This is a genomic window from Bradyrhizobium sp. AZCC 1578, from assembly GCF_036924675.1.
Classification (GTDB): domain Bacteria; phylum Pseudomonadota; class Alphaproteobacteria; order Rhizobiales; family Xanthobacteraceae; genus Bradyrhizobium.
Genome location: NZ_JAZHRZ010000001.1, coordinates 335,708 through 393,159 on the forward strand (window position 1 = coordinate 335,708; position 57,452 = coordinate 393,159).

Annotated in this window: 51 protein-coding genes and 1 pseudogene (2 of these 52 running past the window's edge); 24 read left to right on the forward strand and 28 right to left on the reverse strand. The window is 62.9% G+C overall.

The window, feature by feature from the left end; translation table 11 throughout:
• From V1290_RS01795 to V1290_RS01815, 5 genes are all read left to right on the forward strand, one after another.
• Positions 1-882, forward strand: the 3' portion of a protein-coding gene (locus V1290_RS01795) for a carbohydrate ABC transporter permease (protein WP_334362711.1). It extends 30 nt beyond the left edge of the window; only the last 882 of its 912 coding nucleotides appear in the window; its start codon lies beyond the left edge, outside the window; its stop codon occupies positions 880-882.
• Between the two features lie 4 nt (positions 883-886).
• Entirely contained in the window at positions 887-1,987 is a 1,101-nt protein-coding gene (locus V1290_RS01800; protein ID WP_334362712.1) for an ABC transporter ATP-binding protein, read from the forward strand.
• Between the two features lie 30 nt (positions 1,988-2,017).
• Positions 2,018-3,007, forward strand: coding sequence for a hydroxyacid dehydrogenase (locus V1290_RS01805; protein WP_334362713.1), 990 nt, complete (start codon positions 2,018-2,020; stop codon positions 3,005-3,007).
• Positions 3,008-3,073: 66 nt separating this feature from the next.
• Entirely contained in the window at positions 3,074-4,498 is a 1,425-nt protein-coding gene (locus tag V1290_RS01810; RefSeq protein ID WP_334362714.1) for an amidase, read from the forward strand.
• A 117-nt stretch (positions 4,499-4,615) separates the two neighbouring features.
• Positions 4,616-5,041, forward strand: coding sequence for a hypothetical protein (locus tag V1290_RS01815; protein ID WP_334362715.1), 426 nt, complete (start codon positions 4,616-4,618; stop codon positions 5,039-5,041).
• Positions 5,042-5,060: 19 nt separating this feature from the next.
• On the opposite strand, the gene V1290_RS01820 is transcribed toward V1290_RS01815, so the two are convergent.
• Positions 5,061-5,573 carry a DUF1993 domain-containing protein gene (locus tag V1290_RS01820; RefSeq protein WP_334362717.1) on the reverse strand — a complete coding sequence of 171 codons (513 nt, stop codon included), beginning with the start codon at positions 5,571-5,573 and terminating at the stop codon, positions 5,061-5,063.
• Between the two features lie 96 nt (positions 5,574-5,669).
• On the opposite strand from V1290_RS01820, the gene V1290_RS01825 reads away from it, so the two are divergent.
• The 3 genes from V1290_RS01825 to V1290_RS01835 all read left to right on the forward strand — a co-directional run bounded on the left by V1290_RS01825 (position 5,670) and on the right by V1290_RS01835 (position 7,996).
• Positions 5,670-6,446, forward strand: coding sequence for a transporter substrate-binding domain-containing protein (locus V1290_RS01825; protein WP_334362718.1), 777 nt, complete (start codon positions 5,670-5,672; stop codon positions 6,444-6,446).
• Between the two features lie 192 nt (positions 6,447-6,638).
• A complete protein-coding gene (locus tag V1290_RS01830; RefSeq protein ID WP_334362720.1) occupies positions 6,639-7,499 on the forward strand; it encodes a DUF2147 domain-containing protein in 861 nt (286 codons plus the stop codon).
• Positions 7,500-7,642: 143 nt separating this feature from the next.
• Positions 7,643-7,996, forward strand: a complete 354-nt coding sequence (locus V1290_RS01835; protein WP_334362721.1) for a hypothetical protein — start codon at positions 7,643-7,645, stop codon at positions 7,994-7,996.
• A 12-nt stretch (positions 7,997-8,008) separates the two neighbouring features.
• On the opposite strand, the gene V1290_RS01840 is transcribed toward V1290_RS01835, so the two are convergent.
• Entirely contained in the window at positions 8,009-8,413 is a 405-nt protein-coding gene (locus V1290_RS01840) for a (R)-mandelonitrile lyase (protein WP_334362722.1), read from the reverse strand.
• A 23-nt stretch (positions 8,414-8,436) separates the two neighbouring features.
• A complete protein-coding gene (locus V1290_RS01845) occupies positions 8,437-9,135 on the reverse strand; it encodes a ribonuclease activity regulator RraA (protein WP_334362723.1) in 699 nt (232 codons plus the stop codon).
• Between the two features lie 236 nt (positions 9,136-9,371).
• Here V1290_RS01845 and pxpB point away from each other — a divergent pair, with 236 nt between their 5' ends.
• The 3 genes from pxpB to V1290_RS01860 are packed head-to-tail and all read left to right on the forward strand — an operon-like array spanning position 9,372 to position 11,959.
• Entirely contained in the window at positions 9,372-10,103 is a 732-nt protein-coding gene (gene pxpB / locus V1290_RS01850) for a 5-oxoprolinase subunit PxpB (RefSeq protein ID WP_334362724.1), read from the forward strand.
• A complete protein-coding gene (locus tag V1290_RS01855) occupies positions 10,100-11,155 on the forward strand; it encodes a biotin-dependent carboxyltransferase family protein (protein WP_334362725.1) in 1,056 nt (351 codons plus the stop codon). Before pxpB ends, V1290_RS01855 begins: the two co-directional genes overlap by 4 nt.
• Positions 11,156-11,188: 33 nt before the next feature.
• Positions 11,189-11,959 (forward strand): LamB/YcsF family protein, encoded by a 771-nt coding sequence (locus V1290_RS01860; RefSeq protein ID WP_334362726.1) that lies wholly within the window; start codon positions 11,189-11,191, stop codon positions 11,957-11,959.
• A gap of 2 nt (positions 11,960-11,961) precedes the next feature.
• On the opposite strand, the gene V1290_RS01865 is transcribed toward V1290_RS01860, so the two are convergent.
• The 5 genes from V1290_RS01865 to V1290_RS01885 all read right to left on the reverse strand — a co-directional run bounded on the left by V1290_RS01865 (position 11,962) and on the right by V1290_RS01885 (position 17,794).
• A complete protein-coding gene (locus V1290_RS01865) occupies positions 11,962-12,114 on the reverse strand; it encodes a hypothetical protein (protein WP_176721835.1) in 153 nt (50 codons plus the stop codon).
• Between the two features lie 179 nt (positions 12,115-12,293).
• Positions 12,294-13,895 carry a sulfite reductase subunit alpha gene (locus V1290_RS01870; protein WP_334362729.1) on the reverse strand — a complete coding sequence of 534 codons (1,602 nt, stop codon included), beginning with the start codon at positions 13,893-13,895 and terminating at the stop codon, positions 12,294-12,296.
• The gene (locus tag V1290_RS01875) at positions 13,892-15,688 is read right to left on the reverse strand and encodes a NirA family protein (protein WP_334362730.1); all 1,797 of its coding nucleotides are present in this window, start codon (positions 15,686-15,688) and stop codon (positions 13,892-13,894) included. The genes V1290_RS01870 and V1290_RS01875 overlap by 4 nt, the downstream gene beginning before the upstream one ends.
• A gap of 352 nt (positions 15,689-16,040) precedes the next feature.
• Positions 16,041-17,207 (reverse strand): CmpA/NrtA family ABC transporter substrate-binding protein, encoded by a 1,167-nt coding sequence (locus tag V1290_RS01880; RefSeq protein ID WP_334362731.1) that lies wholly within the window; start codon positions 17,205-17,207, stop codon positions 16,041-16,043.
• Positions 17,204-17,794, reverse strand: coding sequence for an ANTAR domain-containing response regulator (locus V1290_RS01885; RefSeq protein ID WP_028346026.1), 591 nt, complete (start codon positions 17,792-17,794; stop codon positions 17,204-17,206). The genes V1290_RS01880 and V1290_RS01885 overlap by 4 nt, the downstream gene beginning before the upstream one ends.
• Before the next feature lie 112 nt (positions 17,795-17,906).
• On the opposite strand from V1290_RS01885, the gene rimO reads away from it, so the two are divergent.
• Together rimO and V1290_RS01895 are read left to right on the forward strand one after the other, a co-directional pair.
• Positions 17,907-19,232 (forward strand): 30S ribosomal protein S12 methylthiotransferase RimO, encoded by a 1,326-nt coding sequence (gene rimO / locus V1290_RS01890; RefSeq protein WP_334362732.1) that lies wholly within the window; start codon positions 17,907-17,909, stop codon positions 19,230-19,232.
• 243 nt (positions 19,233-19,475) lie between these two features.
• The gene (locus tag V1290_RS01895; protein WP_334362733.1) at positions 19,476-20,672 is read left to right on the forward strand and encodes an acetylornithine transaminase; all 1,197 of its coding nucleotides are present in this window, start codon (positions 19,476-19,478) and stop codon (positions 20,670-20,672) included.
• Positions 20,673-20,772: 100 nt separating this feature from the next.
• On the opposite strand, the gene V1290_RS01900 is transcribed toward V1290_RS01895, so the two are convergent.
• From V1290_RS01900 to pcsA, 3 genes are all read right to left on the reverse strand, one after another.
• The gene (locus V1290_RS01900; protein WP_334362734.1) at positions 20,773-21,747 is read right to left on the reverse strand and encodes a quinone oxidoreductase family protein; all 975 of its coding nucleotides are present in this window, start codon (positions 21,745-21,747) and stop codon (positions 20,773-20,775) included.
• Between the two features lie 95 nt (positions 21,748-21,842).
• Positions 21,843-22,571, reverse strand: a complete 729-nt coding sequence (locus V1290_RS01905) for a TerC family protein (RefSeq protein WP_334362735.1) — start codon at positions 22,569-22,571, stop codon at positions 21,843-21,845.
• On the reverse strand, positions 22,568-23,299 hold the full coding sequence (gene pcsA, locus V1290_RS01910; RefSeq protein ID WP_334362736.1) for a phosphatidylcholine synthase: 732 nt from the start codon (positions 23,297-23,299) through the stop codon (positions 22,568-22,570). The genes V1290_RS01905 and pcsA overlap by 4 nt, the downstream gene beginning before the upstream one ends.
• A gap of 135 nt (positions 23,300-23,434) precedes the next feature.
• Here pcsA and V1290_RS01915 point away from each other — a divergent pair, with 135 nt between their 5' ends.
• On the forward strand, positions 23,435-24,625 hold the full coding sequence (locus tag V1290_RS01915) for a UbiH/UbiF family hydroxylase (protein ID WP_334362737.1): 1,191 nt from the start codon (positions 23,435-23,437) through the stop codon (positions 24,623-24,625).
• Positions 24,626-24,712: 87 nt separating this feature from the next.
• Here V1290_RS01915 and V1290_RS01920 read toward each other — a convergent pair whose 3' ends face one another.
• On the reverse strand, positions 24,713-25,666 hold the full coding sequence (locus V1290_RS01920; RefSeq protein WP_334362738.1) for an AEC family transporter: 954 nt from the start codon (positions 25,664-25,666) through the stop codon (positions 24,713-24,715).
• Positions 25,667-25,790: 124 nt separating this feature from the next.
• On the opposite strand from V1290_RS01920, the gene hspQ reads away from it, so the two are divergent.
• Entirely contained in the window at positions 25,791-26,123 is a 333-nt protein-coding gene (gene hspQ, locus V1290_RS01925; protein ID WP_028346018.1) for a heat shock protein HspQ, read from the forward strand.
• Positions 26,124-26,192: 69 nt separating this feature from the next.
• Here hspQ and V1290_RS01930 read toward each other — a convergent pair whose 3' ends face one another.
• Positions 26,193-27,011, reverse strand: a complete 819-nt coding sequence (locus tag V1290_RS01930) for an invasion associated locus B family protein (RefSeq protein WP_334362739.1) — start codon at positions 27,009-27,011, stop codon at positions 26,193-26,195.
• 262 nt (positions 27,012-27,273) lie between these two features.
• On the opposite strand from V1290_RS01930, the gene V1290_RS01935 reads away from it, so the two are divergent.
• From V1290_RS01935 to V1290_RS01945, 3 genes are all read left to right on the forward strand, one after another.
• Positions 27,274-29,100 carry an extracellular solute-binding protein gene (locus tag V1290_RS01935; RefSeq protein ID WP_334368907.1) on the forward strand — a complete coding sequence of 609 codons (1,827 nt, stop codon included), beginning with the start codon at positions 27,274-27,276 and terminating at the stop codon, positions 29,098-29,100.
• 45 nt (positions 29,101-29,145) lie between these two features.
• A complete protein-coding gene (locus tag V1290_RS01940) occupies positions 29,146-30,651 on the forward strand; it encodes a class I adenylate-forming enzyme family protein (protein WP_334362740.1) in 1,506 nt (501 codons plus the stop codon).
• 91 nt (positions 30,652-30,742) lie between these two features.
• Entirely contained in the window at positions 30,743-31,987 is a 1,245-nt protein-coding gene (locus V1290_RS01945) for a GGDEF domain-containing protein (RefSeq protein ID WP_334362741.1), read from the forward strand.
• A gap of 122 nt (positions 31,988-32,109) precedes the next feature.
• Here the strand turns inward: V1290_RS01945 and mfd are convergent, their stop codons facing one another.
• Complete coding sequence (gene mfd / locus V1290_RS01950) at positions 32,110-35,628, reverse strand: transcription-repair coupling factor (RefSeq protein WP_334362743.1); 3,519 nt, start codon at positions 35,626-35,628, stop codon at positions 32,110-32,112.
• A complete protein-coding gene (locus V1290_RS01955; RefSeq protein WP_334362744.1) occupies positions 35,625-35,915 on the reverse strand; it encodes an FAD assembly factor SdhE in 291 nt (96 codons plus the stop codon). The genes mfd and V1290_RS01955 overlap by 4 nt, the downstream gene beginning before the upstream one ends.
• Before the next feature lie 186 nt (positions 35,916-36,101).
• On the opposite strand from V1290_RS01955, the gene recG reads away from it, so the two are divergent.
• Positions 36,102-38,210: an ATP-dependent DNA helicase RecG gene (gene recG, locus V1290_RS01960; protein WP_334362745.1), complete on the forward strand. Its 2,109-nt coding sequence runs from the start codon at positions 36,102-36,104 to the stop codon at positions 38,208-38,210.
• Here recG and V1290_RS01965 read toward each other — a convergent pair.
• The 5 genes from V1290_RS01965 to V1290_RS01985 form a co-directional block, all read right to left on the reverse strand.
• A complete protein-coding gene (locus tag V1290_RS01965) occupies positions 38,162-39,142 on the reverse strand; it encodes a dihydrodipicolinate synthase family protein (protein WP_334362746.1) in 981 nt (326 codons plus the stop codon). The two genes, recG and V1290_RS01965, sit on opposite strands and share 49 nt — an antisense overlap.
• Before the next feature lie 15 nt (positions 39,143-39,157).
• On the reverse strand, positions 39,158-39,943 hold the full coding sequence (locus V1290_RS01970; RefSeq protein WP_334362747.1) for a DUF502 domain-containing protein: 786 nt from the start codon (positions 39,941-39,943) through the stop codon (positions 39,158-39,160).
• A 146-nt stretch (positions 39,944-40,089) separates the two neighbouring features.
• Positions 40,090-41,916, reverse strand: coding sequence for a glutamine--fructose-6-phosphate transaminase (isomerizing) (gene glmS / locus V1290_RS01975; protein WP_334362748.1), 1,827 nt, complete (start codon positions 41,914-41,916; stop codon positions 40,090-40,092).
• Positions 41,917-42,827: 911 nt separating this feature from the next.
• The gene (locus tag V1290_RS01980; protein WP_334362749.1) at positions 42,828-43,406 is read right to left on the reverse strand and encodes a hypothetical protein; all 579 of its coding nucleotides are present in this window, start codon (positions 43,404-43,406) and stop codon (positions 42,828-42,830) included.
• Between the two features lie 211 nt (positions 43,407-43,617).
• A complete protein-coding gene (locus V1290_RS01985; protein WP_334362751.1) occupies positions 43,618-43,746 on the reverse strand; it encodes a hypothetical protein in 129 nt (42 codons plus the stop codon).
• Positions 43,747-44,067: 321 nt separating this feature from the next.
• On the opposite strand from V1290_RS01985, the gene V1290_RS01990 reads away from it, so the two are divergent.
• Complete coding sequence (locus V1290_RS01990) at positions 44,068-44,544, forward strand: hypothetical protein (protein ID WP_334362752.1); 477 nt, start codon at positions 44,068-44,070, stop codon at positions 44,542-44,544.
• A 419-nt stretch (positions 44,545-44,963) separates the two neighbouring features.
• On the opposite strand, the gene V1290_RS01995 is transcribed toward V1290_RS01990, so the two are convergent.
• From V1290_RS01995 to glmU (V1290_RS02025), 7 genes and pseudogenes are all read right to left on the reverse strand, one after another.
• Entirely contained in the window at positions 44,964-45,677 is a 714-nt protein-coding gene (locus tag V1290_RS01995; protein WP_334362753.1) for a hypothetical protein, read from the reverse strand.
• A gap of 309 nt (positions 45,678-45,986) precedes the next feature.
• Entirely contained in the window at positions 45,987-46,733 is a 747-nt protein-coding gene (locus V1290_RS02000) for a hypothetical protein (RefSeq protein ID WP_334362754.1), read from the reverse strand.
• Positions 46,734-47,236: 503 nt separating this feature from the next.
• Complete coding sequence (locus V1290_RS02005; protein ID WP_334362755.1) at positions 47,237-47,464, reverse strand: hypothetical protein; 228 nt, start codon at positions 47,462-47,464, stop codon at positions 47,237-47,239.
• Positions 47,465-47,599: 135 nt separating this feature from the next.
• A pseudogene (gene glmU, locus V1290_RS02010) lies at positions 47,600-47,779 on the reverse strand (bifunctional UDP-N-acetylglucosamine diphosphorylase/glucosamine-1-phosphate N-acetyltransferase GlmU); the annotation flags it as partial.
• Positions 47,780-48,021: 242 nt separating this feature from the next.
• Positions 48,022-48,180: a hypothetical protein gene (locus tag V1290_RS02015; RefSeq protein WP_334362756.1), complete on the reverse strand. Its 159-nt coding sequence runs from the start codon at positions 48,178-48,180 to the stop codon at positions 48,022-48,024.
• Between the two features lie 216 nt (positions 48,181-48,396).
• Complete coding sequence (locus V1290_RS02020) at positions 48,397-48,531, reverse strand: hypothetical protein (protein WP_334362757.1); 135 nt, start codon at positions 48,529-48,531, stop codon at positions 48,397-48,399.
• Between the two features lie 411 nt (positions 48,532-48,942).
• Positions 48,943-50,301: a bifunctional UDP-N-acetylglucosamine diphosphorylase/glucosamine-1-phosphate N-acetyltransferase GlmU gene (gene glmU / locus V1290_RS02025; protein ID WP_334362758.1), complete on the reverse strand. Its 1,359-nt coding sequence runs from the start codon at positions 50,299-50,301 to the stop codon at positions 48,943-48,945.
• A gap of 164 nt (positions 50,302-50,465) precedes the next feature.
• Here glmU (V1290_RS02025) and V1290_RS02030 point away from each other — a divergent pair, with 164 nt between their 5' ends.
• A complete protein-coding gene (locus V1290_RS02030) occupies positions 50,466-51,800 on the forward strand; it encodes a hypothetical protein (protein WP_334362759.1) in 1,335 nt (444 codons plus the stop codon).
• Positions 51,801-51,897: 97 nt separating this feature from the next.
• Positions 51,898-52,278 (forward strand): hypothetical protein, encoded by a 381-nt coding sequence (locus tag V1290_RS02035; RefSeq protein ID WP_028346004.1) that lies wholly within the window; start codon positions 51,898-51,900, stop codon positions 52,276-52,278.
• Here the strand turns inward: V1290_RS02035 and V1290_RS02040 are convergent.
• Positions 52,238-53,863 carry a glycoside hydrolase family 17 protein gene (locus tag V1290_RS02040; RefSeq protein WP_334362760.1) on the reverse strand — a complete coding sequence of 542 codons (1,626 nt, stop codon included), beginning with the start codon at positions 53,861-53,863 and terminating at the stop codon, positions 52,238-52,240. The genes V1290_RS02035 and V1290_RS02040 overlap by 41 nt on opposite strands.
• Positions 53,864-54,112: 249 nt before the next feature.
• Here V1290_RS02040 and V1290_RS02045 point away from each other — a divergent pair, with 249 nt between their 5' ends.
• Positions 54,113-54,682 (forward strand): beta-1-3, beta-1-6-glucan biosynthesis protein, encoded by a 570-nt coding sequence (locus V1290_RS02045; RefSeq protein ID WP_334362761.1) that lies wholly within the window; start codon positions 54,113-54,115, stop codon positions 54,680-54,682.
• Positions 54,683-54,897: 215 nt separating this feature from the next.
• Positions 54,898-57,452, forward strand: the 5' portion of a protein-coding gene (locus V1290_RS02050) for a glycosyltransferase (protein ID WP_334362762.1). Its footprint extends 124 nt past the window's final position; the window shows 2,555 of its 2,679 coding nt (coding positions 1-2,555); the start codon lies at positions 54,898-54,900; its stop codon lies beyond the right edge, outside the window.

Sequence of the window (57,452 nt, forward strand, 5' to 3'; positions counted from 1 at the left end):
CCGACCCGCAAGGTCAAGTATGGCAGCATGAGCCGCGACCGGGCCTGGGCGCTGCGCTGGTCGTATTTCTTCCTGGTGATCTTCGCGATCTTCTCACTGACGCCGCCGATCTACATGCTCATCACGTCATTGAAGAGCAGCGCGGAGATTTCGGCGGCGACAAATCCGTGGTGGGTGTTCCATCCTACGCTGGACAATTACATCTCGCTGCTCACATCGAACCAGTTCCTGCGCTTCTTCTGGAACTCGGCGATCGTCTCCATCTTCGTCGTCACCATCACCATGCTGATATCGGTGCCGGCGGCTTTCGCCCTGGCGCGAATGCGGTTCTGGGGTTCGGCAACGCTCGCGACGGGCGTGTTCCTGACCTATCTCATTCCCGAGACACTGCTCTTCATTCCGCTTTTCAAGATGTTCGCGGTGATCGGCGACTGGACCGGCATCCAGCTCATCAACAGATGGTACGTGCTGCTCATTCTCTATCCGACGCTCACGGTGCCGTTCTGCACGTGGATCATGATTGGCTACTTCGCCTCGATCCCGAAGGAGCTGGATGAAGCGGCCGTCATCGACGGCGCCTCATGGATCCAGACGCTGACGCGGATATTCATTCCGGTTGCCTTTCCCGGCATCATCGCGGCGACCATCTTCGCTTTCACAGTCTCCTGGGCGCAATTCCTCTATCCGCTGGTGTTCACGACGTCGACCGATCAACTCGTGATGCCGGTCGGGATCATCACCACGCTGATCAAGGGTGACGTGTTCAACTGGGGGCAGATCATGACCGGCGCCTTGCTCGGCGCAGCGCCGCCGCTCATCATCTACGCGTTCCTGATGGACTATTACATTGCCGGCCTGACCGCCGGTGCGACAAAGGGTTGATCTCATGGCTGACGTGACGTTGCGTAAGGTTGTGAAGCGCTATGACGAGGTCGAGGCGGTGCGCGGCATCGACCTCGACATCGCGGACCATGAGTTCGTGGTGTTGGTCGGACCATCGGGGTGCGGAAAGTCGACAACGCTGCGGATGATCGCCGGCCTGGAAGATATCTCCGACGGCGACATCATGATCGGCGGCGACATCGTCAACGACGTGCCACCGAAGGATCGCGATATCGCGATGGTGTTTCAGAACTACGCGCTCTATCCGCATATGACGGTCGCGGAGAACATGTCGTTCGGATTGCGGCTGAAGCGCTATCCGAAGGCCGAGATCAAGAGCCGTATCGACGAGGCTGCGCGCATGCTCGACATCGTCGAACTGGTCGACCGCAAGCCGAAGCAATTGTCCGGCGGCCAGCGCCAGCGCGTCGCCATGGGCCGCGCCATCGTGCGTAACCCAAAGGTGTTTCTGTTCGACGAGCCGTTGTCCAACCTCGACGCCAAGCTGCGCGTGCAGATGCGGATCGAGATCAAGAAGGTGCACCAGAAGGTTCGCACCACGACGGTCTACGTGACCCACGACCAGGTGGAGGCGATGACGCTGGCCGACCGCGTGGTGGTGATGAACCATGGCCGGATCGAGCAGATCGGCACGCCGAACGAGCTCTATCACAAGCCGGCAACGAAATTCGTCGCCAGCTTCATCGGTTCGCCGGCGATGAATTTCATCCCGTGCCGGTTGGAGGATCTCGCCGGCAAGTTGCACATCCGGTTGACCGACCGCATCGCCTTCCCGCTGCCGCCGGCCCGCGCCGCCCGATATCAGGGCATTCCGCGCACCGACAAATTGCTGCTGGGGCTGCGGCCCGAGCATATCACCGAGGCTCGGCCGCATCTTGCACCCGGCGTGGAGGCCTTCGACACCGTGCTCGACGTCACCGAGCCGATGGGAATGGAGACGCTGATCTATTTTACGTTGGAAGGCTCGCAGGTCTGCGGCCGGGTCAACCCCAATGCCGGCGCGCAGGATGGCGCCCCCCTCCGATTGGCTGTGGACCTCAACAATATGCACCTGCTAAACGAGGTGACTGGCGTCGTCCTTTGACGGCGCAATTGCGTGACCTAAGGGCAGGAAATGACTACCAACAAGAAGAAAATCTTCATTACGGAATCGATGTCGCAGCAGGGAAGAGCGCTGCTTCACGCGCGAGACGACATCGAACTCGTCGAATTTCCCAACATGATTTCGCAGGAAGATTTCAACATCAAGCTGAAGGAGCATGCGCCGGTCCATGGCGTTGCCCTCGGAGCCACCCGCTTCGGCGAGCCCGAGCTCGAATCCTCCAAGGACATGCTGGTCGTCACCCGGATCGGCGTCGGGTTCGACGCCGTCGACGTTCCCGCGCTGAGCCGTCGCAAGGTGCCGCTGATGGTGGCCGGCACCGCCAATTCGCCATCGGTTGCCGAACACGCGCTGTTCATGATGCTGACGCTCGCCAAGCGCGCAACGGAAATGCATTCGCTGGTCAGGGACGACAGATGGGCTGATAGGCTCGGGATGCTGCCCTACGACCTCTTCGGCAAGACCGTCCTGATCGTCGGTTTCGGGCGGATCGGCACGCGCACCGCCAAGCGCTGCCTCGCGATGGAAATGAACGTCCTGGTTTTCGACCCCTATAAGCTCCCCGCTGACATCAAGGCCGCCGGTTGCGAACCGGTCGCCGACCTCAACGCGGCACTGCCGCGCGCCGATTTCGTCAGCATCCATTGCCCCAAGAATCCGGAGACGGTCGGCATGTTCAATGCCGACAGGCTGAATCGGATGCAGCCGTCAGCCTATCTGATCAACACGGCGCGCGGCGGAATCGTCGACGAGGCCGCGCTGCACGCCGCGCTGGTGTCCGGCAAGCTTGCCGGCGCGGGCCTTGACGTTTTCGAGCAGGAGCCGCCGCCGGCCGGTCAGGCGTTGCTCGCCCTGCCCAACGTCATCATGGCGCCGCATGTCGCCGGCGTCACCGTGGAAGCCGTGGACCGGATGAGCGAGCAGACCGCCCGCAACATTCTGAGCGTATTGGACGGCGATCCCTTGCGCCAGAACGTGATCAATCAGGACGTGCTCGGCTAGATCGTCCGCAGCAAATGGCCCAAGGCATGGCCGGTCTATCGGCCGGCCGGCAAGCGAGGTGTGTGCATGGCCTTCAAGGAATACGGCGATTACGACGCGGTCGGCCTTGCCGAACTGGTTCGGAAGAAGGAGGTCTCGGCCAAGGAATTGCTCGACGAGGCCATCGCCCGCACGGCAAAGGTCGATCCGCAGATCAATGCGGTGGTCGTCAAGCATTACGAGTATGCCGAGCGTCAGATCGAACACGGCCTGCCCGACGGTCCCTTTACCGGCGTGCCATTTCTGCTGAAGGACCTCGACCTCCTGGAGGGCACGCGCACGACGTCAGGGGCGACGGTCCTGAAGGATTTCGTGGCTGACCATACCGGGACGCTGGCGCAGCGTTTCCTCGAGACCGGCGTATCCATCTTCGGCAAGAGCTCCAGTCCCGAATTCGGCCTGATGCCGACGACGGAGTCGCGCCTGTTCGGGCCGACCCGCAATCCCTGGAATCTGGAGCATTCTGCCGGCGGGTCGTCCGGCGGTGCGGCGGCGGCCGTTGCAGCCCGTATTCTTCCCGTCGCGCACGCCAGCGATGGCGGCGGCTCGATCCGCATTCCCGCCTCCGCTTCCGGCGTGTTTGGCTTAAAGCCTACACGGGCGCGCAATCCGCTCGGCCCCGATCGCGGCGAGGGCTGGGCCGGATTTTCCTGCGGCCACGTCGTGAGCATCAGCGTGCGCGATAGCGCGGTGATGATGGACGCAATCCACGGCCCGGAGCCATCGAGCCCCTATTTCGCGCCGCCGCCGGAGCGACCGTTTTCGCAGGAAGTCGGCCGCGACCCGGGCAAGCTTCGTATCTCGTTCACCGATAAATCGCCGTATGGCGATGCTATCGATCCGGAAATCGCGGCAGCCGTGCGTGAGATCGCAAGCCTTCTGGCGGGGCTCGGCCATCACGTCGAGGAACGGGCACCGGCGCTTGCCGCCGATCCAGCCGCGGTCATGACCACTATCGTCGGCGGCAACACCGCACTGACGGTTCGGTTGATCGAGCAGCGGCTCGGGCGAGAGATGACGGATAACGATCTCGAGATATTGACGCTGGCGCATTCGCGCAACGCGAAGAGGACCTCGGCGACCGACTATGTGGCGGCCCAGCTCGCCGCCTTCCAGATTTCCCGCTCACTGGCGACCTTCTTCGAGAGCTGCGACGTCTTCCTGTGCCCGACGTTATGCGCGCCACCGCTGCGCATCGGCGAACTCAACACCATGTCAAACGATCTGTCGCACGTTGCCCCGATCCTGCGCCGCTACATGCCCGGCACCTCCATGTTCAACATGTCCGGGCAGCCGGCGATGTCGGTGCCGCTGGCCCGGAACAAGGCCGGCTTGCCGCTTGGCATGATGTTTTCGGCCAGGTTCGGCGACGAGGCCACCCTGTTCCGCCTGGCCGGCCAGCTCGAACAGGTCCGGCCCTGGAAGAACAAATTACCGCCGGTGCGCGCTTAGCTACGCCCCAAAAAAGCCACGGATTGACAAAGCCTGGCTTTATTCGGAAGCAAGGAAAGGGCCGTGGGCGGCGACGGATACTGATTCCGCAAACGGGCTCGATCCGGAGGCTGAATCGTGACCCAAAGCGACCCGACCGACAACGCCCTGGCGACCATCGCCAGCATCCTTGACCCGCCGGAAAGCCGTCGCGAACCCGACAAGCCCGCGGTCGCGGCGCAGGTACCGGTGGGCCCTCCGCCCATCCCCACATCTCCTCCGCCCATCGAGGCTCACGGCTACTGCAAGTTCGGGCCCGGCCCGATGACCGCGATCCGTTTCAAATGGACGGTTCGCCTCGACAATGGCGATTACTATGTCGACGAGACCATCGGCGAGAACTCCACTCCGATCGTCACCGGGCCGATGTCGAGGGAAGCCGCGATTCAGATGGTCGACGATCGCGAAACCAGCGCGCGCCGACGCTTCGAGCAATTGAAGAGCGAGATGACCGGGCTTAGCGCCGCCGCCAATCTGGCGCGCAAGGATAACGGCGAGGCGTGACTTCCGTCATTGTTGACGGCTATCTCGGCGGCCCCAGAAAATCCTTCTTGGCCAGGTCGACACCGGCATGGCGCAGGATGTCGTAGGCCGTCGTGACATGAAAGAAGAACTGCGGAACGCTGAACGTCAACAGCAACGATTTTCCGGTGAATTTCCGCTGGGTTCCGTTCTTGAACGTGAATGGGACTTCCTTGTCGGCGGCGGCGTCGATCTCGGCACGCGGCAGATTCTGCAGGAAATCGATCGCCTCCGATGTCCTCGACTTGAGCGCGGCAATGTCGGGCTCGGCGTCCGGAAATTCGCGAGGCGCATGGCCGGCCAGCAACGCGCAGGCAACGACCGGATGCCGATTGGCCTCTGCTACCTGCTGCTTCAGGCTGTACATGGTGGGTGAGAGCCGCATGTTCAAAAGGACAGCGGGATCGATGGTTCGGGCTTCAGCATGGGCGGCGGCCTTGTCGAGAAGACCGGACAGATTTCCGAGATACGGCACGAACACGCCGACGGAAGCCTCGTAGAGCGAGATGGTCACGATTGCAATTTCTCCGGCTGGCACCGCGCGGATATCTGGTTTAAATCGGCGCCATCGATTCAGAGTGTCATTTAATTTGTCGGCGGAGAAGACCTGATGCTTCGAGTGTTCGTTAGTCTTGCAATGGCTGTCGTGTGGACCGTTGTCGCCCACGCTCAGCCGGCGAATTCCCGCCTCGACGACATCATCAAGCGCGGCACGCTGCGGGTCGGCATGACCGGCGACTATTTGCCGTTCACCTATCTCGACAAGGCGACGTCAAAATTCCGCGGCTTCGACGTAGACATGGCGGAAGCGCTGGGCAAGGCGCTCGGCGTGAAGGTCGAGTTCGTTCAGACAGCGTGGCCGCAGCTCATGAAGGATTTCGAAGCCGACAATTTCGATATCGCGATGGGCGGCGTCTCGATCACGCTCGACCGACAGAAAAAGGGCCTGTTCTCGACTCCGATCATGCGTGAAGGCAAGACGCCGATCGCCCGCTGCGCCGATCAGGGCAAGTATGAGACCATCACCGATATCGACAAGGCCGGCACCCGCGTCATCGTCAATCCCGGCGGGACCAATGAACGCTTCGCCAAGGCGAACATCAAGAACGCCGAGATCAAGGTGTGGAACGACAACGTCACGATTTTCGACGAGATCGCCAAGGGCAATGCCGACCTGATGATGACGGACGCTTCGGAGACCCGCTATCAGCAAAAGCAGCACGCCGGCGTGCTCTGCGCGGTGCATCCGGACAAACCGTTCGACTTTGCCGAGAAGGCCTACTGGCTGCAGCGCGACATGGCGCTGAAGGCCTTTGTCGATCAATGGCTGCACATTGCTATCCAGGACGGAAGCTTCAGGAAAATTTATGCCGCCTGGTTCGATTGATTCTCGGTTGGACAAGCGTGTTTTCTGGAAATTGACCGTCCATCGGGCGCAATTTAGACTGCCGCGGTCGAATTGAACCAAAGCCGCTAGTACACGACTTATAGTTTGAAAGTGATCTGGATCACGTTGAGTGAAGCTGCCGCTGCGTAGTAGCTGCGGGAATCCGGATTCCCTGTTCAGGAGGTCGTTATAATGAAGAAGTGCCTCGCTATCGCCGCGCTCTTGCTGGCTGGCACCATCACCGCTGCACAGGCGCAGTACACTTTCGAGTATGGCGGCCGCACCATCACGATCGATCCCGATCGCGGCACCGTTTCTATTCCCGGCGTCTACGACAATACCGGCAAGAAGACCAAACGCGCGCGTGGCGAGGAAGGCGATCTTGATCGTCCGACCAGGAAGGCTCCGCAGCAGGCAAAGACCGCCCCGCAGGCCACCCCCGAGACTGCGCCAGTGCCGACCGCGCCGGCACCAGCGGAGCAAGCGGCTGCCCCTGCCCCTGCGACTGCGCCGGCACCTGCTGCCCCTGCTCCGGCCGCTCCCGCCGCGGCAACGGCAGCGCCATCGAGCACAACGACAGCCGTGGCGCCGACTGACGCCCCCGCGCCTGCGGCGGCAGCGCCCGCTGCTCCCCCAGTGCCACAGAACGCCGCGCCGGCAGTCCCGCCAGCACCAGCTCCCGTTGCTGCGCCGGCGCCACCGCCGCCGCAACAGAAACAGGCCGCGGCTCCGGCAGATTCGGCGGCGCCGCCTGCGAACTCACCGCTCGGCGTTTGGCTGACCGAGGAGAAGGAAGGCAAGGTGCGGATCGAACCGTGCGGCCCCAATCTCTGCGGCTATTCCGTCGACAAGAAGTCGAACCAGAACGGCGAGCAGGTCCTGATCAACATGAAGCCCGGCAAGGACAAGTGGAGCGGTCGGATTTTCGATCCGAATACCGGCAGCACCTACGATTCCACGATCGCGCTCAGGGGCACCGACAGCCTGCGCGTTCAGGGCTGCGCCTTCGGCGGCATGTTCTGCGGCGGCCAGACCTGGACCCGCGTCAACTGACTCCTCGCGTCATTTTGACGACCGTGACGCTGTTGGACGGAGTCCTTCTTTGAGATCTTCCCACGTCCCGCGCGTGATGACAGTCACGGTCGCCTTGGAGCGGCTATGGAACTATGGACGTGTCCAAACAACAGGGGCACGCCATGGGAACTCTTCGCAAATCTGCTGTCGCCGTTTCGCTACTTGCCGTGTTGGCCACCACGACGCCGTCCGCAGCCGCAACATTCGACGGCGACTGGAATGTGCAGATCGCTTCGTCGAACGCCGCCTGCAGCAGCGGCGCCTCGGTCTCGATCGGCATCAACAATGGTCAGATCGCCTCGCACAACGCGGCTGTCACGGCCTCCGGCCGCGTCGCGGAGGCCGGCGCCATCCGCGTGACCCTTGCAAGCGGCATGAAGCGAGCCGTCGGCTCCGGCGTTCTCACGGGCACGTCGGGATCGGGCACATGGCGCGCGGCCCTCTGCTCCGGCACCTGGACCGCGCAGCGGATGTGAAGCGGCAGGAACTCAGCCGACCTTCTCGGAATATTCCGCGTCCGTCACATGTTCCATCCAGGTCACGTAGCTACCGTCGAGCGCTTCCTGCATGGCGAGGTGGGTCATGGCGTTGGTCGGCGAGGCGCCATGCCAGTGCTTCTCGCCGGGCGGAATCCAGACGACATCACCGGGGCGAATTTCCCTGATCGGACCGCCCTTGGCCTGCACCCGTCCGACCCCCGAGATGACGTAGAGCGTCTGACCCAGCGGATGCGTATGCCACGCCGTGCGCGCGCCGGGCTCAAAGGAGACGCGCGTCGAGGCCAGCCGTGCCGGCGCCTCGGTCTGGATGATCGGATCCTGCAGCACGGTGCCGGTGAAATATTCGGTCGGCGCCCGGCGCGTTGGCCGGGAGCCCGCGAGATGGATTTCCATGGAGTTGCCTCTGCCTGTTGAAGTTATTTCTTCGTCGCGGCGTAGCGCGCCTTGGTCTCGGCGTTCATCGGATAGAGGCCGGGCAATGCCGCGCCGTTGTTCACCTCGTTGACGATCCAGGCTTCCATCCGTTCCTGCTCCGGCCCTTCGGCCAGCACATGGTCGAGCAGGGCCTGCGGGATCAGCACGGCGCCGTCCTGGTCGGCGACGACGATGTCGTTCGGGAACACCGCGACTCCGCCGCAGCCGATCGGCTCGCCCCAGCCCACGAAGGTCAACCCCGCCACGGAAGGCGGCGCGGCGAAGCCGTCGCACCAGACCGGGAGATTGGTGCCGAGCACGCCTTCGACATCGCGCACCACGCCATCGGTGATCAGCGCCGCAACGCCGCGCTTGACCATGCGGGCGCAGAGGATGTCGCCGAAGATGCCGGCATCAGAGATGCCCATGGCATCGACCACGGCGATGCAGCCTTTCGGCATGGCTTCAATCGCAGTGCGGGTCGAAATCGGCGACGACCAGGATTCAGGCGTGGCGAGATCTTCGCGCGCGGGCACGAAGCGCAGCGTGAAGGCCGGTCCGACCAGCCGCGGCTGCCCCGGCCGCAGCGGCTTGGTGCCGCGCATCCAGACGTTTCGCAGGCCCTTCTTGAGCAGCACGGTGGTGATGGTGGCGGTCGAGACGCCGGACAGGGTTGCGATGGCTTCGGGGGACAGGGACATCTGGAATGCAGGCTCCGGAGGATAGGTGAAAGGTAGCGCATCTTGCGAAGCGCAGACATCGCGTCAAGGGTCGGTGGAAAGAAGCGCGATCATAACATCTTATCGTCGGACTGCAGATTAATTTATTGAACTTACTGGCGGATTTCGCGCGAAGCGAATTCCACTCGCGTCCAAAACACGCTAGAGGTTGAGGCTAGCACGAGAGCTCACGAGAGCCGCGAGACAGTTTAGAGGCCATGGCCGCAACGCTACCCCCGCCCCGCCTGTTGCCGAGTGGCGACAGCGCCATCACGGTGGAATTCAGCCGCAACATTGACGATGCCGCCAACCGGCGGGTGCTGGCGCTCGACCGTGCGCTGACTGCTGAGCCGATCGCAGGTATCACCGAGACGGTGCCGACCTATCGCTCGCTGCTGGTCCACTACGATCCGGTCCAGATCGATTTCGACAAGCTTGGCGAAAGGATTCTCGCGCTCGCGCAGCTCCCGGTACCGGCGACGACAAAAACCCGGCGCTGGCGCATTCCGGTGGTCTATGGCGGCGAGCACGGTATCGACCTCGAGGACGTCGCAAAAACCCTCAACACCACGCCTGAGGAGATCGTGGCGCGGCACGTCGCCGGCGACTACCGGGTCGCGATGATCGGCTTTACGCCCGGCTGGTCCTATCTCAGCGGGCTTGCGGATAGCCTACATATGCCGCGCCGGCAAAATCCGCGTTTGCTGACGCCGGCCGGCACCATCTCGATTGGTGGGGTGCAGACCGGCGTACAGTGTCTCGCCGGCCCGAGCGGCTGGCATCTTCTGGGGCGGACAGCCGTTCGCACCTACCAGCTTCACCGCGATCCGATTTTTTTGCTGGAGCCCGGCGACAACGTCACCTTCACGCCCGTCGATGCCAAGACCTTTGCGGAGCAGGATCGAGCCGCCGAAGCCGGCGAATTCATTGCCGAGCAGATCGCCACATGAGCAAGCTCGTCATCGCATCGATCGGCCCGGCGAGTTCGGTACAGGACGGCGGACGTTCCGGCGCCCAGCGCTACGGCCTGGTGCCGAGTGGCGCAATGGATCGGCTGGCGCTGGCGGCAGCCAACACGCTGGTTGGCAATGAGCCGTTCACGGCGGCCGTCGAAGTCGGCCCGTTCGGGGCGAAATTTACCGCGCGCGGCGGCGCGGTGCGCGTCGCGCTGACGGGAGCCCCGCGCAATGCCGATATCGCCGGCCGCGCCGTGGCATCGGATACATCCGCAGCCATCGCCGATGGCGAGACGCTGACGCTCGGCTTTGCCCGCGGCGGCGCGTTCAGCTATCTCGCGATTGAAGGCGGTATTGCCGGCGAGCCGATGTTCGGCAGCCTGGCCGTCAATGCCCGCGCAGGCCTCGGTAGTCCCTATCCTCGCCCACTGCAGGCCGGCGACGAGCTACCGGCGAAGGCCGCTAGCGGCGCGGTGGAACGGCGGATCGAATTGCCGGTGGCAACCGACGCGCCGATCCGCATGGTCTGGGGTCCACAGGACGACGAATTCACCGATGAGACCAAAAAGCTGTTTGTCGACAGCGAATGGAAGATATCGGCGACCAGCGACCGCATGGGTTACCGGCTCGAAGGCCCCACCCTCAAGCACCTCCACGGCCATAACATCGTCTCCGACGGCACCGTCAACGGCAGCCTGCAGGTGCCCGGTAATGGCCAGCCGATCGTGCTGATGCCGGATCGCGGCACCAGCGGCGGCTATCCCAAGATCGCAACGGTGATTTCGGCCGACCTCGGGCGATTGGCACAGATCCCCGCCGGGCGCGCCTTTCGCTTTCGCGCCGTCAGCATGGCGGAAGCGCAGGCCGAAGCGCGCAAATTTGCGGAACTGTTGCGCACCCTGCCCGAGCGGCTGCGCGCAATCGAAAGCGTTGATCTCAACATCGACGCGCTGCACGATGCCAATGTCGCGGGCCACGCCGTCAGCGCGGTCGATGCCGGAACCTGGCACGCGGTATCGATGGCCGACATAGCGGGCCCGGACTGAGCACCAATCCACTACGAGAAGCGGACGGACAACATGACAACCATCGACCTCAATTGCGATCTCGGCGAAGGATTTGGCGCGTGGGAAATGGGCAATGACGCCGCCATGATCGAGCTTGCGACGTCGGTGAACGTCGCCTGCGGCTTTCATGCCGGCGATCCCGACATCATGCGCCGCACGGTCGAACTGGCGAAAGCGCGCGGCGTTAGTGTCGGCGCGCACCCTGGATATCGCGACCTGCACGGCTTCGGTCGGCGCCCGATCCCGGGCCTCAAGTCTTCGGAGATCGAGAACCTCATCGCCTACCAGATCGGCGCGCTGCAGGCGATTGCGACCGCGGCCGGTTACAAGGTTACCCACGTCAAGGCGCATGGCGCGCTCTCCAACGTCGCCTGCGAGGACGACATGACCGCAAAAGCCATCGCCAACGGCATCAAGGCGGTCGACCCCAATCTGATTTTCGTGGTGCTCGCCAATTCCAAGCTGGTGCAGGCCGGCGAGGCCGCCAATTTGCCGATGGTGCACGAGGTGTTTGCCGACCGCGCCTATGAAGACAATGGCTCACTGGTGTCGCGCAAGAAGCCCGGCGCCGTGCTGCACGATGCCAAACAAATCGCCGATCGCGTGGTGCGGATGGTGCAGGACGGCGCGGTGGTGTCGGTCACCGGCAAGGTGATCAAGATGCGCACCGACACCGTCTGCATTCATGGCGACACGCCGGGTGCAGTCGACATCGCACGCGGCGTGCGTCAGGCGTTGAAGGATGCAGGGATTACGGTCGCGCCGTTCAAGACGGCACGTTGATCTCAGAACGGATGGACCGACAGCGTACCGAACACGATGGCGGCAATGAGCGCGAACGCGCTGTAGAGCGCGGCGGTGTGAAAGCCGGTGCCGGAACGGCGGGACACCGAGCGTGCGTAAAGGTGCAGGCGGGCTTCCGCCGATAGTTCGCGCATGGTCGATCTCCAACGCAGCATGGAGTGCATATGGAATATCGATCGCGCACCGATGCAAGGTATCCGCCGAAATAGCGATGGGGGCGCTCCGGCGCGCTCCATTTCGAGGGGAAATTTCCCTTCTTTCCGACCAGAGCGAGAATTTTATTCGGGCCGATTTGAGGGGGTTGGAGCCCGGATTAGTAAACGTCCTGCTGGAACCGGCCCGTTTTCTTGAGTTCCCCGACGAAGCTGACGGCCTCGTCGGTGGTTCGGGCGCCGAATTGGGCGACGATGTCGACCAGCGCGCGCTCGACGTCCTTGGCCATCCGCTTGGCATCCCCGCAGATGTAGACATGGGCGCCTTCGGCAAGCCAGGTCCATACCTCGCGGCCAACCTCGCGCATGCGGTCCTGTACGTAAAATTTCTTGTTGCCATCGCGCGACCACGCCAGTGACAACCGCGTCAGGAGGCCCGACGTCTTCATCGCATTGAGTTCGTCGGCATAGAAGAAGTCGCAATCGCTGCGCTGATGGCCGAAGAACAGCCAGTTCTTGCCGGGTGCGCCGGTGGCGCGGCGATCGAGCAGGAAGGCGCGGAACGGCGCGATACCCGTCCCAGGGCCGACCATGATGATTGGGGTCTTCGGGTCTTGCGGCAGCGCGAAGCCATGGGCCTTCTGTACATAGACCTTGACCTCGTCGCCGGGACTGATGCGCTCGGCAAGGAATGTCGAGGCCAGTCCCAAACGACGACGCTTGTTGACCACATAACGCACGCAGTCGACGGTCAGCGACAGCTTTCCGGGCGTCGCATTGTGCGACGACGAGATCGAGTAAAGCCGCGGCTGTAATGGCTCCAGCGCCTCGACAAAGGCCTCGGGATGCGGGCCGATGCGGAAGAACTTCTGCAATACCGCCATGACGTCGAGCGTCGCCGCGTCGCCGTCGGGATCTTCGCCCTGCGCCAGCGCGCGGGCTTTCTCGCGTAGCGCGCCGCCGGTCAGGTACGAGATCAACTCGAACAGTGAATCCGGCGCAGGCGACAGTGAGACGTCGTCGCGCAATACTTCACGCAGCGTCTTTCCCCTCACCTCCGTCGTATGCGATGCGCCCAGAAGTGCGATGATCTGGTCGACCAGGCCGATGTCGTTGCGCGCAAAGATGCCGAACGAATCGCCCACGACATAGTCGAGGCCACATCCGGAGAGATCGAACTCGATATGCCAGGTCTCCTTCTCCGAGCCCTTGCCGTTGAGCAGTCGCCGCGACAGGAATCTTGCGTTTGCGGGATTGTCGCGCGAGCGGCCGGGCTCGCCTGGAGCCGCCGGCGCAACCGCGGCCGCTGCTGTCGCGGGCGCCGATGACGGTGCGGGTGCCTTGTCGATCTCCTCATAAAGCGACTTCAGCATCCGCGCGGTTTCCTTGCCGCCGGGGACGCAGAGGTTGAGCCGCGCTTCGCTCTTGTTCGCAATCGCTTCCGAATAGTTATGGCAGTCATAGCCGCACTGACCGCAGTCCTGCTGTGCCATTGCCGCCATCATCCGCCGCCGCAACGGCCGGCCCTCGGCAAGCTTCATGCGATCGGCGATCGGCATGGTCTGGTCGTGCCACGGCGCTTCGCCGTCATCGCCATCGCCGACCGCGCCCTGCATGACTTCAGCGCCTTGTTCGGCCGACAACGGCGTCGCATCGGACAGGAGCCCGGCAAAGAACCCGTTCAGCCAGGAGCGCTGCGCTTCGGAGAATGGCGCGTTCGAGGGAATGATCTCGACCTTGGGTGGAGGCGTGATCTGATTCATGAGGACACCTGAGCGTCAGTGACCTGGGCATCGGCCAGCTTGCGCAGCGTCTCGCCGTCATGGCGGCGCGCAAAGGTCAGGAACGTTTCATCGGGTGATGCGCGATGCGTAAGATAGGCCTTCAGCAATTTCTCGACCGTCCTCGGCGCATCCTCGGCCTTGACGTCGCGATAGACCTCCTGCCCGACATCGGCGTCGGGTCCGAAGCCGCCGCCGGTGAAGAGATGATAGCCCTCGACGGGATCGGCATCTTCGCCAATATCCACTTTCGCGGCGATCAGCCCGATATCGCTGATGTAGTGCTGCGCGCAGGAATGATGGCAGCCGGTGACGTGGATGTTGATCGGCGTCTCGATGTCGACGCGTGGCTCGCACCAGTCGCCGATTTCGGCGGCATGGCGCTTGGTATTCGCCGCCGCAAATCGGCAGCCGGCATTGCCGGTGCAGGCGATCAGCCCGGCCCGGATTTGCGACGCCTCGACCGCGAGACCGATCTTCTTGATCGCGGCGACCGCAAGCTCGACGTTCTCGTCGCGCACGCCCGGAATCAGCAGGTTCTGCCACACCGTCAGGCGGATATCGCCGTCGCCAAGATCCTGCGCGATTTTGGCCAGCCCCCGCATCTGCTCACACGTGATCTTGCCGAGTGGCAGCGACACGCCGATCCAGTTCAGCCCCACCTGTTTCTGCCTGTGCACGCCGATATGCGCCGTGCGATCCGAGGCCGGCCGCGGTGCCAGCGCTTCGGGCGGCACGCGGGTGAAGGGCTTGCCGAGCCGCTCCTCGACCAGCGCGTGGAATTTTTCGTGCCCCATCCCATCGAGCACATATTTCAGCCGCGCCTTGTTGCGGTTGGTGCGGTCGCCCAGCTCAATGAAGATGCGCACGATGGCATCCGCCACTCTGGTGGCATCGGCCGGCTTCACGATGATGTCGCTATATTTGGCAAAATCCTTGTGACCGGTGATGCCGCCGATCCCCAAGCGAAACCAGATGCCGGGCTCGGCGCCAAAGCCGTCCTTCACCTCGACCGCGGTGAACGCGATGTCGTTAGTGTCTTCCAGCACGGCGATCTTGCCGGCGCCATCGAAAGCGACATTGAACTTGCGTGGTAGGCCATACAGCGAGCGATCGTTGAGGATGTGGTAGTGCCACTCGCGGGCATATTCGCGGGTGTCGACCAGTTCCTGCGGGTCGATCCCCGCCGTCGGCGTGCCCGTGACGTTGCGGATATTATCGGCGCCGGTGCCGCGCGAACACAGGCCCAGATCCTGGATGCCCTCGATCAAAGCCACCGCATGCTTGGGCGGAATTTCGCGCACCTGCAAGTTAGCGCGCGTGGTGACGTGGCAGAACGGCCCGCATAGCCGCTCGGCGAAATCGGCCAATCCCGAAAACTGCCAGTGCTTCAGGATGCCGTTCGGAATCCTGAGGCGGCACATGTAGGAATCCTGCGCCGGCGCGACGTAGAACAGGCCGTAGTAGCGCCAGCGGAAATTATCTGCGGGGTTCGGCGGCGCGTTGTCGAGCGCCTGCTGCTTCAGCCGGGGATAGGCATCGAACGGATGCTCCTCGCGCTTGAACTTCTCCGGATCGGCGAGCTTTTTGCCGGAGGCCGTGACCTTGTCCTGCGCCTTGATATGGGCGGCATCCGGCCCCGTTGGTTCGGCATTCGCCTTTCCCGCGTTACCGAGGCCGCGCCCGACCCGGCTGATCTGCAAACCTGCGGTAAAGCCTTCGAGGTAGCGCTTCTGCTCGTCGGTAAAGTCGACTGTAATCGGTTCAATTTTCATGCGCGACGAAGCTCCTGCGGCCACGATTGGTGGCGTCAACGAATGGGATGGACCGCCCAGGAGAATCGGCCAGGCGTGGTGCCGGGCTGTGATTCTGGGTATGCGGTCCGACCAGCTTCGTTGCTGCGGAAATCCATCTTGGACGTAGGTCAGCAGGCATCTGCGACGAGCCGACCGCACTGCACCATACAAGTTGCGTGCCAAATGGAGTCGCGACGAATGTCTTGGAGTTTCAATCTGTTCCAACGAGGAACTCGAAACTATGAAGCAAGCTTCATAGTTGCATTCTGAGCAATCTGCTTAAGAACTGGGCGGCCAGTGCAATTGCCCAATATTTCTTCAATCGACTGGCTTACGGCTTCCAATGCCCAATCTTGAAAGCCGCCAGATGCCCGGCGATATCCGCGGGGTCGAATGCGGGGCCGGCAAAGGCGCCGATGGCACCAGGCGCGTCGGGAGCCGCCCCCGGACGTCCCATGGCGGCGTCGTAGAGTTCGGGCCTGAAGACCGCCATGGCGGTCCGCAGCGCATCGGGCCGCATCTGTGTCTGTCCCCAGCGTACCATTTGGGCGTAAAGCCAGGCGGCCTGCGCCGGATCGGGCCGGCCCGCCCCTTCGCGCCCGACCAGCAGATAGCGGCCGCTCTCGCGCCGCTGGCCGTCCGGTGAAATCTTCAGTCGGCCGTCGAGGGTGCGTTGGATCACCTCGGCGCCGACGCCAAGCCGGTCGGGCCGCGCCAGGACATCGGCGGTCTCGGCGCGGTTTCCGGGCTCCTCGATGTATTCGGCGGCGTGGGCAGCCGCGCGGATCAGCGCAGCCAGCGCGTTCGGATTCTTTTCCGACCAGCTTTGCCTGACCGCGAGAACCTTTTCGGCCGCGCGCACCAAAATATCAGAGACGAAATGCAGTATGTGGCCGACGCCGAGATCGACCGCGACCGAGTTCCAGGGCGCGCCGACGCAGAACGCATCGACATGGCCATTGGCGAGGCTGTCCACCATGTAGGGCGGCGGCAGCACCACGAGGCGAACATCCTCATCGGGATCGACCCCGCCCGCCGCCATCCAGAACCGGAGCTGGTAATTGTGGGTGGAGAACGGGAACGTCATGCCGAACGTCAGCGGTTCCGCGCCGCTCTTGCGCCTGGCGGCAACGACGCGGGCGAGCGCCAGTGCCGTGGCCATGGGATCGAGCGGATCGCCGTCGATCTCGCTCATGATTGCGGCGTGCAGCGCCGGCGATACCGTGATCGCGTTGCCATTGAGGCCCAGATTGAATGGCGCAACGATCGGCACCTTGACGTGGCCGAGCCCCAAGCTCGAGGCGATCGCCACCGGTGCCAGCAGATGCGCCGCGTCGAACATGCCGATATTGAGCTTGTCGCGGACGTTGGACCACGACACTTCACGCACCAGCGTGACGTCGAGCCCTTCGGCGGCCGTAAAGCCCTTGTCGACGGCGATGATCAGCGCGGCCGCGTCGACCAGGGGAATGAAGCCGATATGCAGCGGTGTCGTCATTTCAGCAGCTCCGACGCGGTCAGGATCGACTGCGCGATCTCGCCGATTTTCTTCTTCTCGCGCATCGCGGTGGAACGCATCAGCACATAGGCCTCCTCTTCGGTGAGGCCCTTCACCTTCATCAGGATTCCCTTGGCGCGGTCGATCACCTTGCGCTCCTCGAGCGCCGACTTGGTGCGGTCGAGTTCGTCCTGCAGCTTGGAGAAGGCGTTGAAGCGGGAAATGCAGAGGTCGAGGATCGGCTTGATCCGTTCTTTCTTCAGGCCGTCCACGATATAGGCGGAAACGCCGGCATCGACGGAGGCCTGGATCGAGGCCGCATCGCTCTGGTCGACGAACATCGCGATCGGCCGCCGTACCGCGCGGCTGACCTGGAACATCTGTTCCAGAACGTCGCGGCTGGGGTTTTCCAGGTCGATCAGGATGACGTCCGGGTCGAGCGCATAGATCCGTGCCAGCAGGCTCTGCATTTCGCTGATATGCACAACGCCGGTAAAGCCCGCCTCCCGCAACCCCTCTTCCAGGATTGCGGCCCGGATCGGACTTTCGTCGACAATGACGATTTTCGGCGACGACTCAGCGCTCATCGATCAACTCATACCCCGGCCGGGCATCCATAGCACGTCAGAAGCTGGCGCAAAGCCTTGTAATTATGGGCAATTAGGACTAGCTCGTGCCGATCAATCAGGCAGATGAAATATGCAACAGGCCGCTGCGCCCAAAGTCAGCTTTGTTTCCCTTGGGTGCCCCAAAGCGCTGGTGGATTCCGAGCGCATTATCACCCGGCTGCGCGCCGAAGGCTATGAGCTGGCCCGCAAGCATGACGGCGCCGACATCGTGATCGTCAACACCTGCGGCTTCCTCGACAGCGCCAAGCAGGAATCGCTTGGCGCCATCGGCGAGGCGATGGCGGAGAACGGCAAGGTCATCGTCACCGGCTGCATGGGCGCGGAACCCGAGCAGATCGAGGCGGCCTATCCGGGCGTGCTCTCGATATCGGGCCCGCAGCAATATGAGAGCGTGCTGGAGGCCGTGCACCGGGCCCTGCCGCCGGTCCATAATCCGCACCTCGATCTGGTGCCGCCGCAGGGCGTCAAGCTGACGCCGCGCCACTACGCCTATTTGAAGATTTCCGAAGGCTGCAACAACCGCTGCAGTTTCTGCATCATCCCAAAACTGCGCGGCGACCTGGTGTCGCGTCCGGCCAATGACGTGCTGCGCGAGGCGGAAAGGCTCGTCGCAGCCGGCGTCAAGGAATTGCTGGTCATCTCGCAGGACACGTCGGCCTATGGCGTCGACGTGAAGTATTCCGAAAGCCCCTGGAAGGACCGCCAGGTCCGCGCCAAATTCTTCGACCTCGCCAAGGAACTCGGCGACCTCGGCGCCTGGGTGCGGCTGCAATATGTCTATCCCTACCCGCACGTCGATGAAGTCATCGGGCTGATGACCGAGGGCAAGATCCTGCCCTATCTCGATATTCCCTTCCAGCATGCGAGCCCGGACGTCCTGAAAGCCATGAAGCGCCCCGCCGCGCAGGAAAAGACGCTGGCGCGGATCAAGAAGTGGCGCGAGGAATGTCCTGAACTCACGCTGCGCTCGACCTTCATCGTCGGTTTCCCCGGCGAGACCGATTCCGACTTCGCCTATCTGCTCGACTGGCTGGAAGAGGCCGAGATCGATCGTCTCGGCTGCTTCAAATACGAGCCGGTGGCGGGCGCCGCTTCCAACGCGATCGGCAATGCCGTGCCCGACGAGATCAAGCAGGAGCGCTGGAACGCGCTGATGGCGCGGCAGCAGAAAATCTCCTCTCGCCGTCTCAAGCGCAAGGTCGGCACGAGACAGCAGATCATCGTCGACGAGGTCGGACCGACGGTCGCAAGGGGTCGTTCAAAAGCCGACGCGCCGCAGATCGATGGAGCGGTCTATCTTTCCAGCCGCCGCCCGCTGAAGGTCGGCGAGATCGTCACCGCGAAGATCGAGCGGTCGGATCAGTATGACCTGCACGGCAGCGTCGCGGGATTCTGAACACCGGACGCGGCTTGACATGGCGCACCGTTCGGCTGTATGGGCCATCGCCATGAAACTGAACCGGACCAACCGCCGCGCCTGCCTGCGTCGTCGCTCTGTCGACGATGATGGGTCGCGCCGTGTCCGACGACAACGCTGATTAGCTAGTTTCAGCCAAGTTTTCGAGAAGGCCGCACCCTCAAAGTGCGGCCTTCTTGCGTTTCGGCCTGCCCCTTCCCCCAAACCCCTGAGGAGATCGACATGACCCATGCTGCCCATCCGTTCGACGCGCTGATGAACATCACCGCGCGCCCGCAGGCCGTGTTCGTTCGCGGCGAAGGCGCGTATCTCTGGGATGACGCCGGCAAGCGCTACCTCGATTTCATGCAGGGTTGGGCCGTCAACTGCCTCGGCCATTCGCCGTCGGTCGTCGCCGAAGCGCTTGCCGCGCAGGCAAAACTGCTGCTGACGCCAAGCCCCGCCTTCTACAACGGCCCCAGCCTGAAACTCGCGCAAGCACTTCGCGAGAAGAGCTGCTTCGATCAGGTGTTCTTCGCCAATTCCGGCGCGGAGGCCAATGAAGGCGCCATCAAGCTCGCGCGGAAATACGGCACGAAATACAAGAACGGCGCGTTCGAAATCATCACCTTCGAAGGCGGATTTCACGGCCGCACGCTCGCGACCATGTCTGCATCGGGCAAAAAGGCGTTCGAGCCGCTGTTCGAGCCGAAAGTGTCAGGCTTCCGCAAAGCCAAGCTCAACGATCTCGATTCGGTGAAGGCGCTGATATCGGACAATACGGTCGCGGTGATGCTGGAGCCGATCCAGGGCGAAGCCGGCGTCTGGCCGGCAACCGATCAATTCATGAAGGAGTTGCGCGCACTGACGAAAGAGCACGGCCTGCTGCTGATCGTCGACGAAATCCAGACGGGGATGGGCCGGACTGGAAAGCTGTTTCACTATGAACATGCCGGCATCGAGCCCGACATCATGACCCTCGGCAAGGGTATTGGCGGCGGCGTGCCGCTGGCCGCCTTGCTCGCGACCGAGCATGCTTCCTGCTTCGAGCATGGCGACCAGGGCGGCACGTTCAACGGCAATCCGTTGATGTGCGCTGCGGGGCTTGCGGTGCTTGAGGAGGTTTCGAAGCCGGAATTTCTGAAAGCGGCTGCGGATGCCGGCCTGCTTCTGGAAAGCGAGCTGCAGAAACTGTCCGCGCGTCACGGGCTCGGCGAAGTCCGGGGCCGTGGACTGTTGCTGGCGCTCGATCTGAAGCTGCCGATCGGTGCCGCGATCGTGGCCGAAGCGTTCGCGGACGGCGTGCTCATCAACTCGCCGCAGCCCGATGCGCTCCGCTTCATGCCGGCGCTCAACGTCACGCGCGAGGAGATATCGCTGATGATCGATTGCCTTGATGCGATCCTGGTCAAGACAGGTGCGGCAAGGCGGGTGGCGTAGTCCGATCGTCATTGCGAGCGTAGCGAAGCAATCCATCGTGCCACGAGTGGAGATATGGATTGCTTCGTCGCTTCGCTCCTCGCAATGACGGCGGAGAGACTCACGGCCGCAGGATCGCAGCCCCCGTGGTCGCCCTGCTCTCGAGCTCGATATGCGCCTTCGCCGCATCCTTCAGCGCGTAGGCATGATTGATCGGCACGTGCAGTTTGCCGTTGATGACGGCGGCAAACAGCGTGTCGGCGCCTTCAAGCAGCTCCTTGCGGGTGCTGACATAGTCATTGAGCTTGGGCCGGGTGGCAAACAGCGAGCCGTGATTGTTGAGCTCGGCAAGCGGGAACGGCGGCACCGGACCGGAGGCGTTGCCGAAGCTCACGAACAGGCCGCGGGGCCGCAGGCACGACAGCGAGCCCGGGAAAGTGGTCTTGCCGACGCCGTCATAGACGACGTCGCAGAGCTCGTTGCGGCTGATCTGTTTCACGCGTGCGACGAAGTCCTCTTCGTTATAGAGGATAACGTGATCGCAGCCATTGGCGAGAGCGAGATCGGCCTTGGCCTTGGAGCCGACGGTGCCAATCACATGCGCGCCGAGCGCCTTGGCCCATTGGCAGGCCAACAGGCCGATGCCGCCCGCGGCGGCATGGATCAGCACGCGATGGCCGGGTTCGACCTTGAAGGTCTTGTGCAGGAGGTACCAGACCGTCAGCCCCTTCAGCATCAGGACGGCGCCCTGCTCATAGGTGATGTGGTCGGGCAGCTTGACCAGCTTGTCGGCCGGGATCACCCGCTCGCTGGTGTAGCCGCCGAGCGTGAAATAATAGGCCACGCGGTCACCGGGATGAAAATTGGTAACGCCCGGGCCCACGGCCAGGACCTCGCCGGCGGCCTCATTGCCGGCAATGAACGGCAGCCCCGGCGCCTTGTAGAGACCGGTGCGGAAATAGACGTCAATGAAGTTCAGCCCGACGGCATGCTGGCGGAGGCGAACCTCACCCGGCCCCGGCGCCGGGACCTCGACGTCCTCATACACCAGGGCTTCCGGTCCCCCCACCTTGTGCACGCGCACAGCCTTGGTCATGACAGTCTCTCCCTCGGTATTTGCTGAACGCCCCAGCTACGAAGCGAAACGAAAGCCATCGCCGTCGCCTTGTCAACTGATCGGTCGAAAAACGCCTATTTGGCGGCGGCTTTTCTGCGGTTGCGCCTGGCGAGCACATTGAACATTTCGACCGCGGCCGCGAACAACATGGCAAAATAGATGTAGCCGCGCGGGATATGGAATTGGAATCCGTCCGCCACCAGCGCCACGCCGATCAGCACCAGGAATGCCAGTGCCAGCATCTTGGTGGTCGGGTGATTGGCCACGAACCGGGCCACCGGACCCGACGAGACGTACATGACGACGCATGCGATCACGACGGCGGCGATCATGATCTCCAGATCCTGCGCCATACCGATCGCGGTGATGATCGAGTCCAGGGAGAACACGATGTCGATGATGATGATCTGCACGATCACCCAGAAGAATGCGCTGGCCCTGGGTTCGGCATCGAGCTCGCCATCGCTCGCCTCGACCTCGCCATGAATTTCATGCGTCGCCTTCGCGATCAGGAAGGCTCCACCGGCAATCAGGATGATGTCCCGCCAGGACAGTTCGACATTTCTTATCGTGATGACCGGCTCCGTCAGGCCGATCAGCCACACCAGCAGGGTGAGCAGTAGGATGCGGAACACCAGTGCCAGCAGCAAGCCGATTTGACGCGCGCGTTTGGCCTGCGCCGGCGGGATGCGCGAGACGATCACGGAGATGAAAATGACGTTGTCGATGCCGAGCACGATTTCCAGCGCCGTCAATGTCAACAGCGCCGCCCAGGCTTCCGGGCTCGTCAATAATTCCATCATGCCTTGAACGACTTGATTTGCCGGATCACGGCGTCACTTCCTATTACGTAAGCCGCAATGGCGCACAGCGCGGCGACGATGGGAGCGCCCACGTTGAAATCGCAGCTCAGCGTATAGATCGCCAGCACGGCTCCAATGGCCATCAGCCACAGGGTCAGCCAGCGTAGCCGCACCACCCTGATCGGATGCAGCACATGAAACGGGGCGAATGTGAGCGCGATCAGGATTGCAATTCCAAGAGTCGAGAGTGCCGGCGGCAAGTGCAGCAAGAACAAATAAAACGCCGCCGCGTTCCACAGCGCCGGAAAGCCGCGAAAGTGGTTGTCGGACGCCTTCATGCGCCGGTCCGCGAAATAGAGCGCACCGGAAACCATAATGCCGATGCCGAGTAGCGGCGCCGCCACCGGCAGCAGCAGCCCGCTCGCGGTGATGGCATAGGCCGGAACGAAGACGTAGGTCACGAAATCGACGACGAGATCGAGCACGTCGCCCGACCAGTTCGGCTGCAGCCGCACGACATCCAGCTTTCGCGCCAGCGGCCCGTCGATGGCATCGATGATCAGGGCGACGCCAAGCCAGCCGAACATATTGGCCCAATGTTCGCGGACGGCCTCGAGCATCGCCAGCAGCGCGACGCCCGCGCCCAGTGCCGTGAAAATGTGTACGGCGAATGCGGCGGTCCGCATTCGGCTGGTGGGGACGGAATCTGGCTCTGTGGTCTGGTCCATTGCTCCGGCAGTGCTATCAGGAATCGCCCCGATTTGCATATCGGCGCTTTGCGGCGTTCCGCCGCGCGATTGAGCGGAAACATTTCGGCCGGTTGATGACTTGAAAATGCCAGCCCGAGCGTCAATTGTCCCGATATGAATGACGCATCTCAAGTTTATGACGCTGCCGTGATCGGCGGCGGGCCAGCGGGCCTGACCGCAGCCGTCGCGCTGGCCGCTACCGGCGCGAGAACCGCCCTGCTCGCCCGCCGCGCCCCCTATGCCGACAACCGCACCACGGCGCTGTTGGGGGCTTCCACCGAGCTGCTCGAACGTCTCGAGGTCTGGCCGCGCTGCCAGGACAGGGCTGCCGCCTTGCGGATCATGCGCCTTGTCGACGACACCGACCGGCTAATCCGCGCGCCCGAGGTGCGGTTTTCCTCGGACGAGATCGGTCTCGAACAGTTCGGCTACAACATCGACAACCGATCGTTAATGGTTGCCCTTGAAGAGCGCGCCGCCGAACTTTCCAATTTGACTCGATTTGACGATGAGGCCGCCGCAATCGACCCGCAGGATGCGATCGTCGCCATCCGTACCGGCAAGGGCGAGCAGCTTTTCGCGCGGCTGGTGATCGGCGCAGACGGCCGGCAATCACCGTCCCGCGAGGCGGCCGGCATCAAGACCAGCCGTCGCGACCTTCATCAGTCGGCGCTTACCTTCAACATTTCCCATTCTCGACCGCACAACTGCATCTCCACCGAGTTTCACACCGCGCAAGGTCCATGCGTATTCGTGCCCCTGCCCGGCAACCGCTGCAGCGTGGTGTGGGTCTCGGAAACCAGAGAAGCGGAGCGGCTGATCTCGCTTGGCGACGAGGAATTGTCGGAAGCCACGGAAAGACAATCGCACTCCATTTTCGGCCGCGTCCAGGTGGAAGCCGGGCGCAACCTGTTTCCGCTGACGATCGAGCGTCCCGAGCAATTCGCCAGCCATCGTGTCGCGCTGGTCGGCGAATCCGCCCACGTGGTGCCGCCGATCGGCGCCCAAGGCCTCAACATGGGATTGCGCGATGCGGCCGATATCGCCGATATCGCCGGCAATGCGATCTCGCTCGGCGAGGATCCGGGGGCGCCGGCCGTACTGGCGCGCTATCAATCCGCGCGCCGTGCCGACGTCGCAAGCCGGCTGATCGCGATCGACGTCGCCAACCGTTCATTGCTTAGCGATTTCCTGCCGATGCAATCGCTGCGCGCGGCCGGTATGCACCTCCTCGCCTCGTTCGGCCCGCTGCGGCGGCTTGCCATGCGCGAGGGGCTGGCGCCGACCTGGAAGCGCGTGAGCTAGCTCCGGACGCCAGCGCGAGGGCTGCGAACCTGGCTCACTCTACTTTGCATGGGGTTGTTTTCGCGATTTTGTGTCTCCGCGCCACGCTTACGGAAACACCAGCCGCCCGCTCTGGATGAACCACATCACGCTGGTCAGCGTGACCACGGAGGCGAAGGTTCCGATCAGGACGGCCACCGACGCCGGCTCGATCCAGGTATTGTTCTGCCGGGCGATCACGAACACGTTCAGCGCCGGCGGCAGCGCGGCCATCAGTACGGCGGTCGCGGCCCAGGGCTGCGCGAACGGGCCAAAAAGCAGCATCAGCCCGAATACGATGAGCGGATGGATCAGGAGCTTGATCGCGATCACGCCGGGCACTTCCCAGGGCACCCGATCGAACGGCCGCAGTGCCACGGTGACGCCGAGCACGAACAGCGCCGTCGGCGCCGCCGCGTTCTGGAGAAATAGCAAGGTCCTGTCGATGGCGACCGGCACTTGAATGTGCAACGCCGCGACAAGCGCTCCCGCGGCGGCCGACATGATCAGCGGATTGAGCACGATCTGCCGCGCGGCGATGCCGATGGCGTACAGGAGCGACGGATGCTTGCGATCGCTCAGCGCCATCAGCAGCGGCACGATCGTGAACAGGAAAATGCTGTCGCAGCAGAAGATCAACGCGGTCGGCGCCGCTGCCTTGGCTCCGAGCACCGCCAGCGCCAGCCCGGGGCCCATATAGCCGATATTGCCGTAGGCTCCGGCAAGGCCCGCCATCGTCGCCTTGCGCAGCGACAGTTCGCCGATGATGCGGCCTGCCACCATGGCAAGCACGAAGGCGCTCACGGTCGCCAGCGTGGTTGCGATCAGAAACGGCGGGTTGTTCAGTTCGGAAAATGGCGTCTCCGACATGATGCGGAATAGCAAGGCCGGCAGCGAGACGTAGAGCAGAAAGAAGTTCATCCAGGCGAGGCCAGATTCCGGCAGCCCTCGGGTCTTGCCGCAGGCAAAGCCGATGAAGATCAGGCCGAAATAGGGGAGCGCGAGGTTGAGGATGTCGACCATCTCGTAAAGCGTCTTTTCGTCAGTGATTTTGGGGAGATGGCGCCGGATATGGCCACCACGCGTAAAGGTTAATTCGTCCTATTGCCCCTAGCATCGGCCACAATCATGGTCTATTCGACGGGATATGATCAAAGCGCGCACCGCCAAATTTCAGATCGGGCAGATCGTCCGCCACCGGGTGTTTTCATTCCGGGGCGTGATTTTCGATATCGATCCGGAATTCAACAATACCGAGGAATGGTGGTTGTCGATCCCAGAGGAGGTTCGGCCTGACAAGGATCAGCCGTTCTATCACCTGCTCGCGGAAAACTCGGAGTCCGAATACGTCGCCTACGTCTCCGAGCAAAATCTGCTGCCGGACGATTCCGGCGAGCCGATCCGGCACTCGCAGGTGGCCGAGATTTTCGTGAAGGACAAGTCCGGCGGCTACCGCCCGCGCAACCCGTCGCTCAACTAGCATTCTTCTTCCGGCAAGGAAAAAGGCGCCCCGGTCGGGCGCCTTTTGTTTTGTCGAATGGCGCGGCTGTTACTTCGCCGCCGGATTTGCAGTGGCGCCCGGCTGGGTGCCCTCCAGCTTCTTGCGCTGCTCCTCAGCACGCTTCTGCAGCTCTTCCTGCAGTTTCTTCTGGTTTTCCTCGAACTGCTTCGGATCAGTCGGCGGACCGTCAAAGGCCTTGGCGAATTCACCGGCGAGCGGCAGCGGCAGCGTCAGCGGCGCGCCGTTGGAATTGATCGCCTGAACAACCAGATTCTGGCCCTTCTTCAAGTTGGCGATCAGCTCGGGGGTTGCTTCGTAGTCCGACATGCAGCCGTTCTGGAAGCAGATCACATAGGGGCCCTGCTGCGGCGGATTGTTATCAACGATGATCCGGGTTCCGTGCACGAGCTGCATGCCGAGCGGCAAGGTCACGCGCAGGAGCTTCTTCGGCTCGCCTTCCGGCTCGATGATGACGGCGGCGATGACGGGTTGGCCCGACTCGATGCGGCCGTCCTTGCCGGTGAAGCAAACCTGCTTGGCGCCGGCTTCCTGACCCTTGAGACAGAACTTGGTCCAGGGCGCGTAGATTAGCTGGACCTGCTGCTCCTGGGGCGGGGCGGCGCCGGCAGGAGCGCCAGCCGGAGGGGCTTGTGCCGCGGGAGCGCCGGCGGGACCCTTGGGAGCAGCCTTCGGCGGCGCTTTCGGAGCGGCAGGCGCCGGGGCGGCCTTCGGGGCCCCGGGCGCTGGCGCGGGCTGCTGAGCTTGCGCGCCCGACGCGATCAACGTTGCCGACAATGCCGAGGCCGCCAACAGGGCCAAGACCTGCCCACGCGGCCGAATCGACGCGGCGAAGATACGGAAATTCATTGCGGAAAACCCTTTCTGAACCGGAGCGCCCGAAACCGCTACAGGCACCGACACCAACCCGCGCTGGGGCGGCTGTCTCGTTGGCAATTGAGGCGGATACGTGACCGGCGTTCCCGCGGTCATCAACTGCCCGCCTTCAATACAGCGGCAGACGAAAAGATCAATGCCGACAAGCATCTTTGGGGGTTCCTCGCAGGCCGAGGCCGAAGCCTATGGTAAAGCTTTCTTCGTGCGCATTTTCGAATCAGATACCTGCCCGTCTATGACCCGCTTCGGTCGTATCCGCCTGCGTGTGCTCGCGGGCATTGCCCTGGCGCTGGCTGTGACGCCGCTCGCGCCGGTCCACGAAACCAGAGCGGCCGAAAGCAACGCGCTGGCGATGCACGGTGCGCCTGCTCTTCCCGCCGGTTTCACGCATATGCCCTACGCCAATCCCGAAGCGCCGAAGGGCGGACGGCTGGTCTGGGGCGCCTTGGGAACCTTCGACAGCCTCAACCCCCTGATCGTCCGCGGCCTCGCGGTTCAGCAGATCAGGGGCTTTGTGGTCGAGAGTCTGATGGCGCGCGGCAACGATGAGGCTTTCACGCTCTATGGCTTGCTGGCCAAAACCGTCGAGACCGACGACGCGCGCAGCTACGTCTCGTTCCACCTCGACCCGCGGGCGCGCTTCGCCGACGGCAAGCCAGTCACGGCGGAGGACGTCCTGTTTTCGTGGGCCTTGCTGCGCGACAAGGGGCGCCCCAATCACCGCCAGTATTATTCCAAAGTGGTAAAGGCCGAAGCACCCGATCCGCTCACCGTGCGGTTCGATTTCGGCGGCGGCAACGACCGCGAGCTGCCGCTGATCCTCGGGCTGATGCCCGTCTTGCCGAAGCATGCGGTCGATCCGGCAACGTTCGAGGAAACCACGATGACCGGACCAGTCGGTTCCGGCCCCTATCGCGTCACCGCCGTTAAGCCCGGCGCCAGCGTCACGCTGACCCGCAATCCCGACTATTGGGGCCGCGACCTGCCGGTGAATCGCGGATTGTGGAACTTCGACGAGATCAGGCTCGACTTCTATCGCGAGTCCAACGGCCAGTTCGAGGCATTCAAGCGTAGCCTCTATGACTTTCGCGCCGAGCACGAGCCGCTGCGCTGGCATGACGGTTACGATTTTCCGGCCGCTCGCAACGGCGAAGTGATCCGCGATACCATCAAGACCGGAATGCCGCAGCCCTCGGAATTCCTGGTGTTCAACACGCGGCGTCCGGTGTTTTCAGACATCCGCGTGCGGCAGGCCCTGACGCTGCTGTTCGATTTCGAGTGGGTCAACCGCAATTACTTTTTCGGACTCTATGCGCGTGCGGCGGGCTTCTTCGCAGGGTCCGAACTATCCGCCTACGCCCGCCCGGCCGACGAGCGCGAGCGCGAACTCTTGAAGCCGTTCGCGGCACGGATCCGGCCGGATATTCTCGATGGCACGTACCGCCTGCCCGTCACCGACGGATCGGGCCGCGATCGCACGACGCTGCGCAGCGCGCTCAAATTGCTGTCGGAAGCCGGCTACGATCTCGATGGGGCCGTGCTGCGGCAGCGTTCGTCCAGGACGCCGCTCACCTTCGAAATCCTGGTGACGACGCGCGACCAGGAGCGGATTGCGCTTTCCTATCAGCGCGACCTCAAGCGCGCCGGCATCGAGGCCAGCGTCCGCGCGGTCGACCCCGTGCAGTTCGACCAGCGCCGGCTGAGCTACGAGTTCGATATGCTGCAGAACCGCTGGGACCAGTCGCTATCCCCCGGCAACGAGCAGTCCTTCTACTGGGGCAGCCAGGCCGCCGACATTCCCGGCACCCGGAATTACATGGGGGCCAAGGAGCCCGCGATCGATGCCATGATCGCTGCCCTGCTCGAGGCGCGCGAACGTCCGCCTTTCGTCTCCGCGGTGCGGGCCCTCGACCGCGTCCTGATGTCGGGCTTCTACGCAATTCCAGTGTTTAACGTGCAGGAGCAATGGATTGCGCGGTGGAATCGGATAGAACAACCTACAGCGACCGCGTTGACGGGCTATCTGCCGGAAACCTGGTGGCAGAAGCCGGAAATGAAGTGAACCCGCCAAGCGATCCAACCTCCGTGACAGAGCCGAAGTAACGCCGTGACCCAGCCCACCGCTTCGCCAACGCTCGATACGTTGTTCAAACGGAACCTGGCACGGCAGCCGGACGCGCTGGCGCTGGTCGATCCCCCCAACAAGCAGCGCATCACCGGCCAGCCGCCGAAGCGTCTTACCTTCGCGCAGGCCGACCGTATGATCTCGTCGCTGGCCGCGCACTTCATTGAATCCGGCTTGCCGTCCAATTCCGTGATCGCGGTTCAATTGCCGAACACCATCGAATTCGCGCTCACCGTGCTCGCCGCTTTCCGCGCCGGCCTCGTCGTCGCGGTGCTGCCGCTGCTCTGGCGGCAGTCGGAATTGACCATGGCGCTCAACCGCACCGCCGCGCGAGCGATCGTGACCTCGGGCAAGGTCGACGGCGTGATCTACTCGGATCTCGCCATGAACGCTGCTGCCGAAGCGTTCTCGATCCGCCATGTCTGCGGCTTCGGCGGCGAGCTGCCCGAAGGCATGGCCTCGCTCGACAACGCCATCTTCCGGGAATCCCCGACCACGCGGGCCGTGGTCCAGGACGGCCGCAAGGCGGCGCTGATTTCCTTCGATGTCACCGCGGACGGTTTTCGGCCGGTCCCGCGCGCCCATCTCGGCCTGATTGCGGGCGGCCTTGCCATGTCGCTCGAAAGCGACTTGCCGCAGGGCGCAACGATCCTATCGGCCTTCTCGCCGATGTCATTTGCCGGCCTCGCCTCGTCGCTGGCGATCTGGCTGCTGTCGGGCGGAACACTGGTGTTGCACCATCCGTTCGACGACGAGGTGCTGGAACAGCAGATCAACGAGCAGGCCTGCGACACGCTGATCGCACCTGCCCAACTGGCGCTGCGGCTGGACGAACTGGACCTCGGCGCGCGGATGCCGAGCCTGCGCAACGTCATCGGCCTGTGGCGGACCCCGGAGCAGGTCGGCTCCAGCGCGGGCTGGGCCGCGCAACAGGCGACGCTGACGGATGTCTATCTATTCGGCGAGGCCGGATTGTTCGGTGCCCGCCGGATCGCGGAAGACGGCTCCCCGGCCCTGATCAAGCCGGGCCCCCACGGGGCGCCGCGCGACCTGCCGGGATCGTCGATCGCGGGCGAGATATTGCTGACGCCGCGCGGCACGTTGGGACTGCGCGGGCCGATGGTGCCGGTCGCGGCCTATGCGCCGCCTCCACCGCCGAGCGATTCCCTGATCGCGGCGCCGCCGCGCGACTACGTCGATACGGATTACGCGGCGCGGCTCGACCGCGTGACCGGCGCGGTCAATATCACCGCGCCGCCGTCCGGCGTGATGGCTGTCGGCGGCTACCGATTCCTGGCGCAGGACCTGCAGGAGTGGGCGCGCCGGCTCGGTCAGGGCGCGCTGCTGACCGCGCTGCCGGACCGCCTCAGCGGCCACCGGCTCGCCGGCCGTGCGCTCGACAATGCCCGCGCCCGAGACGCGCTGACAGAACTCGGACTTAACCCGTTGATGGTGGAAGCATTTCGGGATCGGAGCAACGCCGCCTGAGAGACCGCTGGCGGGGCGCCCGTTGACGCCGCATTAAGCGCGGCAAACTAGGATCGCAGCTTCCTATTGCCCGCCTGATCCGAGTTCTCAGATGTCCCAGCAAGGTCCGATCCTCGTCGTATCGACGGCGAAACCGCCTTCCTTTGCCGCCACGCTCGATGTCGCGCGACTGTTTCCGGTGGTCGAGAGCGGGTGGACGGATGCGGCGCGCGCGGTCGAGCAGGTGCAACCGGCGGCCGTGCTGGCCGAAACCTCCGGCACCAATGCAGCCGGACTGGCGGAGCTGGCCGTGCGGGTCGCGGCGCGACAGCCCTATCTGCCGCTGATCGCGATCGACCCGCAGAACCCTGTTCCGGACAACGTCATTCCCTTTTTTCAGAGCCAAGTCCCGAACGCCCAGCAAGGCGGCTCCGACCGGCTGGCGGCTCGCCTGCGTGCCGCGCTGCGCGTGCGGTCGTTGCATGCGACCGTGATGCGCCGGCTGGTGCCGGCAACGCCGATGGCGTTGTCGCATATCGATCCGGCGCGCGACGCTACCGTGCTGCTGATCGGCCGCGGCGCTGCCTATCCGGCGCTGTCGGTCGCGCTTGGCGAGCGCACCGGCGTGGTCGGGGCGCTTTCGATCGAAGCGGCAGCGAAGCATCTCAACGTCAGGGACATCGACGGCATCGTGCTCGGCGAAGGATTCAGCCTGCGCGTGGTCGATGCCTTCCTCACCGTGCTGACCGAGGACGCCCGTTTCCGCAATCTTCCCGTCGTCGTGGCGGCGGGCGATCTGGCGCCGGCCTATGATTTGCCAAACCTCGAGATCGTCTCCGGCGACGCCGTCCAGGTGGCAGCGATTGGGCTGCCGCTGATCCGCCAGCACGCCTTTGAAGCGCATCTGAGCCGCACGCTGAAGGCCATCGACGCCGACGGCCTGATCGACGCGCGGACCGGTCTGCTCACCCCGGAGGCCTTCGAGCGCGACTTTGCCAGCGCCATCTACCAGACCCAGCAACGCGGCGGCGGATTGTCGGTGGCGCGCTTTGCGTTCGATCCCGCACACCCCCGCGCGCAATTCGACGGCGCGCGGATTATCAGCCGCCTGATGCGACAAATGGATTTCGGCGCCGCCCAGGACGACGGTTCGGTTGTCGTGGTGTTTGCCGAAGCCGACCTGAAGTCGGCTCACGCCATCGCACGGCGGCTGTCGAGCGTGATGCGCCATACCAGCCACGGCCAGCGCGACGCACGGTCGGAGCCAACCGTGACGGTCGCAACGCTGCTGCCGAACGATTCCGTGAAATCGCTGCGGTCACGGCTGCAGGAAGACGCGCAACGGGCAGCGTCTTAGAGCACCATATCTATCCCCGTCATTGCGAGCGAAGCGAAGCAATCCATCTCTCCGCATATACGGTGGGTATGGATTGCTTCGTCGCTTTGCTCCTCGCAATGACGGGGAGGGATCGACGCGTTTCACGCCGCCTTTTTGCTCTCCGCGAGATTGGCGAGCTGCCGCAAGATCTCGGTCGTACCCATCAGCCGCTCCTCAGGAGTCTTCCATTGCTGCAGGAACACCACCTTCATATCCGGCCGCACCTTCGCGGCCTGGCCGTGCTGACGGATAAAGGCGACGAGGCGATCCGGCTGGGCAAAGCTGTTGTCGCGGAACGAGATCACGGCGCCCTTCGGACCGGCGTCGACTTTCTCGACATTGGCGCGGCGGCAGTAGGCCTTGATGGCCGCGACCTTGAAGAGATAGCGAACCTCGTCCGGCAGCACGCCGAAACGGTCGCGCATCTCGGCGGCAAAATTGTCGATCTCCTCGTCGGTGTCGAGATCGGCGAGCCGACGGTACAGCGACAGCCGCACCGAAAGATCGTTGACGTAATCCTCGGGGATTAGCACCGGCATGCCGATGGTGATCTGCGGCGACCAGCGATCGGCGGCGGGTTCAGCCACGCCGGCCTTGAGGTTGAGGATCGCCTCCTCCAGCATCGATTGATAGAGCTCGAAGCCGACTTCCTTGATGTGGCCGGATTGTTCTTCTCCGAGCAGATTGCCGGCGCCGCGGATGTCGAGGTCGTGAGATGCGAGCTGAAAGCCCGCGCCCAGTGTTTCCAGCGACTGCAGCACCTTAAGCCGCCGCTCGGCCTGGGCTGTAATCTTCTGCTGCGCCGGCAGCGTGAACAGCGCGTAAGCGCGCAGCTTCGAGCGCCCCACCCGCCCGCGCAACTGATAGAGCTGCGCAAGCCCGAACATGTCGGCGCGATGCACGATCAGCGTATTGGCGTTCGGGATGTCGAGGCCGGACTCGATGATGGTGGTCGAAAGCAGGATGTCGTACTTGCCGTCATAGAAGGCCGATATGATGTCCTCGATCACGGTCGGCGGCATCTGGCCATGCGCAACCGCGACCTTCATCTCCGGCACGTTCTTGTCGAGGAAGTCCTTGACGCCGGCAAGGTCCTCGATCCGCGGCACGACGTAGAACGCCTGCCCGCCGCGGTAGCGCTCGCGCAGCAGCGCCTCGCGGATCATCAGGGGATCGTGCGGCGCCACGAAGGTGCGCACCGCGAGGCGATCGACCGGGGGTGACGCGATAATCGAAAGATCGCGCACGCCGGTCAGCGCAAGCTGCAGCGTCCGCGGGATGGGCGTCGCGCTCAGCGTCAAGACATGCACCTGCGCCCGCAACTGTTTCAGCTTTTCCTTGTGGCTGACGCCAAAGTGCTGCTCCTCGTCGACAATCAAAAGGCCCAGATCGCGGAACTTGATCGACTTGCCGAGCAGCGCATGGGTGCCGACCACGATGTCGACATTGCCTTCGGCAAGCCCCTTCTTGACCTGCGTCAGCTCCTTGGCCGGGATCAGCCGGGACGCCTGCGCGACATTGACTGGGAAACCTCTGAAGCGTTCGGCAAAATTCTTGCTGTGCTGACGGGCGAGCAGCGTGGTCGGCACGACGACGGCGACCTGCTTGCCTTCGAGCGCGACCGCGAATGCCGCGCGCAACGCCACCTCAGTCTTGCCGAAGCCGACGTCGCCGCAAATCAGCCGGTCCATGGGACGGCCAGTTTCAAGGTCTTTCAGCGTGGATGTGATGGCGCCAAGCTGATCCTCGGTCTCCTCATAAGGGAAGCGCGCACAGAATTCGTCATAGACATGCGGCTGCACCGGCATTTTCGGCGCTTCGTGCAGTTGCCGCTCGGCTGCGATCTTGATCAGTTCGCCGGCAATCTCGCGGATCCGGTTCTTCAGCTTGGCCTTGCGCGCCTGCCAACCGCCGCCACCCAGCCGGTCCAATTCGACATTGGTGTGGTCAGAGCCGTACCGCGACAACAGCTCGATGTTCTCGACCGGCAGGAACAGCTTTGTTTCAGCGGCATAATGCAGTTCGAGACAGTCGTGCGGCGCTCCGCCCACCTCGATCGTCTGCAAGCCGACAAAGCGCCCGATGCCGTGCTCGACGTGCACCACGAGATCGCCGGTCGAAAGGCTCGTGACTTCCGAGATGAAATTGTCGAGCTTGCGGCTTGATTTGCGCTGGCGCACCAGGCGGTCGCCGAGGATGTCCTGCTCGCTGATGACGGCGAATTCGTCGGTCTCGAAACCGCTCTCCATGCCGACCACCGCCAGCATGGCCTCGTTGCGCGGCGTCGCCTGCACGGTACGCCAGGCGTTGACGGTGGTGATATTGGCGAGCTTGTGGTCCCGCAGCATGCTGGCCATGCGGTCGCGCGAGCCTTCGCTCCACAGCGCGATCACCACCTTCTTGCGCTGCGCCTGCAATGCCAGCACATGCGCCACGACGGCTTCGAACACGTTGACGGAAGTGTCGGCCCGCTCGGGCGTGAAATTGCGGCCCTGCCTCGCGCCGGCGTCGAATAAGTCGTCAGTGCCCTCAGGCACGGCAAACGGCGTCAGCCGCGCCATCGCGGCGTCGCTCAGCCGCGTCGTCCACTCCGCTTCCGTCAGATAGAGCCGATCCGGAGGTAACGGCTTGTAGATCGCACCCGATCCGGGATGCTCCAGCGCCTCGCGCCTGGCCTCGTAATAGTCCGCGATCTGCTTGAAGCGTTCGCGTGCGGCGTCCTCGCCTTGCTGTTCGATCGCGATCGGCGCACCGTCGAGATAATCGAACAGCGTATCCATCCGCTCCTGGAACAGCGGCAGCCAGTGCTCCATGCCAGGATGGCGGCGGCCCTCACTGACGGCCTCATAGAGCGGATCGTCGCGCTCGGGCGCGCCGAAGGCTGCGACATAGCCCATGCGAAAGCGGCGGATGGTTTCGGTGACGAGCTGGAATTCCGAGATCGGCACCAGGTCGAGCGCGCGCATGTCGAGCAGCGTGCGCTGGGTTTCCGCATCGAAGGTGCGGATCGATTCGAGGGAGTCGCCGAAGAAGTCGAACCGCACCGGCTGGTCGAGCCCGGCCGGAAACAGATCGAGGATGCCGCCGCGCACGGCGTACTCACCGGGCTCGCGCACGGTCGAGGAGCGGTTGTAGCCATTGTGCTCCAGCCAGGCGACGATCGAATCCATCGGTACGACATGGCCGGGCGCGACCGACAGCGCCTGCGCCGCTACCACCTCGCGCGCGGGCACGCGCTGCACGATGGCGTTGACCGTCGTCAGCACGATCAGTGGCTTGTCGCTGCCCTGCAGGCGCGATAGCCGCGCCAGCGTCGTCAGCCGCTGCGCCAGGATGCCGCCATGCGGCGACACCCGGTCATACGGCTGGCAGTCCCAGGCCGGAAACTGCATCACGGGCAAATCAGGGGCGAAAAATTCCAGCGCCCGTGCCAGTTGTTGCATGCGCGGACCATCGCGGCAGACCACGGCAAGGCTGACCGCCGGCGGTTTCGGCTTGGCCGCGACCGCACGCGCGAGGTCGGAGACGACAAGCCCCTCCGCGCCCTCGGCGACATTGGCAAACGTCAGTGCGCGGCCGGGTGCCAACAGCGCGGCGGGCGATTTGACGGGCGCCTTCACGCGTGGTGATCCACGGCGCGAAACACCTTGATACGGTCGAACAGCGCGGTCGCATATTCCGGATCGAGTGGCTTGTCGCCGGTCAGCGCGGCATAGAGGTCGGGATCGGGCACCTCGATCAGGCGCTCCAGCTCGGTCAACTCGTCATCGCGCATGCCCGATATCTCGGCATCGGCAAAGCGCCCGAGGATGAGGTCCATCTCACGGGTGCCGCGATGCCAGCAGCGAAATAAAAGCCGCTTGCGGCGGTCATCGAGGCCACCGCTCGATCGTGTCGTACCCGTCATTTCCCTGGTCCCATCCGAACGCCAAACGCCCGGACGTGCCGGGCGGGGTTGATATAGCGGTCGAGATGACGAATGTCAGCCCCAACAGTTCCGTGAATTACCACTACGTCGTCATTGCCGGGCTTGACCCGGCAATCCATCATCTTTTGAAGAGTGATGGATGCGCTATGTGCGACGAGAGACCTGATGCGCCCCGCCCTGCTCAATCCCTTGTTTGCGCCGGTTACGAGCCTGCCTGGCGTCGGGCCGAAGCAGGACAAGCTGCTGCGCTATCTGCTCAGCCGCGACGAGACCCCGCGGCTGGTCGATCTCTTGCTGCATCTCCCGGCCAGCGTGATCGACCGCCGGGCACGGCCGAAAATCCGCGAGGCTGTACCGGGAACCGTGGTGACGCTGGAGGTCACCATCGACCGTCACCGGCCGCCCCCGCCGCGCAATGCCCGGGCGCCCTACCTCGTCTATGCCTCTGACGATACGGGCGACGTGGTGCTGACGTTTTTTCGCGCCAAGCCCGGCTATGTCGAAAAGCTGCTGCCGGTCGGCGAGAAGCGCTACGTTTCCGGCACGCTGCAGATGTATGACGGCATCCCGCAGATCGTGCATCCCGACCGCGTCGTCGACGAAGCGGGATTTGCAAAACTCAGCGGTATCGATCCGGTCTATCCCCTGACCGAAGGCCTCGCGCTGGGTTCGCTGCGCCGGGCGATCGCGCAGGCGCTGCAGAAGTTGCCGGAACTGCCCGAATGGATCAGCCCGGAAGTGATCCGCCGCTGCAACTTTCCGCCGATTCGCCAAGCGCTTACCCGCGTGCATGTGCCGGTCGAACTCACGGACATTTTGCCTGACGGCCCGTTCTGGTCACGGCTCGCCTTCGACGAACTGCTCGCCGGCCAACTGGCACTGGCGCTGGTTCGCGCGCAATTGCGGCGTCCGGCCGGCGACCGCAACGCCGGCGACGGTCACCTGCGCCACAAGATCATCGATGCGCTGCCCTACGCGCTCACCGGCTCGCAGCGCGCGGCGGTCGCTGCCATCACCGAGGATTTGCTCCAGCCGGTGCGGATGTTGCGGCTGCTGCAGGGCGACGTCGGGTCCGGCAAGACGGTGGTGGCGCTGCTCGCCGCGGCCGCCGTCACCGAGGCCGGCAAGCAGGCCGCGCTGATGGCGCCGACCGAAATCCTCGCGCGCCAGCATATCAAGACAATCGCGCCGCTGGCCGAGCGCGCAGGTCTTCGTGTGGCGATCCTGACCGGCCGCGAAAAAGGCAAGGAGCGGCGTGAAATTCTGGCGCGGCTCGAAGCCGGCGAAATCGACTTTCTGGTCGGCACCCACGCGCTGATCCAGGACGACGTGATCTTCAAGGCGCTGGCGCTCGCGGTGGTCGACGAGCAGCATCGCTTCGGCGTGCGCGAACGGCTCGCGCTCACCAACAAGGGCGAGGCCGTCGACGTGCTGGTCTTGAGCGCAACGCCGATCCCCCGCACGCTGGTACTCACCTATTTCGGCGACATGGACGTCTCCGAGTTGCGCGAGAAACCGGCTGGCCGCCAGCCGATCGACACCCGCGCGGTTCCGGCCAGCCGCCTCGATGAAGTCGTCGATGCCGTCGGCCGCGCGCTGAAATCAGGCAAGCTGGTTTACTGGATCTGTCCGCTGGTCGAGGAATCCGAGGCCGAGGGCACCGAACATCTCACCAACGCCACCGAGCGTTTCGAGCGGCTGCAGAAGCGCTTCGGCGACCGCGTCGGGCTGGTGCATGGGCAGATGAAGGGTCCGGATAAGGATCGTGTGATGGCGCAGTTCGCCGCCCACGAGATCGGGCTCCTGGTTGCCACCACCGTGGTCGAGGTCGGCGTCGACGTCCCCGCAGCCACGATCATGGTGATCGAAAACGCCGAACGTTTCGGGCTCGCGCAATTGCACCAGCTCCGCGGCCGGATCGGCCGCGGATCGGAGTCCTCGACCTGCCTGTTGCTCTACAAGGAGCCGCTCGGTGAGATGTCGGCGGCGCGGCTGAAGGTGATCCGGGAGACCACCGACGGCTTCAGGATTGCGGAGGAGGATCTCAAACTGCGCGGCGAAGGCGACGTGCTCGGCATCCGCCAGAGCGGCCTGCCCGGCTATCGCATCGCCCGCTCCGACGTGCACGGCCAGCTCATCACGCAGGCGCGCGACGAAGCGCTGCGCATCATGAAGGACAATCCGAAGCTCAAGGGCGAGCGCGGCGAGGCGCTGCGCTGTCTGCTCTATCTGTATGAGCGCGATGAAGCGGTGCCGCTGATCGGCGCGGGATAACTCGCAACCGTGGCGATGCGAGTCCGGTAGTGCTCGGCGCCCTCGACGATCTTATCGAGCAGCGCATCCAGAGCCCAGAATTTCTCGCGGATATCGAAGGTGACGGCGCGGCTGTCGGTGCAGGAGAACGTGCCGAGGCGCTGGTGATAGAGCTTGGCAAGCTTCGGGTAGCCCATCGGTTCCGCCATGGCCGATAGCGCGAGGTAGACGGAAAGCTCGTCCGCCAGCGCCGGATGATAGGCATGCTCGGTCATCAGCCACTTGTAGAGATCGGGATGAAAGTTCGTGAATACGCCGGTAAACCCGCGTGAGCCGGCCTTCATTGCCTCAAAGGCAATCGCCGCATTGGCATTGACGATGGCAAGCGGCGTGCCCCGGGTCAGCGTCACGCGGCGCTTCACCGTTTCGAGGTCGCAGGACACATCCTTGAGGATGACGAAGCGGCCGGTGTTGGCGCAGAACGTCAGCTCGTCGTCGGTGAGCAGACGCCGATAGGGCGCCGGGCATTCGTACAGACCAAGCGGAATTTGCTTCGGCAGCCGATCGAGCAGCCAGCTCAGGTCGTCGATGAATTTGCTGCCGCCTTCCTGCTTGGCGTCGAGCCGGTTGGTGACGAGCACCATGCCGTCAACTCCAGTCGCGGCAATCGCGGTCAGTTCGGCAAGCTGGTCGTCCAGGCTTTCGCTGACGTGGCCGGACGCGATCACCGGGACATGGCTGGCTGCGGCTTGTCTGACGAAAGCGGCGAGCGCAACCCGTTCGTCGAGAGTGAGAAACTGCATCTCGCTGGACTGGCAGACCGCAAACAGCGCGTCCGAACCATTGTCGATGTACCATTCCACCAGCCGGCCGAGGCCGGGATAGTCGATCTGGCCGCTTTCGGTAAACGGCGTGATCATCACCGGAATGATGCCTTCGATCTTCTTGGTCATGATGTCGGCGCCGCCCTACTCCACCTTCGCCTTCGCGGGAGCCGGCTTCAGCCCGGCAGCCGAATTCGCCACGCGCGCCGCGTTCGCCATGCCGGCCAGCGCGCCGTTGCGCTTCTGTTGATCGGAGCCGGGCTGCACCACGCCGGCCGACATGATCAGCGTCGCGGCGTCCTCGGTCGTCATATCGACTTCGATGATCTTGCTCTTCGGGACGTAGAAAAAGAAACCCGTGGTCGGGTTCGGCGCGCAGGGCAGGAACACCGAGATGTGCTCCTCCTGGCCGGGAAGCTGGCTCGCCACGTTCTCACTCGGCGACTGCGAGATCAAAACGATCGACCACATGCCGGGCGAGGGAAACTCGACCAGGCCGACCTTGCGAAAGCTCGACCCCTTGCCCGAGAACAGCGTCTCGAACACCTGCTTCAGGCCGCGATAGATCGCGCGCACCACCGGCATGCGGCCGAGCAGCCGCTCGCCGAGGTCGACCAGCGTCCGCCCGATCAAATTGGCGGTCAGGAAACCAAGCAGCGTCAACGCGATCACCGCGACGATCAGTCCCGACCCCGGCAAGCCGAACGGCAGGTAGGTTTCGGGACGGTAGACCGTCGGCACGAACGGCCGAACCAGGTTGTCGACCCAGTTGACGAACCACCAGGTCAAATAGAGCGTGATCGCGACCGGCCCTGCGACAATCAGTCCGGTCAGAAAATAGTTCCGGAAACGGGCCATTAGCCCGGCGTGGTGCGCCTCCGGCAGGGGTTCCTCCGGGGACGCGGGCGGGGGCAGTTCTTCGCGGTTCATCGTGGTTCCAGGTCAGGGCGGCCGAATTCGACATTCGGGCGCGACCGGACGCAAAACCGGGGTCCCACTTTTGCTGATCGCGCCTATGCCAGCTAAGCCATCCTAGCAGGTTTTTGAAGGGCCAGCGTGACAGCGGATGGTCTTGACTATTCGACCGTTACCGATTTCGCGAGATTTCGCGGCTGATCCACGTCGGTGCCCATCACCACGGCGGTATGATAGGCTAGGAGTTGCACCGGGATGGCGTAGACCATCGGGGTGAACGCCGACGCCATGTCGGGCAGCACGATCGTGACCAGGGAGTCGACGGTGGCTTCCGCCGCGCCCTTGGCATCGGTCATCAGAATGATGTTACCGCCGCGGGCCGCGACTTCCTGCATGTTGGAGACCGTCTTCTCGAACACCCGGTCGAACGGCGCGATCACCACCACCGGCATATTCTCGTCGATCAGCGCGATCGGCCCGTGCTTGAGTTCGCCGGCGGCATAGCCCTCGGCGTGGATGTAGGAAATTTCCTTCAGCTTCAGCGCGCCTTCCAGCGCCATCGGGTAGCTGGTGCCGCGGCCGAGATAGAGCACGTCCTTCGATTTCGAGATGTCGCGCGCCAGCTTTTCGATCTGCGGTTCCAACGTCAGCGCCGCCGCCATCAGCCGCGGAATCTCGACGAGGCCGTGGACGAGCTTGGTCTCATCTTCGTCCGACAATTCGCCGCGCGCCTTGCCGGCCGCAACCGCGAGCGAGGCGAGCACCATCAACTGGCAGGTGAACGCCTTGGTCGAGGCGACGCCGATTTCGGGACCGGCCAGCGTCTGCAGCACGGTTTCGCTTTCGCGCGCGATCGTCGAAGTCGGCACGTTCACGACCGACAGGGTGTGAACGCCCTCAGCCTTGGCGTAGCGCAGCGCGGCCAGCGTGTCAGCGGTCTCGCCGGATTGCGAAATGAAGATCGCGAGATCGCCCTTGCGCAGGGGAGCCTCGCGATAGCGGAATTCGGAGGCGATATCGATTTCGACCGGAATGCGCGCCAGCCGTTCGAACCAGTATTTGGCGACATAGCCGGCATAGTTCGCAGTGCCGCAGGCCGTAATCGAAATGCGCTGGATGTCCTTGAAGTCGAACGGCAGCTTGACCGGCAACATGACGCGCTCGCTCGCCATGTCGATGTAACGTGCCAGCGTGTGGCCGACCACTTCCGGCTGTTCGTGGATTTCCTTGGCCATGAAGTGGCGGTAGTTCGCCTTGTCGACCAGCGAGGTCGAGGCGCTGTGCTTGACCGCGTCGCGGTGAACGATCGCGTTGGTCTTGTCGTAAATGGTCGCGCCCTTGCGCGTCAACACCACCCAGTCGCCGTCTTCGAGATAGCTGATCGTATCGGTGAACGGCCCGAGCGCGATCGCGTCCGACCCCAGATACATTTCGCCGTCGCCGTGACCGATCGCCAGCGGCGGGCCATTGCGGGCGCCGATCATCAGATCGTCGTCGCCTGAGAAGATGAACCCGAGCGCGAATGCGCCGCGCAGTTCCGACAGCGCCGCCCTCACCGCCTCGACCGGCTTGATGCCCTTCTGGAGAAAACTATCGACGAGGTGGAGAACGATTTCGGTGTCGGTTTCGGTCTTGAAGACCGCGCCCTTCTTCTCCAGCGCCTCGCGCAGCTCGCGAAAGTTCTCGATGATGCCGTTGTGAACGACGGCGACGCGATCGGTCGCGTGCGGGTGTGCATTATTCTCGGTCGGCTTGCCGTGCGTCGCCCAGCGGGTGTGCCCGATTCCGGTGTGCCCCTTCAGCGGTTCCGCATCCAGCCGCTTCTCGAGGTTCTTCAGCTTGCCTTCGGCGCGGCGGCGCGCGAGGTGATCGCCTTCCAGCGTGGCGACGCCTGCGGAATCATAGCCGCGATATTCAAGCCGTTTGAGTGAGTCTACCAGGAGCTCCGCGACCGGAGCTTTCCCAAGAATGCCGACAATGCCGCACATGCGGTTCAATTTCCCCAAATCGACGAAATGCGTCGCAACCCGCTAGTCTCTTAACGGCAATGGCAGGCCGACAGATACTCAATATTTATTGCCGATTGAGACAGTCTTAAGCGGAAAGCTTAACGGCCGCCACCCGTGATTACCCTGTCACATCCGCCATCCTGACGGAATATGAGTCCGCGATCTCGCGGCATGATCTGCCCGAGGCCTGGCATTGGTTCCCCCGCGAAGGAGGGAGCAGGGAATGCCGGGTGCGCGCTGCACCCGCGGTCTCGTGTGCAATAAGCGCTAAGAGATGCGCACACGAGCATACAGGTACAGCCGGAGCACTCCGGCATTCCCTGCGCAATGGCTTTACGGCTTACTTCGAGCTCTCCCTGGAGACGAATTCCTCTTGCCTCCATCGCTGCCGGATTAAAGGCTTGTCGAATCCGGTTGGGCTCGACGCGCCTCCGTCAGCTTGACACCAGCCACGGATGCCAGGACCACACGACTTCGCCGTACGCAGCGCCTCCACCTTCACTCCGATCGACGAGATGCCGACTGAGGTTCTGGCGAAGGCCTTGAAACGCCGGTCGTCTGCGCAAACGTAAGATCACTCACGGTAGAACCCGCCCTGCGACCACGATCGCGCCCGACGCCGCTGCGTCCACCGCATCCAACCCCGCGTCCGTGACGATCGCGATACGCCCCTCTTGCCGGGGTGGATGGGCGAATTGATAGCGGTGATTTGGCCTGCGGCGGAAGCGGAATATTTTTGATTCCGGGGCTTGACACGATTTCGGAAAATCAGAATTGACCCGCCCGTCATCCCAGTTTGTGACGCGGCCACCGGTGCAATTTGTGTAATGTCACCGTAATCCCGCGCAAAGATGCATCAGCGGGGCTCGGACTTTTGGCGGCAGTGATCCTCATCGGGTTTTTATCGCCGCGCAGAACTGTTCGGTGACCGCCGTCGTTTCCTCGGTGACGTTCCAGCCGTTCGTCTCGGCGTTTTCCCTGGCCAACTTTTGCTCGGCCTGAAGCATCTTCTTGATTTGCGCGTACGGTTTCCAGTCGGCCTTGGACAGCTTGACAGGGGGCGCACCGCAGACGTTGTGGGCGATCGCTTTCTGCACACTGGTGCTGACGTCGCTCATGTGGCCCTCGACCACGGCGGTGAAGCGCGCCTTGGCGTATTGGCTGTTGGCTGTGATGAAGTCCTTGCAGAAGGCGACCCGTTGACCTCCGTCGCGGGCCTTGATGTAGGCCGTCTGCGTTTCGTAATGGACGCGGTAGGCGAGTTTGTTGGCGTTCGGGTCGGATTTCGCCGCTTCGAGCATGGCGCGGTGGTCACCCAAGGTGGCGTCATTGATCCTGAGGTCACATACTTTGGCGAGGGAGACGACCGGAACGTAGGCCCGCACCTTGGCTTCCAAGGCATCGTTGGCGTGCGCAACTAGTGCGAACAGGCTGGCGGCGATTGCGAAAGCAGCAAGGCAGCGTTTCATTGTTGACGTCCTCCACAAGCGGCTTGTGAGCGCGGTGGCCCAGCCGAGGAGTGTCCAGCCCAAGGCGAATTTCTTGGGCGACTGTCGAGCGCCCATCTTGGATCTGGATCATGCCGCTCCGCATCCGGACCGGATCGTCGGTCGCGCCCATCAATACCACGCCGCAATCCGCCATTGCTGGGCGAAAACTCGCCGGTCGGATCGGTTCTGATCAATAAGTGCCGCCATGTCGGTTGCGGCCGATGTCGCAATAGAAAGCTGCACCAAGCGCCGGAAAGCCGCGCGATTGGATCGCCAGCCACGCGGCGAACACGGGGGAGCCGCCGGCTGCGCCGGACATTGGTTCTGCCTGCTCTCATGCTGGCCGCGCGCTTGAGCCTCACCGTCGCGAATAGGACGGGGAACCACCCTGCGCCAGCGGCGTGGCCGCCCTGGCGCGCCCGTCGGGAATTACGGTGACAGTGCTGCACTGTCACCGTAATTGCACCGCAATTCCTACAGGCCTCGAATAACCTTCGATGCCCGTGATCCTATGCGGTTGAGGCGGTCGGGGGTGGTCGACCAGTGTTTACCGGAGGTTGAAAAAAATGTCGCCCCTCCTTCGAAAGAAGCATAACATTCGGAGCTGCTCTTTGTATCGCGCAAAGGGAGGATCAGTGAAATGTCAAAAGAGGAAACATTCTATCTCGAGGAATACAAGTCACTGAGGCAGGACATGATATCCAAACTCAAGGACCGGCTCGACTACAGTCGCTGGGGCGTCATCGGAATTGCCGCATTATACAGCTACTCCATTTCAAACCCTGGCTATCCGGTTCTTTTTTGGGTGCCTGTATTGTTCTCAATCTTGATGATCGCTCACTTGAACGAGGAACACAGGATGGTTCAAAAAATGAGCCAATATGTCGAGGAGCAAATCGAGCCTTGGATCGCCGGCGGAAAAGCTCCAGAGGGCTGGCAACAATTCCTCAAACGAGAAAAAACGCCACGATGGTGGTTATTATCGAAACGATTTCCATGGCATCTTTGGGACTGGTCGCCCGTGCCAATGTGGGTGGTATTGTTTTTTGGCACCTTTTTGGCTGCGATAGCCGTTACGAGGGGCCTAATTCCCTCCGTAAGTGTACCCAAGTGCTAACGCCTCATCTCGATTACAGCAAGTAGCCCGCATGAGCGCAGCGATAGCGGGATAACCCCGGATGTCGCTGCGCATCCGGGCTACGCTTGTTAAGCAAACAGGGGCCGTTAAAGCGGCCCCCTGTTTACGTTGAACAATCGTCAGGCGATGGAGCCTGCACGAGTCAACACGCATAAAACGTCAAGACGCATCGCAAGGCGATCTGTAGACGAACCGTCTGCAGCAGCGTCTTGGAATTCAGCCGCCCTTGGCTTTGCGGCCGCACGCGCTCGGCTTTACCGGCACGCTCTGTCCATACTTAATCCACCAAGCCGAATTACGGTGACAGTGCACTTAATCGCCGCTGGCGAAGTGCAATTGAGTGCACTGTCACCGTAATTCCCATCTTAACGAGCGGAGACGCCAAGCCCAGGGCAGCGCTATCTCGGCTGAGGGATAGCGTTCACCTGCTTCAGGAGGTCAGTGTATTGCTTTCGAGCGTCGTCCAGTTGCTTGGAGATTGCCTCATAATTTCTTCGCGCAATATCAAGATCTGTATTGGCGCTGCTTATCTTAGCTGCGGCTTCCGCCGGGATTTTATTCACCTCCTTCAAGAGATCTGAATACTCCTTGTTTGCATCGCCAACTTGCTTGGAAACTGCTTCGTAGCCTTTTTTCGCTGTTTCAAGATCAGCGATCGCGGCCCTCACCTTGTTTGTGGCTTCAACCAGATCACCACTCGATTTTTCAATCCGGTCCCTCGCGGCAATCGTTGAAGTCTGCAACTGCCGCACGTCGGTATGTACGCCGTCAACTGACGCGTTGACCTGATTCCTTACCGATTGAATCCCGGCGATGGCGGCGCCACCTGCGATTACGACCGCGGTCGTGACGATCGCCATGAGCTTCCCGCGAGCGTCTCTACTTATCCTTTCCTCAATGGCATCGAGCTTTTTGTCGATCAGCTCGCGTTGCTCTCTCTGGTACGTTGAGGCAGCAAGAAATAGATTCTCGATCTTTTCGCGCTGCTCCCTGTCAAATCTCTTCGAGTCCGCCAGTAACTCTTCGTAAGCGGCCTTGCCTTCGGTCTTGATTTTCTCGACTTCTCCCTGAGCCAGCAGGGCAAACTGCTTTCCGATATCCGCTGTTTCCATAGGTTCCCCCTAGGAGCAATCGGTGTAACAAATCTTTTGCAATAAAACGGGCCCGCGCACATTGGGCACCGGCCAATGTAATTGACTACTACCCTAGCGGGAACTGTCAATCAGTCAAGCCATAGGCTGTCATCAGCATCAGCTATCTTGTCCGATCTCGGCTAGCAAGTAGCCCGCATGAGCGCCGCGATATGCGGGGTAAACCAAAAACAACCCCGGATGTCGCTGCGCTCATCCAGGCTACGCTTGCTAAGTTTTGCTAAGGTCGCTCAGGAGTGCGAAGGTTCTGCCCTGTCCGCCGCTGAGAGATCAAGCTTCAGCAGACTTAGCCACGCGGATGACCTCCCCGAGCAGGACATCCAGATCGGCGGTGAAATCTACCTGCACGGCTGTAGGCACGTCCTCGCGCGGCCGGATCGGCGAGTGCAAGTGCATGTCCGCGATGTTGCGGAGCGATCCCTCTAACCGCTGCATGTTGCCCTTGAACGACTTGTTTGTCTTCGGCCCGCCATAGTTGCTCGCGACTTCCGCAAACGTGGCAAAGCCAAGGACCGGAGGGACGTGGTTCAGGATGGTGCGCAAAAGCATTGCCGTGGACATGTGGCATCGGTTCGCGGCGGCAATGTTGATTTCCCGGCAGAGTTCGACGAGCCGTGCAAAGTCCCATCTGCTCGCCCCAATGTTTTGAAGGGCAACGATCCGAGCATGATCAACGTAGGGCTTTGCGCCAGGCGATGACGGCAAAGGCTTCGTCCGTTTGCGCTGGATACCCCGAATGGCGGCGCGGACGATCTCAGAGGCCTCCTGGACAGAAGCATACGAAGGGCCACCAATAAAGCCGCCTGCGCCCGAGTTTACGGCATGGATGAGGTTCATCGAGTAATCGTTGGCGTGCCCCAACTCACCATCAATGATAGATTTCGCCTCAATGGCCAAAGCCTTGAACGTCGCGCAATGCTCTGTCGGCAAGATCAAGCCGGACATTCTGCCGCCATCCCTAAACAGGGGAAGCAAAGCGTCCATGCCATCAGCGATCGCAGTCAGATCTTCGATCATGAAGGCAGATTATCGTGCGTGTCGCGAGCAAGTCCAGTTGCAAACCGCAACAGGCTTCTGCGTGAGGGAACGGGGGGCAATTGAGCGATATCATGAGGGCGATCGAAGGCTGAGGCGCGATGAGACGCGTCACAGCACACTGTATTCCCCATAAATTATGCACCTGTATATAACCCCCTATACTCTTCTTTTCCTCGCGTGCGTATGTAAAGAAAGTCGCGTCTCACTGCGGCTCAGTCTCAATGAGGCCACCAAACAGGGGCCCCACGCATGATCGGTGCAATCATAAGGAAGCGATCGCGCACGTTTTGGTATGTGATTGTTGGAGCGATCGCCGGTGCGCTGGCCGGGCACGCTATCGGAGGAATCGGCGTGGCTATGCGTGGCGGCGCTTTTCGCGTTTACCCGGAGATTGTCTTAGCCATAGGTGGGGCAATCGTTGGCTACCGCGCGGGCAGAAAAACCGACCGGCAAACGAAGGAAGCCGCCCAACTGAGGCGGTATTACATTTCCACTTTGGTCAGATGACTAATGACGACTTCAACGCCACGCGCGAAGGCTGCGCACTCTTCCTGAGTTTTGAACGTTCCCTGATACTTTCCAAGCAGGATTATTGTCCGCCCGACGTTCTGATTCATAAGAAGCTGGCCAACCACGTTCCCATCTTGATCGTCGATTGACCTGCTTCCGCCATCACGCCGCAGGTCAACCTCGGGCAAAACAAAGCGCATCGCTCTTCCTCCAGTGGCCAATTGGGACACTAACAGAATTACGGTGCCATTGCATTCAATTGACGCTTGCGGGTCGGGCTCACCGGAAATGCGCTATAGGCGGTAGTCTCAAGAGTTAAATGTGCACCGTAGTTCGAGGTTGGAATTGGCGCCGACATAGGCGTCGCCAACATAGGAGAGATGATTGACCTTGACGCCGGCTTCCAGCGTCGCGGCTTTCGTCTCGACGAAGTTGCCGATCCTGACGCCCTCGCCGAGCGAGGTGCCGGCGCGCAACCGCGCATAGGGACCGATGGAGGCCTTCTTGCTTGCCGATCGAGGTTTGCACAGTGCCGTCTTAAAGAAACTGTCGCGCTCTGCCGGTACGCAAGGTACGCCCGCCCCGCAGAGGTGCGAGGGTTCGGTTCCAACGGGACGAAAGTGCGCGCCCGTACTCTTCCGGATAGACGGTCCCGAAATCCGCATCAAAATAGCCGCATTGCAGCGGCGCGGTATTAGTTCACCTAGTATTTGCGTAAAGCCCGGCAGTCCGAAATGGCTGCCGGGCTTTTGCGTGACTATCTGTCAGGCTTCTCCAGGGCCGCTTCCAATTCTGTGACGATGTCGTGCAGGAGCCCAATTGCAAGCGGGTCCGTGACTTCGCGCTCCATCACGCGGAAGCGCATCACCCGCTCTTGAAGTTCACGCTGTTCCCTGTCGTCGTCCATGTCGTCCATGACGCGCTCCGCACTGAAAGCATGACGCCGAACAAGACCGATGGTTGCAGGAACTTGAATAAATATTCATCAAGGTTAAGGCGTTGCCTTCGGCGTCAACCGAAGTGGCCTAGTCGTCTGTTCTGACGCGTTTTCTTCACGCGAACCGGGATCCACTTCGCTTGAAAACGCTCTTACAGGCGGTCGCAATTCAGCCGATGCCAGCCGGGTTGCAGGTCAAATACCGAACGAGTGCCTGATCTGCCTCAGCATCGATATGGCGGCATCGGTATACCGACCATGGGTGAGATAATGGTCTACCTGCGACGCACCAAGCAGCATCAAGGCTGCGATTGCAAAACCTTTGAACATAGTGGGCCTCTCCAAAGGAAAGAGACCGCCAACCGGGCTGGTCGAGTTAAAGCCTTTCGGAATTCGCTGTCGCCGATCGCGACCGATCCGCAATGGCGGAATGCTGGCACCAATTGGTAGCCAAATTGCTAAATCGTGCTGCGATGGCTATGGGTGTCTCCACAATTGACACTCCCCGTGTGGAGAGAGCCCCCACCCGGCGCTCCGCCATAGCCGAGGCTTTGCCTCGGCGTCTCAGAGGACGGCCACCGAAGGTGGCCTACGCCTCCCCCGCTAGCGGGAGAGGTGAAGCAAGTCCGCGGCCAAATCGATCTAACTGAGAGTCATCAAGCTATGGTCACGGCATTTTCGACCGGAAAGCGTATTGCCGATTGAGACAGTCTAAGCGGGAAAGCTTAACACGCGCTGCGCTTAACCCTCTTTCTTTGCCTTCGCCCGCAACTTCATCTCGCGGTAGCGCGCAGCACCACCCTCGCGGTTGCTCTGCGGGCTGCGCTCCACGGCCATCGCGTCGTCGGGAACGTCCTTGGTGATGACCGAGCCCGAGCCGATATAGGCGCCGTTGCCGATTTTCACCGGCGCCACCAGCGAGGAGTTGGTGCCGACGAACGCGCCCTCGCCGATCAGGGTCTTGTGCTTGAAGAAGCCGTCATAGTTGCAGGTGATGGTGCCGGCGCCGAGGTTGGAATTGGCGCCGACATGGGCGTCGCCGACATAGGAGAGGTGGTTGACCTTGACGCCGGCCTCCAGCGTCGCGGCCTTGGTCTCGACGAAGTTGCCGATTCGAACGCCGTCGCCGAGCGAAGTGCCCGGGCGCAAGCGCGCATAGGGACCGATGGAGGCGTGTCTGCCGATCGAGGCCTGCACGATGTGCGAGAACGAATGGATCACTGCGCCGTCGGCGATGGTGACGCCGGGGCCGATCACCACGAACGGCTCGATGGTGACGTCGCTGCCGAACTTGGTATCGGCGGCGAGATAAACCGTCTCCGGCGCGATCAGTGTCACGCCGGCATCGAGCGCCGCCTGGCGCAGCCGCGCCTGCAGCACCGCTTCGGCCTCCGCAAGCTGCGCCTTGTTGTTGATGCCGCGCACTTCGTCCTCGCTGGTTTCGATCACGACGGCCTCCAATCCCATTTCCCTGACGATGGCGACGGCATCGACCAGATAATACTCGCCCTTGCTGTTGGCGTTGCCGATCCGGTCGAGGATTTCCAGCGCGCGGCGGCCGTCGAACGCCATTACGCCGGCATTGCACAGCGTGACTTTACGCTCATCTGCAGTCGCGTCGGCGTGTTCGCGGATCGCCATCAGACGGTCGCCATCGAGCAGCAACCGGCCGTAACCGGTCGGATCGGCGGCGCGGAAACCAAGCACGGCCAGCGCCGCGCCCTGCGCCAGCGGCGCGCGCAGCCGGGCGAAGGTTTCGGGCGAAATCAGCGGCGTATCGCCGAACGCCACCAGCAGATCGTCGGCGCCGCGCGCGATCGCCTCGCGGGCGGCCAAGACGGCGTGCGCGGTGCCGAGGCGCTCGGCCTGAACGAAGGTCGCAGCATCCGAGCGGACGCGCCTGACCTCCTCAGTGACCGCCTTGTGGTCCGGCCCGATCACGACCGCGAGCGCAGCGCCCGCGCCGTGCGGGGCCGCATCCAGCACATGCGCCAGCAGCGACTGGCCGGCGACCTGGTGCAGCACCTTCGGCAGCGAAGATCGCATGCGTGTGCCCTCACCGGCCGCAAGCACGACTGTCAGGCTGGATCGAGCGATCATTCTGGTCCTCAGGCGAACAAGGTTGCGCGGTCCGTCTTTAATTGTTTTCCCCCGGAGATCAAACCGATTCGCCGCCCCGAAAACGTCCGGATTCAAGTGGGCGTCGCTTTTCCTGTTAATGTTTACCCTGTGATTCGGCGGGCCTCGAGGAGGGCCAGGGGCGCTTGGCCAAGAAAACAGACCATCTCGCAGACTTCGAGGCGGATGACAGCGGCGGCGTGCTGAGCAACCTGTTCGCCGACGAAGATGAACTCGACCGCCGCGCGCTGTGGCGGATCGGGTCCTGGGGTGTCGGCGCCACGGCTGCGGTGACTCTGGCCGTCATGGCCAACCAGTCATCCCTTGGCTTGAAGCGCGAACAGGTCGCCGCCGCAGATCACACCCGGCAGGCGCAGCAAATTCAGCTCGTAGCCAAGGAAACCCAGAAGGAAACCCAGATTGAGGCGCGGCGGCTCGCCGCCGCCATCGATACGCTGAACGGCGATCGCGACCGGCTGTATTCCCGTGTCACCAGCCTGGAACAGGGGCTCGAATCCGTCACCGGGGCTATCGCCCGCCAGGGTTCCGCGCAGGCTTCGCCGGTCGCAAATGTGGAACCGCAAGCTGCGCCGAAGCCGGCATCGCCAAGCGTCGCGCCGGTAGCGACCGCCCCGGCCGCAGCGGCGGTCGCAGACAAGGCCACCGCCGAGCCTGCCCCGGCGACGGTTTCGCACGCGGCAAAGGATGCGGCAAAGACCGACGCAGCCAAAACAGAGAGCGCCAAGCCGGAAATGGCCAAGCTGGAAACGGCAAAGGCTGAGATGGCAAAGGCTGAGATGACAAAAGCCGACGCCGTCACGCTGGAGCCTGCCAAGCCGGAGCCCGCGAAACCTTCGCCCGCCACGCCACTGATGGCCGCGCAGTCGATGATGGCTCCGCCCGACCCCGCCGCCGGCAAACTGATCGAGCTGGGCAAAGGGCCGAACCCGGTGATCGCAAGTCCGATCCCGGACGTCGTCGCGTCGGCGCCGACCGATGCGGAGGCGGATGACGCCACCGCGCCAAAAATATCCCTGCAGCGGACCGAGTTCGGGGTCGATCTCGGCAGCGCCAATTCGGTGAACGGCCTGCGCGCGTTGTGGCGCGGGCTGCTGAAATCCAGATCGAACGCGCCGCTGACGGCACTGCGCCCGATCATCGTCGTGAAGGAAGGCACCAACGGCCTCGGCATGCAGCTTCGCCTGGTCGCCGGTCCGCTGAACGACGCCGGCGCCGCCGCCAGGATCTGCGCCATTCTTGCCGAAAACAGCCGCCCCTGCGAGACCGCGATCTTCGATGGCCAGCGGCTGTCGTTGAACGATCCGCCGCCCAGTGCCGCCAAGCCTGCCCCGCGCCGGCGCGGCATCGCCAAGCAGCCGGCGGCGACCGTCGTTGAGGAGGTGGCGAAGAAGCCGGAGCCGCCGCCGGAGCCAACGCAGACGACATTTTCGTCCATCTTCGGCAAAAAAAATTCACAATAAGCTTTTGGCTACAGAGCGTTATGACGAAATTCTGACGTGCATTTTCGCTAACCTGCGAACGCTTGTCCCGGCCGCCAATCCCGACCATATTGCGCCGATGAAAAAATCCCCGTTCCGGCTCACGCCCTATCAAGTCCAATTCCTGCTGGTGGTCGGCTTCGTCACCGTCGGCTACGCGCTCTATCTGCGCTACCTCACGGTCGAGTTCTCGACGGTCGCGCTGGCCTGCGACGCCGGCCTGCAAACCATGCAGTGCAAGTCGCGGACGCTCGCCACCTACCTGTTCAAGAATTCGGTATTCGGCATCACCGCGCTGATCATTGCGACGCTTCACGTCATGCGGCCGTCGATCGTGCTGCTGACCGGCGGCCTGATCGCGGCGGGATTCGGGATCGTGCTCTACAATATCGCGCTGTCGGGAATTGCGATCGGCCTGCTCATTTTGGGATTTGCACGGCCCGCGCCCGCCACAGCGTGAGCGCCAGCAGCAAATAGATCGCGCAGGTCCACATCGCCTGCCAGTTCTGATTGCCCTCGTTGAAGCCGGTGAAGAGCGCGGCCGCGACCAGCAAGCCGGCAAAGGCGGATTCGGCAATGGGGCGAACGCCGTCTTTCGGCCGGTTCAGCAGCATCAGCGCCGCGAACGGCACCACCGCCATGGTCAGCGACGCGAACGGAAAATCGCGGTAGCGCGGATCGAACGTAAAGCCGAGCGCGGTTTGCGCCGCAATCAGCGTGGTGACGACAAGCGCAAGCCCCAGCAACGCCGATAGCACCGACTTGGTCCGGCCCTCGCGCGGCCCGAGCAATTCGAGGAAGGTCGGCAGCGACCGCCCCGACATCGCGGCGTTCGCACACAGCATCGGCGCGGCAATGGCGGCTGCCAGCAGCGCGCCCCATTGCAGCCAGCCGCCTGCCCCGTAGCTCTCGTAAAACATCTTGTCCGCGGCGACGCCGAGCAGCATGCCGGCGGTCGTCGCCGACGTCCCGACTGCGACCCACGAAGCCAGCCCGGGCTTCCACGGCCGCCGCCGCAGCGTCAACCAGCCCGCCAGGAAGACGAAAGCGGTGAGCGCCATCCCGCCTCCCATCTGCAGTTTCCAGAACGGATAATTGCTGATCGGCTCTCCAGGCGGATATTTCACCGCCCGCTGCGCGTCATTGATCATGCCCCAATAGCCGCCGACGGTGCCTTCGAGCTGACGCTTCCACGGCTGGTCGTAGGCCTCGATCAGATTGACCCGAAATTTTTCGCGCTTGGCGAGATCGAGGATTTCCGACACCACGCGCGCCTGGTTGGTGCGTGACGGCAGCGCGCCTTCGCGCATCCGCCCCGCGCTCGGCCAGCCGGTTTCCCCGATCAGGATTTCCTTGGCTGGAAATGCCACCGCCATCCGCTTGCGAATATCGTCGACATGGCCGGCGGCGTGTTTTGCACGCACCGGCATGTCTTCCCAGTACGGCAGGATGTGGATCGTGACGAAGTCGACCGCGTCGTAGATTTCGCGGTTGCGCAGCCAGAACTCCCAGACGTCGGCATAGGTGACGGGCACGGTGACCCGCGACTTGACCGAGCGGATGTGGGCGGCGAGATCCGACGTCGTCATCTCGCCGCGCAGCAGCACCTCGTTGCCGACCACCAGCGCCGTAATGACGTCCGGATGTTCCTTGGTCAGTTCGATCGCAACCGAAATCTGGGCAAGATTCTTGATTCGATTGCTCGAGAGCCAGATCCCCTGGATCACCTTCAGCCCGACCTTGGCGGCCAGCGCCGGAACCTGGTCGAGCCCATTCTCGATCGAATAGGTCCGCACGCAGTCGGTAATCTTGGCGAGCTGCGCCAGGTCCTGCGCGATCTGTTCAGGAGGGATCTGCGTGGTCGGGATCAGGGGTGTCTGCGCGCCGCGGAACGGCGCGTAGGAGACGCATTGCAGCTTGGCCGTGGGATCGATCGGCGCGCGCACAAGCGTAATCGGCGTGGCGAGCCACCACCAAAGAGCCGCGATCATAGCGAGCGATGAAAGGAGAAGCGCCAGCGGCGTACGAAGAGAAATCGGTTCCATCCTCCGGGCGGGGACCGTCGATTACCCGTTCATCGGCGTTCTGCCAAGATGCACGATCGCCCTATTCTGCCTCGTCCCTGCGGCAGTTTTACCAGCGCCTATGATAAAGTTGTGACTTTGCTGGACAAAATCTGAAATACCCGTCATGTGAATCGCCGGATGTTTCCGCCGCATTGGGGACCTATTTGGGCGGCAACAAGCCAGAACACCACACCAGCCGCTCGCGGCAGGAAATTGATCGGGGAATGTATGCGTCGACGGGTGCTTGATCCAAGAGTTGCGGTTTTGAGGCGCTTTGCCGCTGCCGGCCTGGCCCTCCTGATCGGATCGGGCGGGGCGTTTGCCCAGAGCGGCAGCCCAACCCCGCAGGATCAAGGCAAGGCGCCGGCCAGTGCCGCCGACGCCAGCAAGGACAACCAGCGCAAGACCGACGAATTCGTCGAGGCAGCCCAGGCGATCAACGGCCCGGCCGGGAATCCCGAATGCGTCTGGCTCGGCCGCCGGGTGGTTCGCCTGATGTGGCGAGACGATCTGGATACCGCGTTCCGGCATCTCGATCTCTATGACCGGTTCGGCTGCCCCGGCGGGCATGTCCAGGCCACCTTCCGCTGCCTGACCCGCTTTGGCGGACAGATCGATCCCAAGGTGGCGGAGACGCTCGACAGTCGCATCCACGTCTGCTGGATCAATCCGGGCGCCCAGCCGCAGGCTGCCGCAGCAGCCAACCCGGCGCCTGCGACCGCCGGCAATGCGACGCCTGCGCCGGCCGCTTCGCCCTCGCCGGCCCCCAGCGCCGCGCCTAGCCCGCAGGCGAAATAGACGTCCGGCATTCAGGATACGTTCAGCGGAACGATCCTATTTATCCGGCGTTTGGATTCGTCACGCCCTTAAGGCGCCGTCCTTAAAAAAGTCATGGCGTCATACCAGTTGTGAAAACGCAGGGCAGGACTATCCTTATGATGCCGCCGTGTCGGTCGAACCTAGGGGACAGGTTCGCTTCCCATAAATTGCAGCCCCGTATGGTTTAGCCCCCGATGCGCGCCATCGTTGCCGTTCTGCTGTTTGTAACCGCAGCTCACGCCGGGCTGTGGGGCCTATTCCAGGAAAAGCAGGCGGCGCCCGATTTCAGGGGCATTCTGCCGAGCGTCTCCTATGCGCCGTTCGAGGGTTCGGCGCATCCCGACGTCGACAATATTCCGCAGATCGAAAAGATCCGCGCCGACCTGAAGAAGCTCTCGACGATCACGCGCGCGATTCGTCTCTACTCCTCGACCGGTGGCGTCGAACTGGTGCCGCCGATTGCTGCCGAATTCGGCCTGAAGGTCACCGTCGGCGCCTGGATCGACAAGAATTCCGATCGCAACAAGCGCGAGATCGAGGCGGCGATCAACCTCGCCAAGCGCAACAGCAACGTCAACGGAATCGTCGTCGGCAACGAAACGATTTTCCGCGGCGAGCAGAAGATCAACGACTTGGTCGACCTGATCAAGCAGGTCAAGAAATCCGTCAACGTTCCCGTGACGACCGGTGAGATCTGGAACATCTGGCGCGACAATCCGGAACTGGCGTCCTCTGTCGATTTCATCGCCGCGCACGTGCTGCCCTATTGGGAGAACTTCACCGACAAGCAAGCCGTCGATCAGGCGGTGGCCATGTTCCAGCTCTTGCGCGATCAGTTTCCCGGCAAACGGATCGTGATTGCCGAGTTCGGCTGGCCGAGCGCCGGATACAATTTGAGGAACGCCGAGCCCGGCCCGTTCGAACAGGCCTCGGTGCTGCGTAATTTCGTCACCCGCGCGGAAGCGATCGGCATCGACTACAACATCGTCGAGGCGATCGATCAGCCCTGGAAATTCTTCGAAGGCGGCGTCGGCCCCTATTGGGGCATCCTCGATGCCAATCGCGAACCGAAATTCGCGTGGACCGGTCCGATCGTGAACGAGAACTATTGGAAGCTCGCCGCGATCGCGCTGCTGATGGGCATCCTGATGTCGCTGCCGATCCTGCGGCTCGAGCAGCCGACAATCATGCAGGCGCTGCTGCTTTCAGCGGCAGCGAACGGCGTCGGCGCCTGGGTTTCCACCGTGTTCGCCTACTGGGCCGGGCATTATTTCGTGTTCGGCTCGGCCTTTGCGCTGACGCTTGGCCTGATCCTGCTGGTTCCGCTGATCCTGATCGCGATGGCGCGCATCGACGAAATCGCGGCGATTGCCTTCGGCCGCGGGCCGCGCCGGCTGATTACCAAGAGCGCGCCGCTAGCGCCCGCCACCATCGGCGAGAACGTCGCCTTCCCGAAGGTTTCGATTCACATCCCCGCTTACTACGAGCCGGTCGAGATGCTGAAGCAGACGCTGGATGCGGTGTCGCGGCTCGACTATCCGAATTTCGAATGCGTCTGCATCATCAACAACACGCCCGACCCGGAATTCTGGCGGCCGATCCAGGATCACTGCCGTGCGCTCGGCGAACGCTTCAAGTTCATCAATGCCGAGAAGGTGCAGGGCTTCAAGGCCGGCGCGCTTCGCATCGCCATGGAGCGCACCGCGGCGGATGCCGAGATCATCGGCATCATCGACGCCGACTATGTCGTGCATCCGGACTGGCTGAAGGATCTCGTGCCGGTGTTCGCCGACGCGCGCGTCGGCCTGGTGCAGGCGCCGCAGGAGCACCGCGACGGCGACCGCTCGCTGATGCACTACATCATGAACGGCGAATATGCCGGGTTCTTCGACATCGGCATGGTCCAGCGCAACGAGTTCAACTCGATCATCGTGCACGGCACGATGTGCCTGATCCGGCGCTCCGCGATGGATATGGCCGGCGGCTGGTCCAGCGACACCATCTGCGAGGACACCGACCTCGGCCTGACCATCCAGCAGCAGGGTTGGCTGACGCACTACACCAATGTCCGCTATGGCGAGGGCCTCCTGCCCGACACCTATGAGGCGTTCAAGAAGCAGCGTCACCGCTGGGCCTATGGCGGCTTCCAGATCGTCAAGAAGCACTGGCGGCGCTTCCTACCCGGCGCCAGCCGGCTGACGCCGGACCAGCGCCGCGAATTTTCGCTGGGCTGGCTGAACTGGCTCGGCGCCGAAAGCTTGGGCGTCGTCGTGGCGATCCTCAACCTGATCTGGGTGCCGATCGTGGCGTTTGCCGACATCGCCATTCCCGACAAGATCCTGACGCTGCCGATCATCGCCTCCTTCGCAGTCTCGCTGATCCATTTCGTCGCGCTCTACCGCTTGCGGGTGAAGATCAAGGCCGGCCAGATGCTGGGCGCCATGATAGCGGCGATGAGCGTACAGTGGACGGTGTCGCGCGCGGTGGCCCAGGGCCTGATCACCGAGCACCTCGCCTTTGCCCGCACCTCCAAGGGCGGTCTGTCGCGGATGTCGATCGAATTCCAGGCGTTCTGGGAGGCCGTGATCGGCGTGCTGCTGCTGATCGGCGCCGCCGTTCTGGTCGTCACCAACGGCTACAAGGAAGTGCGCGAGATCTATATCTTCGCGGGCGTGCTGGTGCTGCAAAGCCTGCCGTTCCTCGCGGCGGTCGCGATCGCGCTTTTGGAAAACTCCCGTATCAATTCCTT

Coding starts and splice junctions, on each gene's coding strand:
- V1290_RS01800 (WP_334362712.1), top strand. CDS start 887: ATGGCTGACGTGACGTTGCGTAAGGTTGTGAAGCGCTATGACGAGGTC.
- V1290_RS01805 (WP_334362713.1), top strand. CDS start 2,018: ATGACTACCAACAAGAAGAAAATCTTCATTACGGAATCGATGTCGCAG.
- V1290_RS01810 (WP_334362714.1), top strand. CDS start 3,074: ATGGCCTTCAAGGAATACGGCGATTACGACGCGGTCGGCCTTGCCGAA.
- V1290_RS01825 (WP_334362718.1), top strand. CDS start 5,670: ATGCTTCGAGTGTTCGTTAGTCTTGCAATGGCTGTCGTGTGGACCGTT.
- V1290_RS01830 (WP_334362720.1), top strand. CDS start 6,639: ATGAAGAAGTGCCTCGCTATCGCCGCGCTCTTGCTGGCTGGCACCATC.
- V1290_RS01835 (WP_334362721.1), top strand. CDS start 7,643: ATGGGAACTCTTCGCAAATCTGCTGTCGCCGTTTCGCTACTTGCCGTG.
- V1290_RS01840 (WP_334362722.1), bottom strand. CDS start 8,413: ATGGAAATCCATCTCGCGGGCTCCCGGCCAACGCGCCGGGCGCCGACC.
- V1290_RS01845 (WP_334362723.1), bottom strand. CDS start 9,135: ATGTCCCTGTCCCCCGAAGCCATCGCAACCCTGTCCGGCGTCTCGACC.
- pxpB (WP_334362724.1), top strand. CDS start 9,372: ATGGCCGCAACGCTACCCCCGCCCCGCCTGTTGCCGAGTGGCGACAGC.
- V1290_RS01855 (WP_334362725.1), top strand. CDS start 10,100: ATGAGCAAGCTCGTCATCGCATCGATCGGCCCGGCGAGTTCGGTACAG.
- V1290_RS01860 (WP_334362726.1), top strand. CDS start 11,189: ATGACAACCATCGACCTCAATTGCGATCTCGGCGAAGGATTTGGCGCG.
- V1290_RS01865 (WP_176721835.1), bottom strand. CDS start 12,114: ATGCGCGAACTATCGGCGGAAGCCCGCCTGCACCTTTACGCACGCTCG.
- V1290_RS01870 (WP_334362729.1), bottom strand. CDS start 13,895: ATGAATCAGATCACGCCTCCACCCAAGGTCGAGATCATTCCCTCGAAC.
- V1290_RS01875 (WP_334362730.1), bottom strand. CDS start 15,688: ATGAAAATTGAACCGATTACAGTCGACTTTACCGACGAGCAGAAGCGC.
- V1290_RS01880 (WP_334362731.1), bottom strand. CDS start 17,207: ATGACGACACCGCTGCATATCGGCTTCATTCCCCTGGTCGACGCGGCC.
- V1290_RS01885 (WP_028346026.1), bottom strand. CDS start 17,794: ATGAGCGCTGAGTCGTCGCCGAAAATCGTCATTGTCGACGAAAGTCCG.
- rimO (WP_334362732.1), top strand. CDS start 17,907: ATGCAACAGGCCGCTGCGCCCAAAGTCAGCTTTGTTTCCCTTGGGTGC.
- V1290_RS01895 (WP_334362733.1), top strand. CDS start 19,476: ATGACCCATGCTGCCCATCCGTTCGACGCGCTGATGAACATCACCGCG.
- V1290_RS01900 (WP_334362734.1), bottom strand. CDS start 21,747: ATGACCAAGGCTGTGCGCGTGCACAAGGTGGGGGGACCGGAAGCCCTG.
- V1290_RS01905 (WP_334362735.1), bottom strand. CDS start 22,571: ATGATGGAATTATTGACGAGCCCGGAAGCCTGGGCGGCGCTGTTGACA.
- pcsA (WP_334362736.1), bottom strand. CDS start 23,299: ATGGACCAGACCACAGAGCCAGATTCCGTCCCCACCAGCCGAATGCGG.
- V1290_RS01915 (WP_334362737.1), top strand. CDS start 23,435: ATGAATGACGCATCTCAAGTTTATGACGCTGCCGTGATCGGCGGCGGG.
- V1290_RS01920 (WP_334362738.1), bottom strand. CDS start 25,666: ATGGTCGACATCCTCAACCTCGCGCTCCCCTATTTCGGCCTGATCTTC.
- hspQ (WP_028346018.1), top strand. CDS start 25,791: ATGATCAAAGCGCGCACCGCCAAATTTCAGATCGGGCAGATCGTCCGC.
- V1290_RS01930 (WP_334362739.1), bottom strand. CDS start 27,011: ATGAATTTCCGTATCTTCGCCGCGTCGATTCGGCCGCGTGGGCAGGTC.
- V1290_RS01935 (WP_334368907.1), top strand. CDS start 27,274: ATGACCCGCTTCGGTCGTATCCGCCTGCGTGTGCTCGCGGGCATTGCC.
- V1290_RS01945 (WP_334362741.1), top strand. CDS start 30,743: ATGTCCCAGCAAGGTCCGATCCTCGTCGTATCGACGGCGAAACCGCCT.
- V1290_RS01955 (WP_334362744.1), bottom strand. CDS start 35,915: ATGACGGGTACGACACGATCGAGCGGTGGCCTCGATGACCGCCGCAAG.
- recG (WP_334362745.1), top strand. CDS start 36,102: ATGCGCCCCGCCCTGCTCAATCCCTTGTTTGCGCCGGTTACGAGCCTG.
- V1290_RS01965 (WP_334362746.1), bottom strand. CDS start 39,142: ATGACCAAGAAGATCGAAGGCATCATTCCGGTGATGATCACGCCGTTT.
- V1290_RS01970 (WP_334362747.1), bottom strand. CDS start 39,943: ATGAACCGCGAAGAACTGCCCCCGCCCGCGTCCCCGGAGGAACCCCTG.
- glmS (WP_334362748.1), bottom strand. CDS start 41,916: ATGTGCGGCATTGTCGGCATTCTTGGGAAAGCTCCGGTCGCGGAGCTC.
- V1290_RS01980 (WP_334362749.1), bottom strand. CDS start 43,406: ATGAAACGCTGCCTTGCTGCTTTCGCAATCGCCGCCAGCCTGTTCGCA.
- V1290_RS01985 (WP_334362751.1), bottom strand. CDS start 43,746: ATGTCCGGCGCAGCCGGCGGCTCCCCCGTGTTCGCCGCGTGGCTGGCG.
- V1290_RS01990 (WP_334362752.1), top strand. CDS start 44,068: ATGTCAAAAGAGGAAACATTCTATCTCGAGGAATACAAGTCACTGAGG.
- V1290_RS01995 (WP_334362753.1), bottom strand. CDS start 45,677: ATGGAAACAGCGGATATCGGAAAGCAGTTTGCCCTGCTGGCTCAGGGA.
- V1290_RS02000 (WP_334362754.1), bottom strand. CDS start 46,733: ATGATCGAAGATCTGACTGCGATCGCTGATGGCATGGACGCTTTGCTT.
- V1290_RS02005 (WP_334362755.1), bottom strand. CDS start 47,464: ATGCGCTTTGTTTTGCCCGAGGTTGACCTGCGGCGTGATGGCGGAAGC.
- V1290_RS02015 (WP_334362756.1), bottom strand. CDS start 48,180: ATGGACGACATGGACGACGACAGGGAACAGCGTGAACTTCAAGAGCGG.
- V1290_RS02020 (WP_334362757.1), bottom strand. CDS start 48,531: ATGTTCAAAGGTTTTGCAATCGCAGCCTTGATGCTGCTTGGTGCGTCG.
- glmU (WP_334362758.1), bottom strand. CDS start 50,301: ATGATCGCTCGATCCAGCCTGACAGTCGTGCTTGCGGCCGGTGAGGGC.
- V1290_RS02035 (WP_028346004.1), top strand. CDS start 51,898: ATGAAAAAATCCCCGTTCCGGCTCACGCCCTATCAAGTCCAATTCCTG.
- V1290_RS02040 (WP_334362760.1), bottom strand. CDS start 53,863: ATGGAACCGATTTCTCTTCGTACGCCGCTGGCGCTTCTCCTTTCATCG.
- V1290_RS02045 (WP_334362761.1), top strand. CDS start 54,113: ATGCGTCGACGGGTGCTTGATCCAAGAGTTGCGGTTTTGAGGCGCTTT.